Origin of the sequence: Streptomyces sp. NPDC012466, from assembly GCF_042955215.1 — a bacterium.
Taxonomy (GTDB): Bacteria; Actinomycetota; Actinomycetes; order Streptomycetales; family Streptomycetaceae; genus Streptomyces.
Genome location: NZ_JBIBEQ010000012.1, coordinates 223,951 through 267,645, shown reverse-complemented (window position 1 = coordinate 267,645; position 43,695 = coordinate 223,951). Strand labels below are relative to the sequence as shown.

The 43,695-nt window shown below is 71.7% G+C and carries 34 protein-coding genes, 2 tRNA genes and 1 pseudogene (1 of these 37 only partly in view); 25 read left to right on the top strand and 12 right to left on the bottom strand.

The genetic code is table 11. The annotated features are described in order from the left end of the window. Positions 1-108 precede the first annotated feature (108 nt). From ACFY9E_RS35570 to ACFY9E_RS35560, 3 genes are all read right to left on the bottom strand, one after another. A complete protein-coding gene (locus tag ACFY9E_RS35570) occupies positions 109-1,578 on the bottom strand; it encodes an alpha/beta fold hydrolase (protein ID WP_390991455.1) in 1,470 nt (489 codons plus the stop codon). A 135-nt stretch (positions 1,579-1,713) separates the two neighbouring features. Next, positions 1,714-3,261: an alpha/beta fold hydrolase gene (locus ACFY9E_RS35565; protein WP_390991452.1), complete on the bottom strand. Its 1,548-nt coding sequence runs from the start codon at positions 3,259-3,261 to the stop codon at positions 1,714-1,716. A gap of 389 nt (positions 3,262-3,650) precedes the next feature. Beyond that, entirely contained in the window at positions 3,651-6,380 is a 2,730-nt protein-coding gene (locus ACFY9E_RS35560) for a lysylphosphatidylglycerol synthase domain-containing protein (protein ID WP_390991449.1), read from the bottom strand. Positions 6,381-6,566: 186 nt separating this feature from the next. Here ACFY9E_RS35560 and ACFY9E_RS35555 point away from each other — a divergent pair, with 186 nt between their 5' ends. The 6 genes from ACFY9E_RS35555 to ACFY9E_RS35530 all read left to right on the top strand — a co-directional run bounded on the left by ACFY9E_RS35555 (position 6,567) and on the right by ACFY9E_RS35530 (position 17,409). Continuing rightward, positions 6,567-6,956, top strand: a complete 390-nt coding sequence (locus ACFY9E_RS35555) for an MGMT family protein (protein WP_390991446.1) — start codon at positions 6,567-6,569, stop codon at positions 6,954-6,956. 266 nt (positions 6,957-7,222) lie between these two features. Beyond that, positions 7,223-10,588: a UvrD-helicase domain-containing protein gene (locus ACFY9E_RS35550; RefSeq protein ID WP_390991443.1), complete on the top strand. Its 3,366-nt coding sequence runs from the start codon at positions 7,223-7,225 to the stop codon at positions 10,586-10,588. 90 nt (positions 10,589-10,678) lie between these two features. After that, the gene (locus ACFY9E_RS35545; protein WP_390991440.1) at positions 10,679-14,257 is read left to right on the top strand and encodes a UvrD-helicase domain-containing protein; all 3,579 of its coding nucleotides are present in this window, start codon (positions 10,679-10,681) and stop codon (positions 14,255-14,257) included. A gap of 10 nt (positions 14,258-14,267) precedes the next feature. Beyond that, positions 14,268-15,671: a dipeptidase gene (locus ACFY9E_RS35540; RefSeq protein ID WP_390991437.1), complete on the top strand. Its 1,404-nt coding sequence runs from the start codon at positions 14,268-14,270 to the stop codon at positions 15,669-15,671. Between the two features lie 161 nt (positions 15,672-15,832). Next, the gene (gene nudC, locus ACFY9E_RS35535) at positions 15,833-16,777 is read left to right on the top strand and encodes an NAD(+) diphosphatase (RefSeq protein ID WP_390991434.1); all 945 of its coding nucleotides are present in this window, start codon (positions 15,833-15,835) and stop codon (positions 16,775-16,777) included. A 14-nt stretch (positions 16,778-16,791) separates the two neighbouring features. Beyond that, the gene (locus tag ACFY9E_RS35530; RefSeq protein ID WP_390991431.1) at positions 16,792-17,409 is read left to right on the top strand and encodes a methyltransferase domain-containing protein; all 618 of its coding nucleotides are present in this window, start codon (positions 16,792-16,794) and stop codon (positions 17,407-17,409) included. Positions 17,410-17,449: 40 nt separating this feature from the next. Here ACFY9E_RS35530 and ACFY9E_RS35525 read toward each other — a convergent pair whose 3' ends face one another. Continuing rightward, the gene (locus tag ACFY9E_RS35525; RefSeq protein ID WP_003992805.1) at positions 17,450-17,692 is read right to left on the bottom strand and encodes a mycoredoxin; all 243 of its coding nucleotides are present in this window, start codon (positions 17,690-17,692) and stop codon (positions 17,450-17,452) included. A 95-nt stretch (positions 17,693-17,787) separates the two neighbouring features. Here ACFY9E_RS35525 and ACFY9E_RS35520 point away from each other — a divergent pair, with 95 nt between their 5' ends. From ACFY9E_RS35520 to ACFY9E_RS35500, 5 genes are all read left to right on the top strand, one after another. Then, a complete protein-coding gene (locus ACFY9E_RS35520) occupies positions 17,788-20,076 on the top strand; it encodes a UvrD-helicase domain-containing protein (protein ID WP_390991427.1) in 2,289 nt (762 codons plus the stop codon). Positions 20,077-20,240: 164 nt separating this feature from the next. Next, on the top strand, positions 20,241-20,567 hold the full coding sequence (locus ACFY9E_RS35515; RefSeq protein ID WP_361301695.1) for a hypothetical protein: 327 nt from the start codon (positions 20,241-20,243) through the stop codon (positions 20,565-20,567). Between the two features lie 173 nt (positions 20,568-20,740). Then, entirely contained in the window at positions 20,741-21,109 is a 369-nt protein-coding gene (locus ACFY9E_RS35510) for a WhiB family transcriptional regulator (protein WP_033313877.1), read from the top strand. Next, positions 21,106-21,429: a hypothetical protein gene (locus tag ACFY9E_RS35505; RefSeq protein WP_142159783.1), complete on the top strand. Its 324-nt coding sequence runs from the start codon at positions 21,106-21,108 to the stop codon at positions 21,427-21,429. The genes ACFY9E_RS35510 and ACFY9E_RS35505 overlap by 4 nt, the downstream gene beginning before the upstream one ends. A 295-nt stretch (positions 21,430-21,724) precedes the next feature. Further along, positions 21,725-21,943, top strand: a complete 219-nt coding sequence (locus ACFY9E_RS35500) for a hypothetical protein (RefSeq protein ID WP_390991422.1) — start codon at positions 21,725-21,727, stop codon at positions 21,941-21,943. A gap of 16 nt (positions 21,944-21,959) precedes the next feature. Here the strand turns inward: ACFY9E_RS35500 and ACFY9E_RS35495 are convergent, their stop codons facing one another. Further along, a complete protein-coding gene (locus ACFY9E_RS35495; protein ID WP_390991419.1) occupies positions 21,960-23,327 on the bottom strand; it encodes an AarF/UbiB family protein in 1,368 nt (455 codons plus the stop codon). After that, entirely contained in the window at positions 23,320-24,531 is a 1,212-nt protein-coding gene (locus ACFY9E_RS35490) for a ThiF family adenylyltransferase (protein ID WP_390991416.1), read from the bottom strand. Before ACFY9E_RS35490 ends, ACFY9E_RS35495 begins: the two co-directional genes overlap by 8 nt. Before the next feature lie 314 nt (positions 24,532-24,845). On the opposite strand from ACFY9E_RS35490, the gene ACFY9E_RS35485 reads away from it, so the two are divergent. The 4 genes from ACFY9E_RS35485 to ACFY9E_RS35470 all read left to right on the top strand — a co-directional run bounded on the left by ACFY9E_RS35485 (position 24,846) and on the right by ACFY9E_RS35470 (position 28,779). Then, positions 24,846-25,454 carry a SprT-like domain-containing protein gene (locus ACFY9E_RS35485; RefSeq protein WP_390991413.1) on the top strand — a complete coding sequence of 203 codons (609 nt, stop codon included), beginning with the start codon at positions 24,846-24,848 and terminating at the stop codon, positions 25,452-25,454. Positions 25,455-25,596: 142 nt separating this feature from the next. Continuing rightward, entirely contained in the window at positions 25,597-27,315 is a 1,719-nt protein-coding gene (locus ACFY9E_RS35480) for a TerD family protein (RefSeq protein WP_390991410.1), read from the top strand. An 11-nt stretch (positions 27,316-27,326) separates the two neighbouring features. After that, positions 27,327-28,007, top strand: coding sequence for an AIM24 family protein (locus tag ACFY9E_RS35475; RefSeq protein ID WP_234845832.1), 681 nt, complete (start codon positions 27,327-27,329; stop codon positions 28,005-28,007). Positions 28,008-28,023: 16 nt separating this feature from the next. After that, positions 28,024-28,779, top strand: coding sequence for an AIM24 family protein (locus tag ACFY9E_RS35470; protein WP_390991407.1), 756 nt, complete (start codon positions 28,024-28,026; stop codon positions 28,777-28,779). Between the two features lie 161 nt (positions 28,780-28,940). On the opposite strand, the gene ACFY9E_RS35465 is transcribed toward ACFY9E_RS35470, so the two are convergent. Further along, complete coding sequence (locus ACFY9E_RS35465) at positions 28,941-29,468, bottom strand: NUDIX domain-containing protein (RefSeq protein WP_390991404.1); 528 nt, start codon at positions 29,466-29,468, stop codon at positions 28,941-28,943. Further along, the gene (locus ACFY9E_RS35460; RefSeq protein WP_390991401.1) at positions 29,465-30,925 is read right to left on the bottom strand and encodes a zinc-dependent metalloprotease; all 1,461 of its coding nucleotides are present in this window, start codon (positions 30,923-30,925) and stop codon (positions 29,465-29,467) included. The genes ACFY9E_RS35465 and ACFY9E_RS35460 overlap by 4 nt, the downstream gene beginning before the upstream one ends. 192 nt (positions 30,926-31,117) lie before the next feature. Here ACFY9E_RS35460 and ACFY9E_RS35455 point away from each other — a divergent pair, with 192 nt between their 5' ends. The 4 genes from ACFY9E_RS35455 (at position 31,118) to ACFY9E_RS35440 (ending at position 34,267) form a co-directional block, all read left to right on the top strand. Beyond that, complete coding sequence (locus ACFY9E_RS35455) at positions 31,118-32,239, top strand: NAD-dependent epimerase/dehydratase family protein (protein WP_390991398.1); 1,122 nt, start codon at positions 31,118-31,120, stop codon at positions 32,237-32,239. A gap of 94 nt (positions 32,240-32,333) precedes the next feature. After that, on the top strand, positions 32,334-32,795 hold the full coding sequence (locus ACFY9E_RS35450) for a molybdenum cofactor biosynthesis protein MoaE (RefSeq protein ID WP_390991395.1): 462 nt from the start codon (positions 32,334-32,336) through the stop codon (positions 32,793-32,795). Positions 32,796-32,910: 115 nt separating this feature from the next. Continuing rightward, positions 32,911-33,075 carry a hypothetical protein gene (locus ACFY9E_RS35445; RefSeq protein ID WP_390991392.1) on the top strand — a complete coding sequence of 55 codons (165 nt, stop codon included), beginning with the start codon at positions 32,911-32,913 and terminating at the stop codon, positions 33,073-33,075. A 100-nt stretch (positions 33,076-33,175) separates the two neighbouring features. Continuing rightward, on the top strand, positions 33,176-34,267 hold the full coding sequence (locus ACFY9E_RS35440) for a PDZ domain-containing protein (protein ID WP_390991389.1): 1,092 nt from the start codon (positions 33,176-33,178) through the stop codon (positions 34,265-34,267). Between the two features lie 58 nt (positions 34,268-34,325). On the opposite strand, the gene ACFY9E_RS35435 is transcribed toward ACFY9E_RS35440, so the two are convergent. Further along, positions 34,326-34,868, bottom strand: a complete 543-nt coding sequence (locus ACFY9E_RS35435; protein ID WP_390991386.1) for a PPA1309 family protein — start codon at positions 34,866-34,868, stop codon at positions 34,326-34,328. A gap of 163 nt (positions 34,869-35,031) precedes the next feature. Between ACFY9E_RS35435 and ACFY9E_RS35430 the strand changes: the two genes are divergently transcribed. From ACFY9E_RS35430 to ACFY9E_RS35415, 4 genes are all read left to right on the top strand, one after another. Further along, positions 35,032-37,965: a UPF0182 family protein gene (locus tag ACFY9E_RS35430; protein WP_390991495.1), complete on the top strand. Its 2,934-nt coding sequence runs from the start codon at positions 35,032-35,034 to the stop codon at positions 37,963-37,965. Between the two features lie 57 nt (positions 37,966-38,022). Then, positions 38,023-38,096 (top strand) — tRNA-Met (locus ACFY9E_RS35425). 236 nt (positions 38,097-38,332) lie between these two features. Next, positions 38,333-40,156, top strand: coding sequence for a tetratricopeptide repeat protein (locus tag ACFY9E_RS35420; RefSeq protein ID WP_390991383.1), 1,824 nt, complete (start codon positions 38,333-38,335; stop codon positions 40,154-40,156). 356 nt (positions 40,157-40,512) lie between these two features. After that, positions 40,513-40,586: transfer RNA gene (locus tag ACFY9E_RS35415), tRNA-Met, on the top strand. 150 nt (positions 40,587-40,736) lie between these two features. Here ACFY9E_RS35415 and ACFY9E_RS35410 read toward each other — a convergent pair. From ACFY9E_RS35410 to hisN, 3 genes are all read right to left on the bottom strand, one after another. Then, positions 40,737-41,153, bottom strand: a complete 417-nt coding sequence (locus tag ACFY9E_RS35410; protein ID WP_390991380.1) for a transcriptional repressor — start codon at positions 41,151-41,153, stop codon at positions 40,737-40,739. A gap of 281 nt (positions 41,154-41,434) precedes the next feature. After that, positions 41,435-41,827 carry a CBS domain-containing protein gene (locus ACFY9E_RS35405; RefSeq protein ID WP_390991377.1) on the bottom strand — a complete coding sequence of 131 codons (393 nt, stop codon included), beginning with the start codon at positions 41,825-41,827 and terminating at the stop codon, positions 41,435-41,437. A 129-nt stretch (positions 41,828-41,956) separates the two neighbouring features. Next, a complete protein-coding gene (gene hisN / locus ACFY9E_RS35400; RefSeq protein ID WP_390991374.1) occupies positions 41,957-42,757 on the bottom strand; it encodes a histidinol-phosphatase in 801 nt (266 codons plus the stop codon). A gap of 322 nt (positions 42,758-43,079) precedes the next feature. On the opposite strand from hisN, the pseudogene ACFY9E_RS35395 reads away from it, so the two are divergent. Next, positions 43,080-43,267: pseudogene (locus ACFY9E_RS35395) on the top strand (ABC transporter permease); the annotation flags it as partial. A 235-nt stretch (positions 43,268-43,502) separates the two neighbouring features. Beyond that, a protein-coding gene (locus ACFY9E_RS35390; protein WP_390991371.1) for a TetR family transcriptional regulator crosses the window boundary here: on the top strand, positions 43,503-43,695 show its start. Its footprint extends 419 nt past the window's final position; 193 of the gene's 612 nt are visible here — the first part of the coding sequence; its start codon is at positions 43,503-43,505; the stop codon falls past the right edge of the window.

Sequence of the window (43,695 nt, the reverse complement as noted above, 5' to 3'; positions counted from 1 at the left end):
GGAAACCCAGTTGGCGCCGCCCACGGGGGTCTACGGGGGCGCGCCCCCCCCCCCTGGGGGGGGGGGGGGGGGGGGGGCCCCCCGGGGGCCCCCACCCCCCCGCCGTCGTCATGAGCAGACCTTGCCGTCCTTCGGCACCGAGCCGTCCAGCAGGTACGCGTTCACCGTGGAGTCGACGCAGTCGCTCCCACTGCCGTAGGCGCCATGCCCCTCGCCGCGCCAGGTGAGCATCACTCCGACGCCCTTGCCCAGCTCGTCGGCCATCCTGCGCGCGCCCTCGTAGGGGGTGGCGGGGTCGCCCGTGTTGCCGACGACCAGGACCGGTGCCGCGCCGGGGGCGCTCACCTCCGGGGTGTCGTGCTGTCCGGGCACCGGCCAGTCGTGACACCAGCCGGCCGTGTCCCAGCCGAGGAACGTCCCGAAGACCGGGGAGATCTTCTCGAACCGGGGCAGCAGCTTCTTCGTCCGGGCCGGCGTCGGCCGCTGCCTGTCGTCCAGGCACGATATGACCCGTTGGGAGTGGGTCGTCGTGCCGTAGCGCCCCGACGGGTCGCGTTCGTTGTAGCGGTCGGCGAGGGCCAGCAGCTCCGAGCCGTCGCCCTTCTCGGCCGCAGCGAGGGCGCCGGTCAGGGTCGGCCAGCTGTCCTTGCTGTACAGCGGCAGGATGATGCCGGTGACCGCGAGGGCCTGCGTCAGCTTCCGGCCGGGTGTGCCCGTCGCCAGAGGCCGTTCGTCGATCCGCCGCAGCAGGCCGGCGATCTCGCGGGAGCCTTCCTCCGGGTCCTGGCCCGTGGATTCGAGGTAGCCGTTCAGCGCGCGCTGGAATCCCTGGGCCTGGTTCTGGGCGTGGCCCACGGTGTCGGCGGCGGGGTCGACGACCGCGTCCAGCGTCATGCGTCCCACGTGCTTCGGGAACAGATGGGCGTACGTGCCGCCCAGCTCGGTGCCGTAGGAGATGCCGAAGTAATTCAGCCGGTTGTCGCCGAGGACCTTCCGGATGCGGTCCATGTCGCGGGCCGAGTCGGCGGTCGAGACGTGCGCCATCAGCTTCCCGGCGTCTTTCTGGCAGCCCTTGCCGAAGTCGGCGGCGTCCTCGAGGTACGCCTTCTCCTCGGTGGGGGTGTCCGGGGTGACGTCGATCGACTCGGCGGCCTGGATCTCATCGTCGCCGCGACAGCGCACCCCTTCGCTGGCGCCCACACCGCGCGGGTCCCAGCTGACCAGGTCGTACCGCTCGCGGAGTGCGGAGACGGCCGGGGCGTACGACGGCATCATGGACACGCCCGAGGCGCCCGGGCCGCCGAAATTGAACAGCAGCGATCCGACGCGGTCGTCACCGCGGGCCTTGGCGCGGATGAGCGCCAGCCCGATCGTCTCGCCGTCCGGCTTCGACCAGTCCAGCGGCACCTTCAGCGTCGCGCAGTGCCATTCGCTGCTCGGCGCGGGAGCGTCGGCGGTGGCCTTGCAACGGCCCCACGCGAGCCCGCTCTTGTCGTCGTCGGACGAACCGCCGCCGCAGCCGGCGGCCAGCAGGGCCGAGGCGGCCGCCAGAGCGGTCCACCGAACGAAGCGCGTCATTGCCCATCCCCCCTCGCAGGCCGTCCGCTCCGTGCCGCGGATGGCGGTCAGGCCATGGTAGGCAGATCCCGCGTCGGCCGTTTCAGCCTGTGGATAACCTTCTGACCTGCGAGTTCGGCGGGATCGCTGCCGGTGTCAGGAGCAGACGGTCCCCGCCGGCGGCACCTTTCCGTCCAGCAGGTAGCCGTTCACAGCGCCCTGCACGCACTTGTTCTTGCTGTCGTACGCGCCGTGTCCCTGGCCCCGGTACGTCAGCTCGACCCCGACCCCCTTGCCCAGCGCGTTCACCATCGCCCGCGCGCCCTCGTACGGCGTGGCCGGGTCGCCGGTGTTGCCGACGACCAGAATGGGCGCCGAGCCCGCAGCGCTCACGTCCGGGTGGTCGGCGGCGCCCGCCACGGCCCAGTCGGTGCAGCTGAGCATGGACCACGCCATGTAGTCGCCGAACAGATCGGACGCGGCCCGGAACTCGGGCAGCTTCCGCTCGACGTAGGCGGTGTCGTAGCGGGGTTTGTCGTCGGCGCAGTTGATGGCGACGTTGGCGGGGGTGATGTTGCTGTACTCGCCGTTCTCACTGCGTCCGTTCATCGAGTCGGACAGCGAGAGCAGGATCCTGCCGTCACCGTCGTACGCGTTCTCCAGGCCCTCGGTGAGGTACTCCCAGAAGTCCTGCGAGTACAGCGCCTGCGCGATGCCGCTGGTCGCCGCCGTCTGGGTCAGCTGGCGCGGGAAGATCGCCGGGATCGGATTGCGGTCGAGGTCGTTCAGCAGCTTGGCGATACGGTCCTTCACGTCCTGGGCGCTGTCGCCGATCGGGCACTCCTCGGCCTTCGACGCGCAGTCCTCGGCGAAGTTGTCGAGTGCCAGCTGGAAGCCCTTGGCCTGCCCCAGCGACCCCTGCTCGGAGTTCTGCGTGGGATCGACGACGGCGTCGAACACGGCCCGGCCGACCCGCTCGGGGAACAGGTGGGCGTAGACGCCACCCAGTTCGGTGCCGTAGGAGATGCCGAAGTAGTGGAGCTTGTCGTCGCCGAGGACCTGGCGCATCAGGTCCAGGTCGCGGGCCGCGTCGGTGGTGCGCAGGTGCGGCAGGATCTTCTCCGAGTTCCGCTCGCAGGCGTCGTTGAACTCCTTGGTGTTGTCCACGAGCTGGGTGCGTTCGGCGGCGTCGTCGGGCGTGGCGTCCTGTTGGAAGTAGGCGTCGAGCTGCTGGTCGTTCTCGCAGAGCACGGGGTCGCTGCGGCCGACTCCGCGCGGGTCGAAGCTGACCAGGTCGTAGCGGGTGCGCAAGGTCTCGTAGCCCTCCGCGAACGCGGGCAGCGAGGTGACGCCCGAGCCGCCGGGCCCGCCGAAGTTGAAGATGAGCGAGCCGATGCGTTCGTTCTCGGAGCCGGTCGTCCCGACCCGGATCAGCTCGAGGCCGATGGTGTCGCCTTTCGGATCGCCCCAGTCGAGTGGAGCCTTCATGGTGGCGCACTGCCACTCACCGTCGTCCGGCAGCGGGGAGGGCGAGGCGCCCCCGCCCTGGGCCTCGTCCGGGGCCGGGCAGGCTTTCCAGCTCAGTTCCTGCCGGGTGAGGTCCTCGTCCTTGGCGTCGCCGTCGCCGCAGCCCGCCAGCACGGTGGAGAGCAGCAGGGCGGAGGCGGTCAGGGCGGCGGCGCGCAGCCGGAGGAGGGTTGGCATGGTTCCATCCTGCGGCGGCACCGAGCGCGACGCGCGGGACGCGTGCCGTACGAGGTAAGAGGGTCTGATGAGGCCAGAGGGCCTGCTCGCCGGGCCGGCGGCGCTGGAGGCCCGGTGGTCCGGCCGGTGCTTCCGGAGGCCGTCGGGCGGGTGGTGCCGGAGGCCGTCGACGGGTGGCGGAGGCCGTCGGGCGGGTGGTGCCGGAGGCCGTCGACGGGTGGCGGAGGCCGTCGGGCGGGTGGTGCCGAAGACTGTCGGGCCGGTGGTGCCGAATGCTGTCCGCCGGGCCTGTGGTGCGAAGGGCCCGCTTCCGAGGCGTTCTTTCCGAGCGCACCGGACGTGGCGGGACCTGCCGACCTGGCCTGCCCACCCGGTGCGGCCCGGGCGGGTCAGAGGGCCTGTTTGCGCGTGAGGTGGTTGAACGCCAGCCAGCCCGGCAGCACGGGAAGCCACAGCGTCAGGAGGCGGAACAGCAGGACCGCCGGTGCCGCGACCTCCTTCGGGAGTCCGACGGCGATCAGACCGACCGTCAGGGTCGCCTCGACCGCGCCCACGCCGCCCGGTGTCGGCGCCGCGGACCCCAGGGCGTTGCCCGCGAGGAAGACGACCGCGACGCTGGCGATGCTGATCGAGGTGGATTCGTCCCCGAAGGCGCGGATCGACGCGTCCAGGCACATCACGAAGCAGGCGGTCAGCAGCAGCATGCCGCCGATGCCGGTGACCAGCTTCTGCGGCCGCTGGAGCACGTCCAGCATGCGCGGCACGACTCCCGCGAACAGCGACCGCACGCGCGTGACGACGAACTTCCGCAGGAACGGCACCGACGTCACCACGAGCACGAGCACCGCCACCGTCAGCAGACCGGCGATGACCGTCCGGGACGGCGACAGCGACGGTGTCTTCTCGGTGCCGGTCAGATAGCCGAAGGACAGCAGCATCAGGATGTGGCAGCCGAGCCCGAACAGCTGTGACGCGCCGACGCTCGCCACCGCGAGCCCCGGCCGCACCCCGGCCCGCTGCAGGAAGCGCGTGTTCAGCGCGACCCCGCCGACCGCCGCCGGGGCGACGATCTTCACAAACGACCCGGCGACCTGCGCCGCCACGGTCCGCACGAACGGCACCCGCTCGGGCACGAACCCCAGCAGGGCCATCGCCGCCGCGACGTAGCTGCACATCGAGAACAGCACGGCCGCGGCCACCCAGCCCCACTCGGCGTTCGCGATGAGCGGCCCGAACTCGATGTGCGTGAGCTGGGTCAGCAGGAAGTACGCGCCGATCGCGCCGGCGATGAAGCTCATCAGCGTGCGCGGCCGTACCCGCTCCAGCCGGGCCGGCTCGACGGGCGCCTGCGGCCTGATCCGCAGCACCGCGTGCCGGATCTGAGTGAGCAGGTCCTCCTCGCGCGCCTCCTCCAGGGCCTCGTCGATCGCCCGCTTCTCGGCCCGCTGCTCCGCCCGTACGGCCTTCTTGCCGGGCTTTTCCAGCACGACCGCGGACTCGTCCGCGTTCTCCTCCAGGCGGGCCTGCTTGGCCTGCCGGGACGCCTCCAGCACCGCGTCGCGCTCGCGCTGTGCCCGTTCCCGGGCCAGTCTGCGCAGCGTCGCGCGCGTGGAGCGGCTGAGCGCGATGGGCTGGAGCATCGGCAGGCAGTCCGCCACCGCGTCGGGACCGAGCACGCCCACCGCCGAGGCCACGGCCCGCTCGGCGCCCACCCGGAGGCCGAGGGTCACCAGCAGTTGGGAGGTGTCCATACGCAGCAGCAGATCGCCGGCCGCGATCTCGCCGACGCGCAGGTCGGTGAGGATCACCGTGCCGGAAGGATCCACCAGAATCGCGTCGCCCACCAGCCTGCGGTGCGCGATACGCCGCGACTGCAGGGACCTCACCTGGTGCCAGGTGTCGCGCAGCAGGTCGTCGGTGATCTCCTCGTCCGACAGCGAGTCGAGGGTGCGCCCGCCGCTGTGCTCGTAGACGAGCATCACCGCGTCGGGGCCGAGCTCGGAGGTGGCGATCAGCTTGGGGGCGTTGGCCCCGGCCGCGATGGCCGCGTACGCCAGCAGCGCCTCCTGCTCCAGTGCCTGCCGCAGCGACTGGAGGCTGCTGCGGGTGGCGAAGCCGCGCAGGGTGAGATTGCGCCAGGCGCGGTAGAAGAAGCCCTGCGCCTGCTGCTCCCGGTCGACCACCGTCACATCCAGGGGCGGGCCGTCCTCCAGGGTGACGAAGTAGCGCCGGCCCCGGTCTCCGGTGTCCGGGGTGTCCGAGGTGTCCTCGCGTGACGCGCTGACCGGGCGGAAGCCGACGGTCCGCAGGCCGGCCATCAGGGTTCGCCCGGTGGGCCGGACGTTGGGCGAGCCGACCGCGTACAGCGTGCCGTAGGCCACGGTCCAGCCGATCAGCACCGTCAGGATGATCGAGAACGGGGTCGTGTAGCCGGTGACGAGCATGGAGAAGGCGTCGAGGAGCAGCACGACCCACAGCACCGCGCGCCACCGCGGTCTGCGCGACATGCCGACGGCCGTCATGTACGCGATGACCGGGGCCAGATACCCGTGCACGGGATCGGTCAGCGCGTGGATGTCGCCGGGGGAGGGCTGTGTGAGCGCCTCCTGGATCGAGTCGGGGGCGGCCCGGGCGACCCACAGGTCGGTGGCGAGGGTCACACCGTGTGCCAGGACCGCCGCGAGGACGCCGTCGGCGATGCGGAGCCCGTCCCGTTTGATCAGCCGCTCGATGGCGAAGGCGACCGGCACCAGCAGGATGGCGATGCTGGAGGCCAGCCCCGCGAGCTTGATGAGCAGGTCGGGGGCCTGCCCGGTGCCCTTGTTGATGTCCTGTTCGAGGCCCGAGGTGGTGCCGTGCGCGAACGCGGCGACGCCGATCAGGATCGCGACGGCGAGCACACCCACCAGCAGGCGCATCAGGTCGGACGGGCGGTGCACGCGCGCGGGGAGCAGCGGTTCGTCGCCCTCCACCTCGTCGATGTGCGCGACGTCGGGCTCCTCGGCGGCCGCCCGGGGCTTCTTCGCGGCCCCCTTCGGACCGTTCTCCGGAGTGCCCGGGCGCGACGAGGCGTCAGAGGTGCCCTCCGTGTCCTCGGGGTGCGCACCCTGCTGCTTCATCGTCTCTTCTTGGTCTCGTATCACCGATCACCGCCCGCACGATGGTGGCATGCCGCACCGGCACACGGGACAATCAGGGTGCACATGCGGGGGCGGACAGTCTGCCCGACGCGCTCCTGCCGGGTGAGGGAAATGCCCGGGATCACGCCCGGCCCGTTGTCGGTGGGGTGGGGCAGGATGGGGCGGATGAGTGAGCAGAGCCCTGAGGGGGGCGGGTACGAGGACGGCCCCGCGCAAGCACTCCCCGAGTACGCCGAGCGGGTCCTCGACGTCGCCGAACTGATCCCGCCGGGTCGTGTCATGACCTACGGGGACGTCGCCGAGTGGCTGGAGCAGGGCGGTCCGCGGCAGGTCGGCCGGGTGATGGCGCTCTACGGGGGAGGCGCGCCGTGGTGGCGGGTCGTCCGCGCGGACGGCGTCCTGCTGCCCGGGCACGAGCAGCGGGCGCTCGGGCACTACCGGGCGGAGGGCACACCCCTGAAGGAGGCGGGCCGCTCCGCCGAGGGCCATCTGCCGCGCATCGACATGAGACGGGCGCGGTGGGACGGCGGCGATCGCGCGGAGGGTCACACCTGACAGCTTCCGCCATCGGACGGCCTCTCGTGGGGCCCGTGATCCGTACGGGGGAATCGGGGCACACCGCGAGCATGACGTACGTTCGTGAGGCGAGGGGCGTGAGTGCCACGGGTGCCGTGAGTGACCGGCGGGAAGAAGGGGAAGCCCTGCTTCCGCCGCACTGGTCGGCGTAGCGTCGGCTCCGCGTGCCCCCGTCACCCCGCGGTCACCGCCCGCCTCGTGCGGTGGCCCGCCACCCAGCACTTCCACCAGAACCGGCGAACCACGTGAGCTCCTCTTCCTTCACCAGCGGCCTGTCGCACCCCCGGGTGCGGCGGGGGAGTCGTGGCGCCTACCGACTGGTACGTACCCCTCCTGCTCGGGTGGACCCCCCTCGTTTGGACGCCTCGCAGCGCTCCGTGGTTGACCATCCGGGGGGCCCGCTGCTCGTCCTCGCCGGCCCCGGCACGGGCAAGACCACCACGCTCGTGGAGTCCGTGGCCGAGCGAATCGCCCGGGGAGGGGACCCCGAGCGGGTGCTGGTGCTCACGTTCAGCCGCCGGGCGGCCGTCGAACTGCGCGACCGCCTGGCCCTTCGGACCGGGGCGGCCCGCGCCCCCCGGGCGACCACCTTCCACTCGTTCTGCTACGCCCTGGTCCGCGCCCACCAGGACAGCGACCTGTTCGTGGAGCCGCTGCGGCTCCTGTCCGGCCCCGAGCAGGACGTCTCCGTGCGGGAACTGCTCGCGGGCCAGGTCGATCTGGAACGGCTCGGACTCGCACACGTGCGCTGGCCGGACGAACTGCGCGCCTGCCTGACCACCCGCGGTTTCGCCGACGAGGTTCGCGCGGTACTCGCCCGCAGCCGTGAACTGGGCCTCGGTCCGGACGCCCTGGACGCCTTCGCCCGCCGCACGGGGCGCCCCGACTGGCGCGCCGCGGCCGCCTTCCTCGCCGAGTACCTCGACGTGCTCGACCTGCAGGGCGTGATCGACTACGCCGAGCTCGTCCACCGCGCGGTGCTCCTCGCCCGCCGCCCCGAGGTCGCCGCGTGGCTCGCCGCCCGGTACGACGCCGTCTACGTCGACGAGTACCAGGACACGGACCCCGCTCAGGTGCGGCTGCTGGACGCCCTGGCCGGCGGCGGCCGCACCCTCGTGGCCTTCGGTGACCCCGACCAGTCGATCTACGCGTTCCGCGGCGCCGACGTGAACGGCATCCTGGACTTCCCGCACGCCTTCCCGCGCGCGGACGGCCGCCCCGCCCCCGTCTCGGTGCTGCGCACGTCCCGCCGCTCCGGCGCCGGCCTGCTGGCCGCCACCCGGCTGCTCACACAGCGCATGCCGCTGACCCGCCTGCCCGCCGAGAAGGTGCGCGCCCATCGCGAACTCGCTCCCGTCCGGGACGGCGGCCGTGTCGAGGCGTACACGTACCCGACGTCCGGGACCGAGCTGGACAACATCGCCGACATCCTCCGCAGGGCCCATCTGGAGGACGGCGTCCCGTGGAGCGACATGGCCGTCCTGGTGCGCGCCGGCTCCCGCACCATCCCCACGGCCCGCCGCGCCCTCACGGCGGCGGGCGTCCCCGTGGACGTCGACGGTGATGACGTGCCGCTGCGGCACGAACCGGCCGTGGCACCGTTGCTGACGGCGTTGCGGGCGGTCGCTGCGGCGGAGGCGGGATCCCCCGAGCCTCGGCAGTCCGAGGAGGCCCCTTCCTCTCGGGACTCCGAGGAGGCCCCTTCCTCCGACGACCCCTCCGCCCGGCAGGACAGCTGCTGGCTCGACACCGAAACCGCCCTCACCCTCCTGACCTCCCCCCTCGCGAGCATGGACGCCGCCGACCTGCGCCGTCTCGGCCGCGCCCTGCGCGACGAGGAACGGGCCGCGGGCAATCCGCTGCCACCCCCCTCCGACCTGCTGCTCGCGCAGGCGCTCGCCGAACCGGAGCGTCTCGCCGTGCACGACCCCACGTACGCGCGGGGCGCCCAGCGCCTCGGCGCGCTGCTGCGCAAGGCCCGCGAGCGCCTGGCCGGCGGCGGGACCGCCGAGGAGGCGCTGTGGGACCTGTGGGAAGGCACGCCATGGCCCGGCCGGCTGGAGCGGGCCGCCCGCCGGGGCGGCGCCGCCGGGCGCAACGCCGACCGCGACCTGGACGCCGTCTGCGCCCTGTTCGCCACCGCCGCCCGCGCGGAGGAGCGCACCGGCGGCCGGGGGGCCCTGAACTTCCTGGAGGAGATCGACGCCGAGGACATCGCCGCCGACACCCTCACGCGGCGTGCCGTGCGACCCGACGCCGTCCGCCTGATGACCGCGCACCGCTCCAAGGGTCTGGAGTGGCGCCTCGTGGTCGTCGCCGGCGTCCAGGAGGGCCTGTGGCCGGACCTGCGCCGCCGCGGCTCCCTCCTGGAGGCCGACCGCATCGGCCGCGACGGACTCGCCGAACCTCTCACCCCCGGCGCGCTGCTCGCCGAGGAACGCCGCCTCTTCTACGTGGCCGCCACGCGCGCGCGTGAACGCCTCGTCGTCACCGCGGTCAAGGCCCCCGCGGACGACGGCGACCAGCCCTCCCGCTTCCTGACCGAACTCGGCGTCGAACCCAAGGACGTCACGGGACGCCCCCGCCGCCCGCTGTCCGTCGCCGCACTCGTCGCCGAACTGCGCGCCACCACGGTCGACCCGCGCGTCTCCGACGCCCTCCGCGAGGCCGCCGCCCACCGCCTCGCCCGGCTCGCCGCCCTCACCGACGACGACGGCCGCCCCCTGGTGCCGTCCGCCCACCCCTACCGCTGGTGGGGCATGTTCGAGCCGACCGAGTCCAAGGTGCCGCTGCGAGACCGGGACCAGCCCGTCGTTCTCTCCGGCAGCGCCCTCGACCAACTGGCCAACACCTGCGCCCTCCAGTGGTTCCTCGGCCGCGAGGTGAAGGCCGACGCGCCCGCTACGGCCGCCCAGGGCTTCGGCAACGTGGTGCACGTCCTCGCCGACGAGGTGGCCTCCGGGCACACTCCGGCCGACCTCGGCGTCCTCATGGAACGCCTCGACTCCGTGTGGAACGCCCTGGCCTTCGACGCGCCGTGGAAGTCGGCCCAGGAGAAGGACAACGCGCGCGTGGCGCTCGAACGGTTCCTTCAATGGCACGTCATGAACCGCACCGGACGCACCCCGGTGGCCAGCGAGCACGACTTCGACGTCACCCTCGAAGCGGGCTACTACCGGGTACGCATCCGCGGCCAGATGGACCGGGTCGAGGCGGACGGCGACGGCCGCGCCTACGTGGTCGACTTCAAGACCGGCAAGCAGGCGCCCAGTTCCAAGGAGGTGGAGCGCCACCCGCAGCTCGCCGTCTACCAGCTGGCCGTACGCGAGGGCGCCGTCGACGAGGCCTTCGACGGCGTACGCCCCGAGCCGGGCGGCGCCGCACTCGTCCACCTCCGGCAGGGGGCGGCCAAGCGCGACGGCGGGGAGAGCCTGCCCAAGGTGCAGGCCCAGGAGCCCCTGGAGGGGGAGTGGGTCGGCGACCTGCTGGCCACCGCCGCCGGCAAGGTCCTCGACGAGCGGTTCACACCGACCGCAGGGCAGCACTGCACGCACTGCGCGTTCCGGGCCTCGTGCAGCGCGCGGCAGGAGGGGCGTCACGTCGTCGAGTGAGGTATCGCACCACCTGTGCCGACCTGCGCTTCTGCCCTCCCGGAGGCCGATCCGGTCAGTCCTGTCAGTGGCCGCCGCTAGCCTTTCGCTGTGCCCGCCCGAATCACCGATCCCGAACAGCTCAAGGAGCTCCTCGGCATCCCGTTCACCCCGGAGCAGACGGCCTGCATCACCGCGCCGCCCGCCCCGCAGGTGATCGTGGCCGGAGCCGGCTCGGGCAAGACGACGGTGATGGCCGCCCGCGTGGTGTGGCTGGTCGGCACCGGCCAGGTCGCCCCCGAGCAGGTACTCGGCCTCACCTTCACCAACAAGGCCGCCGCAGAACTCGCCGAGCGCGTCCGCAAGGCGCTGGTCAGGGCAGGCGTCACCGACCCGGACGCCATCGACCCCGACAACCCGCCGGGCGAGCCGGTGATCTCCACGTACCACGCCTTCGCCGGCCGCCTGCTGACCGACCACGGTCTGCGCATCGGTCTCGAGCCCACGTCCCGGCTGCTCGCCGACGCCACCCGCTTCCAGCTCGCCGCGCGCGTCCTGCGCGAGGCACCCGGGCCCTACCCGGCCCTGACCCGTTCCTTCCCGGACCTGGTCGGCGACCTCCTCGCCCTCGACGCCGAGCTCGCCGAGCACCTCGTACGCCCGGAGGCACTGCGCGCGTACGACGCCGAACTGCTGCTGACCCTGCGGGGCGCCAAGCTCAGCAACGCCGACCTGCGCAAGGTCCCCGAGGCGGCCGCCGCCCGGCGGGAACTGGCCGAACTGGTCACCCGCTACCGGACCGCCAAGCGCGAGCGGGACCTGCTCGACTTCGGCGACCAGATCGCCCTGTCGGCCCGGCTCGCCGGGATCGACGAGGTGGGCCGCGCCCTGCGCGACGAGTTCCGGGTGGTCCTGCTCGACGAGTACCAGGACACATCGGTCGCCCAGCGCGTCCTCCTGGCAGGCCTGTTCGGCGAGGGCACCGGCCACCCCGTCACCGCCGTCGGCGACCCCTGCCAGGCGATCTACGGCTGGCGCGGCGCCTCCGTCGCCAACCTCGACGACTTCCCCGAGCACTTCGCCCACGCCGACGGACGCCCCGCGACCCGTCAGGCCCTCAGCGAGAACCGCCGCAGCGGCGGCCGCCTCCTCGACCTCGCCAACGGCCTCGCGGAGCCCCTGCGCGCCCTGCACGCGGGCGTGGAGGCCCTCCGCCCGGCCCCGGGCGCCGAACACGACGGCATGGTCCGCTGCGCCCTGCTGCCCACCCACACCGAGGAGATCGACTGGGCCGCCGACTCCGTCGCCCACCTCGTCCGGACCGGGACGGCACCCGGCGAGATCGCCGTCCTGTGCCGCACGGCGACGGACTTCGCCGAGATCCAGGGCGCTCTGGTCGCCCGGGACGTCCCCGTCGAGGTCGTCGGCCTGTCCGGGCTGCTGCACCTGCCGGAGATCGCCGACCTCGTCGCCGTCTGCGAGGTCCTCCAGGACCCCGGCGCCAACGCCTCGCTCGTGCGCCTGCTGACCGGACCGCGCTGGCGCATCGGCCCGCGCGACCTCGCCCTGCTGGGGCGGCGCGCCCGGCTCCTCGTGGCCCACGCGCGCGTGACGGACGACGACGACCAGGACCGCCGCCTCGCCGAGGCCGTCGAGGGCGTCGACCCGTCCGAGGTGATCTCCCTCGCGGACGCCCTCGACACCTTTCTGGAGACCCCGCTGGACGGCCGCGGGGACGACGACGGCCTGCCGTTCTCGCCCGACGCGCGTGTGCGCTTCGCCCGGCTGGCCACGGAACTGCGCGAACTGCGCCGCTCCCTGGCCGACCCGCTGATGGACGTCCTGCACCGCGTCCTCGCCGTCACCGGCCTGGAGGTGGAGCTGTCGGCGTCCCCGCACGCCCTGGCCGCCCGCCGCCGCGAGACCCTGTCCAACTTCCTGGACGTCGCCGCCTCCTTCGCCGCCGGCGACAACGAGGCGTCCCTGCTCGCCTTCCTCGGCTTCCTGCGCACGGCCGCGCAGTACGAGAAGGGGCTCGACAACGCCCTCCCCGGCGGCGAGAACACCGTCAAGGTGCTCACCGCCCACAAGTCCAAGGGGCTGGAGTGGGACGTCGTGGTCGTCCCCGGCCTCGTCACCGGCACCTTCCCCAGCAGCCAGGGCCGCGAGAAGTGGACCTCCCAGGGCAAGGTCCTGCCGCACGAACTGCGCGGCGACGCCGACACCCTGCCCGACGTGACGTCCTGGGACGCCAGGGGGCTGAAGGCCTTCCACGAGGCCATGAAGGACCACCAGCACACCGAGGAACTCCGCCTCGGCTACGTCACCTTCACCCGCCCCCGCTCGCTCCTCCTGGGCTCCGGCCACTGGTGGGGACCCACCCAGAAGAAGCGCCGCGGACCCTCCGCGTTCCTCCAGGCCCTCTACGAGCACTGCGAAGCCGGGTACGGCGAGATCGAGGCCTGGGCGGACGAACCCGCCGAGGACGAGGAGAACCCGGCCCTGCACCGGGCGACGGCGGACCAGCTGTGGCCGCTGCCCCTGGACGAGACGGCCCTCGCCCGGCGCCGGGCGGCCGCCGAGACCGTCCTGGCCCACCTGGAGGACCTCGCGTCCCACGAGCACGGACACCCCGCGGCCGTTCACGATCCCGACGCCCTCGACCACCCGGAGTGGCCGCCGCCCCCCGAGGACGACGAGCCTCCTTACGAAGAACCGCTGTACGACGAACCGGACCCGTTCGACGAGGACCCCTTCGAGGTGGATTCCCCCGGCGAAGAGGACCCCTTCGCCGACACCTACGGCGAAGACCCGGCGGACCTGAACGCCCGCCCGACCGACCGCCCCACCGTCCCCCACCAGCTGGCCCCGACGGAGCCCCCGGCCGCCCGCCCGCACCCCGGGGCCTCCGGGCACCCGCGCCCCCGGGGCCCGGAACACCCGCGCCTCACGCCGGAGGAAGCCCGCACCATCGCCTCCTGGGACCGCGACCTCGACGCCCTCACCGGCGAGCTCCTGCGCACCCGCGACAGCATCACCGCCGTCCCCCTCCCGGCGTCGCTCTCGGCGTCCCAGTTGCTGCGCATGGCCGCCGACCCGGACGGCTTCGCCCAGGAGCTGGCCCGCCCCATGCCCCGCCCGCCCCAGCCCGCGGCCCGGCGCGGCACCCGCTTCCACGCCTGGGTCGAGGCCCGCTTCGAAGAGCTCACGCTGCCCATGCTGGAGCCGGAGGAACTGCCCGGAGGCGAGGCCGAGATCGCCGACGAACGGGACCTGGAGGCCCTCAAGGACGCCTTCGAGCGCACCGAGTACGCCCACCGCACACCCCACCGGGTGGAGGCCCCCTTCCAACTCGAGATCGCCGGCCGGATCGTCCGGGGCCGCATCGACGCCGTCTACAAACAAGGCGACGGGGAGCACGCGACGTACGAGATCGTCGACTGGAAGACCAACCGCTCCCGCACCGCCGACCCGCTCCAGCTCGCCGTCTACCGCCTCGCCTGGGCCGAGCAGCAGGGCGTCCCACCCGAGTCGGTCACGGCCGCGTTCCTGTACGTGCGCAGCGGCGAGGTCGTACGCCCGCCCGATCTGCCCGGCCGGGCCGCACTGGAGCGGCTGCTCCTGGACGAGCCGCCCGAAGGGGATCCCGGTGAGGAACCGCACTCCGAGGACGTCCGTGCGGGCCGATAGGCTCGTGACCATGAGCCAGACCCCGGACAGCGTCGTCCGTACGTACATCCAGCAGCACCGCGCCGCCTTCCTCGACGACCTCGCCGAGTGGTTGCGCATCCCGTCGGTGTCCGCCCAGCCGGACCACGCGCCCGACGTACGACGCAGCGCCGACTGGCTCGCCGCCAAGCTGACGGAGACCGGCTTCCCGACGGCCGAGGTCTGGCCGACCCCGGGCGCGCCCGCCGTCTTCGCCGAGTGGCCCTGTGACGACCCGCAGGCGCCCACGGTGCTGGTCTACGGCCACCACGACGTGCAGCCCGCCGCCCGGGAGGACGGCTGGGACAGCGAGCCCTTCGAGCCGGTCGTGCGCGGAAACCGCCTCTACGCGCGCGGGGCGGCCGATGACAAGGGTCAGGTGTTCTTCCACACCCTCGGCGTCCGTGCCCACCTCGCCGCCACCGGCCGCACCACCCCGGCCGTGCACCTCAAGCTGCTCGTCGAGGGCGAGGAGGAGTCCGGCTCGCCGCACTTCCGGACGCTCGTCGAGCAGCACGCCGAACGGCTCGCCGCCGACGCCGTGATCGTCTCCGACACCGGCATGTGGTCCGAGGACACCCCCACGGTGTGCACCGGCATGCGCGGCCTGGCCGAGTGCGAGATACGCCTGTACGGCCCCGACCAGGACATCCACTCCGGTTCCTTCGGCGGCGCGGTGCCCAACCCGGCGACGTCCGCCGCCCGCCTGGTCGCCGCCCTGCACGACGACCACGCGCGCGTGGCGATCCCGGGTTTCTACGACGGCGTGGTCGAACTCACCGACCGCGAGCGTGAACTGTTCGCCGAACTGCCCTTCGACGAGCAGCGGTGGCTGCGCACGGCCAAGTCGCACGGCACGCAGGGAGAGGCCGGGTACACCACCCTGGAGCGGATCTGGGCGCGCCCCACCGCGGAGGTCAACGGCATCGGCGGCGGCTACCAGGGCCCCGGCAGCAAGACGATCATCCCCTCCTCCGCCCTGCTGAAGCTGTCCTTCCGCCTGGTCGCAGGCCAGGACCCCGGCCATGTGGAGAAGGCCGTCCGTGCCTGGGCCGAGCAGCAGGTGCCGTCCGGGATCCGCTGCGACATCACGTTCAGCGGCGCCACCCGCCCGTGCCTGACGCCGCTGGACCACCCGGCCCTCCGCTCGGTCACCCGCGCCATGGGCCGTGCCTTCGAGAAGCCGGTCCGCTTCACGCGCGAAGGCGGCTCCGGACCGGCGGCGGACCTCCAGGACGTCCTCGGCGCCCCGGTGCTGTTCCTGGGCATCTCCGTCCCCTCGGACGGCTGGCACGCCCCGAACGAGAAAGTCGAACTCGACCTGCTCCTCAAAGGCGTCGAGACCGCCGCGTACCTGTGGGGTGACCTCGCCGAGAACTGGCGCCGTGCACCCTGAGCGTCCCGAGCCGCCCGGACCGGCCACCCGCGCGGGGCACACTGGAAGCGCCGCCCCGCACCACCCGAGCCCGCCGGACCCGGACCCGGTCGCCTCCCGCCGTACGTCCCGCTGAACCGCCTGCCGAACCCGACCGTCCCACCGGGGAGTTGGAAGCACCCGTGACCACCTGGACCGACCACAACGCCGACCGCCCCATCTCGCTCACCGCCCCGAGCGGCATCGACCGGGCCGCGCACCACCGGCTCGACGAGGCCTGGCTCGCGGCGGCGTGGAGCCACCCCACCACCCGCTGCTTCGTGGTCTCCGGCGGACAGGTCCTCATCGACGAGACGGCGGACGGGCGCACCGAACTCGTCATGACCCCCTCCTTCGAGGCCCCCCTCACCGAGGCACACCGCTACTTCCTCGGCATCGACGAGGACGGCGTCAGCTACTTCGCCCTCCAGAAGGACTCCCTGCCCGGGCGCATGGACCAGTCCGCGCGCCCGGCGGGCCTGCGCGAGGCGGGCGCGCTGCTGTCGGCCCGCGACGTGGGCCTGATGGTGCACGCCGTGGGTCTGGAGAACTGGCAGCGCACCCACCGTTTCTGCTCGCGCTGCGGGGAGCGCACCGTGATCGCGGCCGCCGGGCACATCCGCCGTTGCCAGGCCTGCGGGGCGGAGCACTACCCGCGCACGGACCCCGCCGTGATCATGGCCGTGACCGACGAGGACGACCGCGTCCTGCTCGGCCGCCAGGTCCACTGGCCCGAGGGCCGCTTCTCGACGCTCGCCGGTTTCGTCGAGCCCGGCGAGTCCATCGAGGAGTCCGTGCGCCGCGAGGTCCACGAGGAGGTCGGCGTCAGCGTCGGCCAGGTCGAGTACGTCGCCAGCCAGCCCTGGCCCTTCCCGTCCAGCCTCATGCTGGGGTTCATGGCTCGCGCCACCTCGACCGAGATCAATGTCGACGGTGACGAGATCCACGAAGCCCGCTGGTTCTCCCGCGACGAACTGCGCGCCGCCTTCGAGTCCGGTGAGGTGCTCCCGCCGTACGGCATCTCGATCGCGGCCCGCCTGATCGAGCTCTGGTACGGCAAGCCGCTCCCGACGCGGAGCGCCGCCTGACGGTGGCCGGCCCCGTGACCGACCCGTACTGGAACCACAACGTCCATCACCACCCGGCCGTCCTCGCCGCCGTACCGGGCGGCTGCGGGGCGGCCCTGGACGCCGGCTGCGGCGACGGCCTGCTCACCCGCAAGCTCGCGGCCCGGGCGGCCTCCGTCACGGGGGTGGACCGCTCCCCGGAGATGATCAAGCTCGCCCGTGAGTTCCCGCACGTGCCCGCCAACGTCATGTACCGGGAGGCGGACTACCTCACCGACGAGTCCCTGCGCGAGGGCGCGTACGACTTCGTGAGCGCGGTCGCCGTGGTCCACCACGCCCCGTTCGAGCAGGCCGTCACCCGCCTGGCGCGGCTCACCGCACCCGGCGGCCGTCTGGTGATCGTCGGCATGGCCGCCAACCGGACGGCCCTGGACTGGCTCATCAGCGCGTGCGGCGTCCCGGCGAGCCTGTTGCACGCCCGTCGGCACGGCGGCAAACGCGGCCCGGTCGGCATGCCCATGGAAGACGTGCACATGTCCTGGGCGCAGATCCGGCGGGCCCTCCGCCGCCTCCTGCCCGGCTGCAAGGTTCGCCGCACGCTGCTGTGGCGCTACGTCGTGGTGTGGGACCGCTCACGAAAAAGCGGCCCCTGAGCTGCCTCAGGAGCCGCCTTCCCCGCGCAGCGCACGGCGACTAGGCGCCGATCTTCTGCTTCACCTGAGCCAGCGAGGGGTTCGTGAGCGTCGAGCCGTCCGGGAACAGAACGGTGGGCACCGTCTGGTTTCCGCCATTCGCCTTCTCCACGAACGCGGCGGACTCCGGGTCCTGCTCGATGTTGATCTCGGTGTACGCGATGCCCTCGCGGTCCATCTGGCTCTTCAGCCGGCGGCAGTAGCCGCACCACGTGGTGCTGTACATCGTCACAGTGCCCAGCATGTCGTTCGTGCTCCTTCATCGGCTCGGGCGGGTGGTCGCAGTGAGGGAACGTATGTGAAAGGTCCACCATTCCCGTGCCCCGGCACCGGCCCGACATGACGCCTGCCGCATTGGTACGACTATCAGTGCCCGCCTGTGGACAACCGGCGCGGCCGTCTCTCGCGACCTGGCAGCATGGCTGTGTGACAGCAGCAACGCACTCCACCCTGTTCCCGCAGGTACCGGACTCCGCCGACGCGGTGCTCGAAGGGCTCGACCCCGAGCAGCGCGAGGTGGCCACCGCCCTGCACGGTCCGGTGTGCGTCCTGGCGGGCGCGGGCACGGGCAAGACCCGGGCCATCACGCACCGCATCGCCTACGGAGTGCGCGCCGGCATCCTGCACCCGTCCAGCATCCTCGCCGTCACCTTCACCAACCGCGCCGCCGGGGAGATGCGTGGCCGCCTGCGCCAGCTCGGCGCCGGCGGCGTCCAGGCGCGTACGTTCCACTCGGCCGCCCTGCGCCAGCTCCAGTACTTCTGGCCGAAAGCGATCGGTGGCTCCATGCCCCGGCTCGTCGACCGCAAGATCCAGCTCGTCGCCGACGCGGCGGCCGCGTGCCGTATCCGGCTCGACCGCGGCGAGCTGCGGGACGTCACCGCAGAGATCGAATGGTCCAAGGTCACCCAGACCGTCCCCGCCGACTACGCACCCGCCGCCGCCAAGGCCGGACGTGAGTCCCCCCGCGACCCCGCCGAGATCGCCCAGCTCTACGCCGCCTACGAGGACGTCAAGCGCGAGCGGTCCGTCATCGACTTCGAGGACGTGCTGCTGCTGACCGTGGCCGTCCTGCAGGACCGGCACGACATCGCCGAGCAGATCCGCGCCCAGTACCAGCACTTCGTGGTCGACGAGTACCAGGACGTCAGCCCCCTCCAGCAGCGCCTGCTCGAACTGTGGCTGGGTGAGCGGGACAGCCTGTGTGTGGTCGGGGACGCCAGCCAGACGATCTACTCGTTCACCGGAGCGACCCCGGACCACCTGCTCGACTTCCGCACCCGCCACCCCGGCGCCACCGTCGTCAAACTGGTCCGCGACTACCGCTCCACCCCCCAGGTCGTCCACCTCGCCAACGGCCTGCTCGCCCAGGCCCGGGGCCGGGCCGCCGACCACCGCCTGGAGCTCGTCTCCCAACGCGCTCCGGGGCCCGAGCCGGTCTACGCCGAGTACACCGACGAGCCCGCGGAGGCGGAGGGCGCGGCCCGCCGGATCCGCGAGCTGATCGACTCGGGGGTCCCGGCCTCCGAGATCGCCATCCTCTTCCGCACGAACGCCCAGTCCGAGACCTACGAGCAGGCCCTGGCCGACGCCGCGGTGCCCTACCAGCTGCGCGGCGCCGAGCGGTTCTTCGACCGCCCGGAGGTGCGCAAGGCGGGCATCGCCCTGCGCGGCGCGGCTCGCTTCGGCGGCAACGACTCCCTTCTCGACGACGTCGTCGACCTCCCCTCCCAGGTGCGCGCCGTGCTGTCGGGGGAGGGCTGGACATCGCAGCCACCGGCCGGCTCCGGTGCCGTGCGAGAGCGCTGGGAGTCCCTGGCCGCGCTGGTGAACCTCGCCCAGGACTTCACCGCCGCCAAACCGGGCGCCACCCTGGCCGACCTCGTCGCCGAGCTCGACGAACGGGCGAACGCCCAGCACGCCCCCACCGTGCAGGGCGTCACCCTCGCCTCGCTGCACTCGGCCAAGGGCCTGGAGTGGGACGTCGTCTTCCTGGTCGGCGTCGCCGAGGGCATGATGCCGATCACCTACGCGAAGACCGACGAGCAGATCGAGGAGGAGCGCCGCCTCCTCTATGTCGGGGTCACCCGCGCGCGCGAACACCTCCATGTCTCCTGGGCGCTCTCCCGCTCACCCGGCGGCCGTCCCAACCGCCGCCCCAGCCGCTTCCTCGACGGGCTGCGCCCCGGCTCGACGGCCACCACGGGCCGCACCACCACCACCACCGGCGGAGCGGGCGGAATCGAGCGCGGAATCCCCGGAACCAGGGGGTCCGCCCCGAGACGGACCCAGCGAGTCCCCGCCCGCTGCCGGGTCTGCGGACGCACGCTGACCGACCCGGGCGAGATGAAGCTGATGCGCTGCGACGACTGCCCCTCCGACATGAACGAGGGCCTGTACGAGCGGCTGCGTGAGTGGCGGGCCGAGCAAGCCCGTAGCAGTGGTCAGCCCGCGTTCTGCGTGTTCACGGACAGGACCCTGATGGCGATCGCCGAGACCGCTCCCGACGACGAGCGCGAGCTCGCCCGCATCCCGGGCGTCGGGATGCGCAAGCTCACCCGTTACGGGGCCGATGTCCTGGCCATCTGCGCAGGCCAGTCAGGCGCGGAGCACGCAGATCAGGACTGACACGAACTCGTCGAAAAAATAGTTTGCGCATGCCCCAGCAATCCCCATAGGTTCTTAGGCACGAGAGCAGCGGCCTTCTCGGAGGCGCTGATTCCGTGTTGTACTTGCATATCCGTAGGACTGGTTCACCCAGTCCCCCGAGACGCCGAGAGGAGGCGAGTCCAGTGATCAGCATCAACACCAGCTCCGTCAGCATCGTGAAAATGACCGATCGCTCGGCCGTCTCCGCGTGCATGCTCGGCGTTTCGAACCTGGGCACCGGTCTGTCCGGCATTCGTGCCGCCCGTCCGGCGTCCTCCTCCGTTGCTCCCGCGGGCCTTCCCGTTCGTGAGCGCAATGAGCGACCGACCAAGGCACTGGAAGCGGCAGTAGAGGCACAGGCACAGGCCTATGCCTTTACGGCGACCGGTGCCGGATTCCGGAAGCAGACGACGCAGCACCACCAGATGTGGGCCTTCCGTGGGCCAGAACCCTGGAGTGATCCAGCCTGATCGCCGATCAGGCCGGCGCCTTCAGGGCCGCGGAACCCCATCCGGGATCCGCGGCCCTTCTGTTTGTCCCTGAACAGGGATGACGGACCGAAGGAGCCTCGGGACAAGAAAAGAACCCGGTACCACCACCCCCCGGTCAACAGGCCGGAACGACCAGACGAGGAAGACCAACCGTGCAACTCGAAGCGCACGCCCCGTCCGTACCGCCTTCCGACACGATCCCCAAGCCCGGCTCCACGGAGGACCCCGCTTTGACCCCGCTCACCGCGCTCACCGCGCTCGATGACGCCATCGAGAACCTCGGCGTGCCCGTCCCGTGCCGCTCCTACGACCCGGAGGTCTTCTTCGCCGAGTCGCCCGCGGACGTCGAGTACGCCAAGTCCCTCTGCCGCACCTGCCCGCTGGTCGAGGCCTGCCTCGCCGGTGCCAAGGAGCGGCGTGAGCCCTGGGGCGTCTGGGGTGGCGAGCTGTTCGTCCAGGGTGTCGTCGTCGCCCGGAAGCGGCCGCGTGGCCGCCCGCGCAAGAACCCGGTCACGGCATGAACACCGCAGGAACGATCGACCGTCCCCTCACGCACGACCCCCAGAAGCAGGCCCCGATGAAGCCGTCCACTTACGAGCCCGCAGGCTCCGCGAACCAAGACTTCACCATCAGCGGCGCGAAGGACTCGCGTCAGAACAGGACCCGAGAGATGCAACTCATTCCAGAAGCCATGGCTCGTGCGCATATGCGCGAGCGACTGCAGGAGGCGGAGCGAGACCGACAGGCCGTGCGCCTTGTGGCCGCCCGCCGGATGCAGCGCAGGGCGGAGCGCGCCTCGCTGCGTGCCCGCCGGGCGCTCGCCATGGCGGTCATGCAGTAACCCGCCCCACCTGAAGCGGGGGCCTCCCGCCCAGGAGGCCGAGTACTGAACGCGGGGGCCGGTCCGTGCCGAACGGACCGGCCCCCGCAGTGCGTTGCGCGACCAGGAGGGCGCACCGCAGCACCGAGCCGGAATGGTGCGCGCACCGAGGCCGGGGCGTCGCGCCGCCGAGCCGGGGTGTTGAGCCCGCCGCCACCGGGGCGTGGCGCCGGCACAGCGGGGATGTGCCGCATCGGCCCGGGGTGTTGTACCCGCTGAGCCGCCCGGCGCGGAGATGCGGAGATATCGTCTCCGGATGACGAGTCCTACCGGAGGCAGCGACGACTCCGCCGCGCAGGAGCGGCGCTTTGTCTGCGCCCGCTGCGGCACGTCGGCCGACGCGCTCGACGGAGTGGGCCCACCACTCACCTGGACCTACTCCGTGGAGGACGGCATCCGCCGCCACTACTGCGAGACGTGCTCCCGGGACAACCTCAGGTCCATCGAAGGGCGCCTGGACTCTGACCGGTGGTGAGGCCCACGGCAGGGACTCACGCCTCCGCTGCCTCCTCGCCGTCCGCCGGATCCTCCGGGACGAACCCCGGCAGCCACCCCTCCAACTCCTCGCGCAGCCGCACCGTCGCCCCCAGCTGACACAGCACGCCGATCGTGCTCAGCGTCACCCGGTGGATCAGCAGATAGGACGGGGGCAGGTTGAGCTGCTTGCCGAGCTGATAGGCGGGGGAGCGGGGATCGGCGACCCGGGCCGCCTGGCTGCGCATCCAGCCCCGGGTGAAGGTGAACTCCTCGACCTGCGCCGGCTCGATGATCGGCAGCAGGTAGTCCATGACCGCGTCCGGGTTCAGCTCTATGGTCTCCTTGACGAACCCTTCCGCGCACAGCAGTTCGTAGACCGCCTCGGCCTCCCCGTCGAGGGTCATCCGCAGGGACTCGCCGATGGTGGCCGGCAGGCCGCCCGGAAGACGGTCGACCGTGCCGAAGTCCAGGACGCCCAGCCGCCAGTCGTCCTCACCCTCCGGGCCGCCGGGCAGAAGCCGGAAGTTGCCCGGGTGGGGATCGGCGTGCAGCAGGCCCGTGCGGGCGGGGCCGGAGAACAGGAAGCGGGCCAGGAGCTGACCGGCACGGTCGCGCTGCTCCTGGGTGCCGTCCGAGATGATCTCCGACAGCGGGATGCCGTCCATCCACTCGGTGACCAGAACCTGGTCGGACTGGTGGACCACCTGGGGCACGACCACGTCCGGGTCGTCCGTGAACTCCTCCGCGTGAGCCTGCTGGGCCTGGGCTTCCAGGCCGTAGTCCAGCTCTTCCGAGACACGGTCCTTCAGCTCCGCGATCAGCGGCTTGATGTCCATGCCGGGGATCAGCGGACCGAGCAGACGCGAGAAACGGCTCAGCTGGTTCAGGTCCGACAGCAGCGCCTCGCCGGCGCCCGGGTACTGCACCTTGACCGCCACCTCGCGGCCGTCGTGCCACACCCCTCGGTGGACCTGGCCGATCGAGGCCGCCGCGGCGGGCTTGTCCTCGAACTCCAGGAACAGCTCCTGCCAGCCCTCGCCGAGCCGCTCCTCGAGCACCGCGTGCACGGTCCGGGTCGGCATGGGCGGCGCCGCCTCCTGGAGTTTGGTCAGCGCGGCCCGGTAGGGGCCGGCCACCTCCTCGGGGAGCGCGGACTCGAAGACGGACAGGGCCTGGCCGAACTTCATCGCGCCGCCCTTGAGCTCGCCGAGCACCTTGAACAGCTGCTCCGCCGTGCGCTGCTGGAGTTCACGGCCGACGAGCTCGGCGGATTCACCGACGATCCGCTTGCCCAATCCCCAGGTCGCCCGCCCGGCGATGCCGAGCGGGAGCGCGGCGAGCTTGGCGGTCCGGGTAACCGCCTTCCGGGGAAGATCAGACATGCGCCCTCCAAGTCCCAGCCGGCCGCTCCGCCTCTGCCTCACGGCACTGCTCCGACGGCCGTTGCACCGCCATTGTCTCGTGCGACGCCCCGTCCTCCGAGGGGTGCTCCCCTTTTCCTCTCTCCGCCGCCGCGCACGGGCATGCCGGATGTGCCCAGATCGGCCGCGCATGCCAGTGGAGACCAGGGACGGAGACCTCCCAGCGTGCCCCCGCGCTGGAGGGGATCCGGCCGTCCAGGAAGGCGAGCGCGTGGGCGGCCGCCAGTCCGGCGACGGTCGTGGCCAGCGTCAGATCGCAGGGGCGCACCTGCCGCTGCCCGCCGGAACGCCACTGGGCGACCAGGCGCGGCCACGTCGGGTCCCGCTGGGCACGGCCCTCGTGCAGACATCCCGCGCAGCTCGTCTCCCCGGGCAGGACGAGGGGACCGACCACGCCGGTGCCCTCCACGACACCGGCGTACAGATGGGGTGTCCCGGAGGCCATCAACGGCTCGGCGGCGGCCGGGTCGGGCGCGTGCACGGCTACGTCGTCCCGCGGGGCGAGGATCACGAGCGAGAACCCCGGGTCGCCTGCCTCCGGGGATGCCTGCGTCGTGCGGCGCGGTGGCCGGTCCGGGGCCGCCCGGCGCACGGCACGGCGGGCCGACTCGTCCCTGCGGTCGCCGACGGCTTCCGCGGGGTGTCCGCCCGGCGCGACGTCCCACGGCTCCACACGGCCACCGTCGAGCACGTCCACCCCGCCCACACCGGCCCCCGCCAGGAGCGAGGCCAGCACGGCACCCACACGGCCCGCGCCGCGCACCTGCACGCGCTGCGAGCGCCGGGCGGCCAGTTGCCCCATCGCGTCGCCGGGTGCCGAGGTCGTCAAAGAGAGGGAAGCCAGGTCGGGCCGCAGCCGGTCGAAGACCTCCTTCTTCTTCCGCAGGGCGTCAGCGGCCGGCCCGCCTCCCCTGGCGTCGTCCAGGAGCCCGGCTCGCGCGAGCCCCCGCACCAGCCCGTCGACATGACCGTCGGGCAGATCCATGCGGCGTCCCTCCTCGCGCAGCAGCTCCAGCCCTCGTGTGCCGTTGAGGAGGTCGAGAAAGCTGCCCGTCGCCAGGTCCATCGGACCGAGCGTCATCGCATGCGCCGGAGTCATACCGAACTGCACGGTGTTGAGGTCGCGCCAGCCGCGCCTCAGCGCCGGTTTCACCATCGGATGCATGACAGGCCCCCGTATGTCATAGATCGTCCCCGTATGCGATGGAGCGGGTCGCAGCCCGGGCTGGTCGCGCCAAGGCCGGTCGCAGGCCCAGCCCGTGAGCGGGCGGCCATCAGCGCAAGGCGGCCCCTGGTCCGGGGCCGGCCCCGCCATCGCTTCGCCGACGAGATCCAGCATGCCCAAACCCGCCGCCGGCTGCCGAAAGTTGTCCACAGGCCCGGACATTCGTCGTACAAATCCGGCGGCCGGTGGTGGCCGACGGGACCGAACCGTCCCGGAGCCGGGACTTCCCCGAGTGCAGCGGGTAACGTCGGGGCGTGCCCGCCGACCCACTGCACCGCGCCGGAAAGCCACCGCGCAGCACGACGAGCCAGCCGCCGAGCGGCTCGGGGGCGAGCGCGATCGAGGTCCGCAGGAGCGCCCGCCGACGCAGAACGGTCTCCGCGTACCGCGAGGGCGATCGCACCGTAGTGCTCATCCCCGCCAGGATGTCCGAGGCGGAGGAGCAGCGCTGGGTGCACGTCATGCTCGACAAGCTCGCCGCCCAGGAGAGCAAGCGGGCCCTGGGCGACGCAGAGCTGGCCGAGCGGGCCCGGCGCCTGTCGGACCAGTACTTCGACGGACGGGCCCGGCCGGCTTCGGTCCGCTGGGTGACCAACCAGAACACGCGCTGGGGCTCCTGCACCCCCGCCGAGGGCAGCATCCGCCTGTCGCACCGCCTGCAGGGCATGCCCGAGTACGTCGTCGACTACGTCCTCGTCCACGAACTCGCCCATTTGCTCGTACCTGGACACGGACCCCGCTTCTGGGCACTGCTGGAGGCCTATCCGCGCACGGAGCGGGCCCGCGGCTACCTCGAAGGAGTCGTCGCGGCCGAGAGGTTGCCCCACGTGCCCGGCGCGCGGGGTGAGAGCCCCGCGGGGTGACCGACCGCTTTCCGCGAATGAACAGCCGATACGGCCGCGTGGGCGTTGTGTACCGGCTCTGTACCGACCTCGTCCGGTGTCCGAGTTTGCCGTTAGCCTGGCGCGACGCACTCACGCTCTGGATGGGGGACGGTCGTTACGCATGGCCAGGGAATTCCAACGCGGCCACAAGGCCAGGATCAGTGACCTCACCGCGGGCACGGATCTGTACGTAGGTGTACAGATCGCCGGCCCCGGGCTGAGCTTCGACATCAGCTGCTTCGGCCTCGATGCCGACGAACGGCTTTCGGACGACCGGTACTTCATCTTCTTCAACCAGCCGAAGTCCCCAGAGGAGTCCATTCAGCTCCTGGGCGCCCAGGCGGGCGACACGGAGTCCTTCCGGGTGACGCTCGACCGGATCCCGCCGCAGATCCAGAAGCTGTCCTTCACGGCGACGATCGACGGTGCCGGGCAGATGTCGCAGATCGCCTCCGGCTACATCCGCATCGTCGCGGGCGGCGAGGAGGTGGCGCGCTACTCCTTCAACGGCTCGGAATTCTCCACCGAACGGGCCGTGATGCTGGGCGACTTCTACCTCAAGGACGTCTGGCGGTTCGCCGCCGTCGGGCAGGGCTTCGACGGAGGCCTGGACGCGCTGCTGAAGAACTTCGGCGGTGAGGTCGCCGAGGAGGAGACGCCCGCGCCCGCGCCGCAGCAGCCGCAGGCCGGCGCCGCCCCCGGCTTCGCCCCGCCCGCGTTCGGCGTCCCCGGAACCCCGGAATCCGCCCCCGCACCGGCAGCGCCTCCGGCTCCCGCCCCCCAGCCCGCCCAGGGCTTCGCACCCCCGCCCGGGCCCACTCCGCCGCCGGCTCCGGCGCCCGCACCCCCGGTGCACGCCGCCCCGACCATCGTCGCGCCCTTGCACACCCCGCCCGGCGGCTCCCCGGTGCCGCCCCCAGCCCCGGCCCCGGGGCCGGCGCCGTACGGTCAGCCGGGTCAGCAGCCGCCGCCGTACGGCCAGGTCCCCGGCCAGACGGCCCCGCCGCCCCCCGGCTACGGTCAGCCCCAGGCCCCCCACGTGCCGCAGGCACCCCAGGCCCCCGCCCCGCCTCCCGGTTACGGCCAGCACACCCCGCCCCCCGGCTACGGTCAGCAGCCGCCCTTCGGGCAGGCGCCCTACGGAGCTCCGCAGGGCGTCCCTCAAGGCGCCCCCCAGGGCGCCGGTGTGTCCGCCGCGCTCCAGCAGTTCAAGGAGACCCCCACGGGGCAGCGCTGGACGCAGCAGAACAAGAAGCTCGTCCGCGTGGACCTCGGCATCGGCGGACAGCCCGTGCTGGCCCGCCAGGGCAGCATGGTGCTCTACCAGGGCAAGGTCGACTTCAGCTACAAGGGCGCCGGGTTCGCCGGCCGGATCGTGGGCAACGCGACCGGCCAGGAGATGCAGCTGATGCGCTGCACGGGCCAGGGGCAGGTGTTCCTCGCCGAGAACTCGACCATGCTGCACCCCCTGGAGCTCCAGGGTGACGCCGTCTGCGTCTCGGCTGAGAACGTCCTCGCGTTCGACGAGAGCCTCACCTACGAGGTCCGCCGCATCGAGGGCCACGGCATCCCCGGCGGCGCGCTGTTCACCATGCAGTTCCAGGGCACGGGCACCATCGTCGTGAAGACGCACGGCACACCCGTGGTGCTGCCGGTCACGCCCACCACCTTCGCCGACTGCAACGCCGTGGTCGCCTGGTCGGCCGCCGCCCAGGTCGTCGTCTCCAGCCAGGTGCGGATGCGCCGCAACGCCTACCCCGGTGACACGGGGGAGAGCGTCAACCTCCAGTTCCGGGGAGCGCCCGGGAACTTCATCGTCGTCCAGCCGTACGAGGTCTGAGGGAGCCCGTCATGACACAGCAGCTCGCGGGCCACGCCCCCGCACCCGTCACCGCCCGCATGGAGAACCACGGCAATCACATGCTGAAGGTCGCCATGCAGACCGGGAACGACCTCCTCGCGCGCGTGGGGTCGATGGTCGCCTACGAAGGGTTCGTGCAGTACGAGCCCAACCCGCCGGCCGTGCGCCAGATCGCCAAGGACTGGCTCACCGGTGAGGGCGCGCCCCTGATGAAGTGCTCCGGCGACGGCCTGCTCTACCTCGCCGACTACGGGGCGAACGTCGTCGTCATCAACCTCAACGGCGACGGCATCTCCGTCAACGCCACCAACCTGCTCGCCTTCGACGCCCACCTGACGTGGGGCGTGGAGCGGGTCAAGGGCCTGGCGAAGTTCGCCGGCCAGGGCCTGTGGAACACCAAGATCTCCGGGCAGGGCTGGGTCGCGCTGACCTCCCGGGGCAAGCCCATCGTCGTCGACTGCGGAGGCGGCGAGGACGAGACCTACGTCGACCCCGACGCGCTCGTCGCCTGGTCACCGAACCTCAAGGTGAAGGGCAAGCGGAGTTTCCGGGCCCAGTCGCTGATCGGCCGCGGCAGCGGCGAGGCCTACCAGATGGCCTTCTCCGGTCAGGGCATCGTCGTCGTCCAGCCCAGCGAGGACAGCACCGACCGCCTCCGGTTCCGGGGCTGAGGGGGAGCCACACGCCATGCAGAGCCCGATTTTCGCCTACAACGAGCAGCAGACCCAGGAACGCTGGAGCCTGCAGAACAAGCAGATGCTGCGCGTCGCCCTGGAGGGTCACGACGACATCCTGGCCCGCAAGGGCACCATGGTCGCCTACCAGGGCCTCGTCGAGTTCGACGCCGAGTACCAGAGCAACCAGCAATCACGCGCGCGTGCGCAGACCGGGGAGGGCCTCGACCTGATGCGCTGCCACGGGCAGGGCACGGTCTACCTCGCCAACCTCAAGCAGCACGTCCACGTCATGGACGTGGACCAGGACGGCCTCACCGTCGACAGCAGCTATGTGCTGGCGATGGACTCCTCGCTGCACCACGAGGTCATCGCCGTGGACAGCCTGTACGGCATCTCCGGCTCCGGGAAGTACCAGCTCAACATCTCCGGCCGGGGCAAGGTCGCCCTGATGACCTCCGGGATGCCGCTGCTGTTGCAGGTCACGCCCGACAAGTACGTCAACTGCGACGCCGACGCGATCGTCGCCTGGTCCACGGGCCTGCGGGTGCAGATGCAGGCCCAGACGCACTCCTCCGGGGTGTGGCGGCGGCGCGGCAGCACCGGTGAGGGCTGGGAGCTGAGCTTCATGGGCACCGGCTTCGCACTCGTCCAGCCGAGTGAACTGCTGCCGCCGCAGAACGCCCAGATCGGTTCGGGCCTCGCCGCGCAGTACGGCATGGGCCAGCAGGGAGCGCGCGGGCAGAACCAGGGCAACGCCTGGAGCTGATCGCTCCGCGCATCCGGCCGATGGGGGGCGGTTCGTCCCGCTTCGGGCTGCGGGCCGTCCGTGGCTCGTCGCGCAGTTCCCCGCGCCCGTGACGGGGCGCACCCCAAGGTCAGGATCACATGTGAGGGGCGGCCGCTTCTGCGGCCGCCCCTCACATCTGCTCAGCGCGCGAGCCTCGCCCGCGTCGCCTCCAGCAGCCGGACGACCGAGGCGTCCGCCACCTTCGGAACCTCGTCGTAGCCGAACCAGCGCACGTCGAGCGACTCGTCGCTGATCGCGTGCACGGCGCCCGGCGGTGCCAGGACGGCGTACTGGACGTCGAAGTGGCAGTGGCACGGCGGCGGGATCGGATGCCGGTCCAGGCGCACCGGGCCGCCGGGCAGCAGGGAGAGCCCCGGAACACCGGACTCCTCCGTCGCCTCGCGCAGGGCCGCGTCCGCCAGGGACGCATCGCCCGGCTCGCAGTGGCCGCCCGTCTGCAGCCACATCCGGAGCTTCCTGTGCAGGGTGAGCAGCACCCGGCCGCCCTCGGGGTCGATCACCAGGGCGCTTGCCGTGAGGTGACCCGCGTGGCAGGCCTTCCACACACCGTCAGGGTGCTCGGTCAGGTGGTCCAGATAGGCCTGGCGCAGCTCCGTCTGGTCCTCGTACCCCTTCAGCACGAGGACCGCGTCGTCGTACAGGCTCACCCGGCGTCGTCGCCCTTGTTCTCGTCCTCGCCCTCGTCCTTCTTCTTGAGGTCGGGCTTGGCCGCGGCCTCACCGAGCATCTTGTCCAGCTCGGAGAAGTCGATCTGCTCGCGGTGCACGAAGCCGTCCGGGTCGTCCAGATCGGTCGCCGTCGGCAGCATGTCCGGGTGGTGCCACAGGGCGTCCCGGCCGTCGACACCGCGCGCGTCCGTGAGCGAGGCCCACAGACGGGAGGCGTCCCGCAGACGGCGCGGGCGCAGCTCCAGGCCGATCAGCGTGGCGAACGTCTGCTCGGCCGGACCGCCCGAGGCGCGGCGGCGGCGCAGCGTCTCGCGCAGGGCGTCGGCGGACGCCAGGCGCGGCTTCGCGGCGGCGTGGACCACCGCGTCCACCCAGCCCTCCACGAGCGCCAGAGCCGTCTCCAGACGGGCCAGGGCCGCCTTCTGCTCGGGCGTGTCCTCCGGCTGGAACATGCCCTGCTGGAGGGCCTCCTGCAACTGCTCCGGGTTCTGCGGGTCGAACTGCCCGACCACGTCCTCCAGCTTGGCCGTGTCGACCTTGATCCCGCGTGCGTAGCCGTCGACCGCGCCGAACAGATGCGAGCGCAGCCACGGCACGTGCGCGAAGAGGCGCTGGTGGGCGGCCTCGCGCAGGGCGAGATACAGCCGCACCTCCTCCTGGGGCACGCTCAGGTCCTTGCCGAACGTCTCGATGTTCACCGGCAGCAGGGCGGCCTTCCCGGCCGGGGCGAGCGGGAGGCCGATGTCGGACGAGCCGACGACCTCGCCGGCGAGCACGCCGACGGCCTGCCCGATCTGCGTACCGAACATGGCGCCGCCCATCGAGCGCATCATGCCGATCAGCGGGCCGGCCATGGCCTGCATCTCCTCCGGCAGGACGTCGCCCATGGCGGTGCCCACGCGCTCGGCGACCGGGTCGACGAGCTCCTTCCAGGCGGGCAGGGTCGCCTCGACCCACTCCGCGCGGCTCCAGGCCACCGCAGAGGCGGCGCCGGACGGCAGGGAGGTGGCATCGTCGAGCCACAGGTCGGCCAGGCGGACGGCTTCCTCGACGGCCTTGCGGTCGGCGGGGCCGACGCTGGCGTCCTTGGTGCCGTCAGGGCTGCCCTGGGAGACCGTCTGGCGGGCGATCTGCTTGGCCATGTCCCAGTTCACGGGTCCGCCCTCGTAGGAGAGCATCTGGCCGAGCTGCTGGAACGCGGCGCCCAGGTCGGTGGGGTTCAGCGACCCGAACATGGCTGCGAACGGATTGTCCGCACCGGGGCCGCCGGGGCCGCCAGGGCCTCCGCCGAAGCCTCCGGCTCCGGGCAGGCCGCCGAAACCGAACGGGTTGGCCGGTCCCTGACCACCACCGCTCTGCTGGTCCTTCTTCTTGCCCTCGTCGCCGTCGTCCGGCTCCTCCGGCGGAAGGCCGAATCCGAATGGGGTGTCACTCACGGGATTCCTCGGCTGGTAGGGCCGCCGGTTCTTTCCGGCGGCACGGCTGCCCGACAACACCACCCAGCGTAGACACCTGGGGCGGATCGGGCCTCGGTGCTTCGCCGGCTGACGGCCTGCGGCAGGATGGATGCCACCTGGTACGCACGCGTCGGACGCGCTCGTACTGAAGACAACCGCTGGAGACGCCCGGTGAGTTCCCCAGATCCGCAGGTTCGCGCAGCGCGAAACCAGTCAACCAGTTCCGCGAGCTCCGCGGCGCGTGGACCCGTCGTCGCGGTCACCGGCGCCGCGTACGGCGTAGGAGCCCTGCTCACGGAGCAGCTCGCGGCATCCGACGAGGTCAAGCAGGTCGTGGCCATCGACGAGCGGCGCGGCGAGTGCGCGGCGGCGCAGTGGCACATCCTGGACGTACGGGATCCGGCCATCGCGGACAAACTGCGTGGCGCCGACGTGGTGGTGCACCTGGCACTGGATCTCGATCTGGAAACCGACGCAGCCGCTCGAACGGCCTACAACGTACGGGGAACGCAGACCGTCCTGACGGCTGCCGCGGCCGCCGGAGTGCACCGGGTCGTGCTGTGCACCTCGGCGATGGTCTACGGGGCGCTCCCGGACAACGAGCTGCCGCTGTCCGAGGACGCCGAGCTGCGGGCCACGGCGGAGGCGACGGGCGTCGGCGACCTGCTGGAGATCGAACGGCTGGCGCGGCGCGCGCCCCGGGCGCATCCCGGGCTCAATGTCACCGTGGTACGGCCGGCCGTGCTGGTGGGCGGCACCGACACCGCGCTGACCAGGTACTTCGAGTCTCCCCGGCTGCTCGTCGTCGCCGGTTCGCGGCCCGCGTGGCAGTTCTGCCACGTCGAGGACCTGTGCAGCGCGCTGGAGTACGCCGTCCTGGAGAAGGTCGACGGGGAACTGACCGTCGGGTGCGACGGCTGGCTGGAGCAGGAGGAGGTCGAGGAGCTCAGCGGCATCCGGCGGATGGAGCTGCCGTCGGCGGTCGCGCTCGGCGCGGCGGCGCGACTGCACCGGATCGGTCTGACCCCGTCCCCGGCCGGAGATCTGGCGTACACGATGTACCCCTGGGTGGTGAGCGGCAGCCGGCTGCACGACGCCGGGTGGCGGCCGCGTTACACCAACGAGGAGGTGCTGGCGGAACTCCTGGAGGAGGTCTCCGGGCGGCACACGGTCGCCGGGCGGCGGCTGGGCCGAAAGGATGCCACGGCCGCGGGCGCCGCGGGTGCGACGGTGGCGCTGCTGGGCGCGGCGGCGGTGGTACGCAGGGCGCGGAAGGCCCGGCGGCGGATCTGAGAGGGGCCCCTGTAGGAGACTCCAAACGCGTACGCGCGCGTGCCGGTCGATGGGTCTATTCCGCGCTGTCGGTCGCGTGCGGCACGATGGAGGCATGGCAACCACGAACGATCACCCCGGTGAGCAGGCCGCGCAGGACCCGATCAAGCTGATCGGGATCCGGGACACGGCCCTCTCGCTGGACGAGGTGTTCCGGGCGGTCGGGGACGACGCGGCCGGGGGCACCGCGCTCTTCGTGGGCACCGTGCGGAACCACGACGGTGGCGCCGACGTCGAGGAGCTGGGGTATTCCTGCCACCCCAGTGCCGAGGCGGAGATGCGGCGGATCGCCGAGAAGGTCGCCGCCGAGTTCCCGGTGCGGGCCCTGGCGGCCGTGCACCGCGTGGGGGACCTCCGGGTCGGGGACCTCGCCGTGGTCGTCGCCGTCTCCTGCCCGCATCGCGGAGAGGCCTTCGAGGCCTGCCGGAAGCTGATCGACGACCTCAAGCACGAGGTGCCCATCTGGAAGCACCAGAAGTTCTCCGACGGCACCGAGGAATGGGTCGGCGCCTGCTGATCCGCCAAGCCGCCTTCCGGTTGCGTAACCGCACCCCTGGCGTGAGCGTTGTCACTGCGGATGGTTAATCTGCTGATCAGTCAGTTGCGGACGCTCAAAGGGGTTGGAGGTCGGCATGGCGGCGCTCGCCTGGTTGCTGATTCCGCTTGTGGCTGCCATCGGCGCGGGGCTCTGGGGCAGTTGGGCCAACCGGACCCGCAACGTACGCAACGACGGTCCGGAGCTCACCGGCTACGCCCGCTTCCGGGAGGCCATGGAGAAGCCCCGGCCGGGCGCCTGACGGCCGAAGAACAGCAGGTCACAGACGGTTGAGAGCACAGGGCCGCCCGGACGGGCGGCCCTGACGGTGCGCTGACAGGGCCGTCCCGTAATGTCGAGTCATGCCACGCCGCACCGCGACGATGCTCGCCTCCACCCTGATGCTGATCGCGCTCCTGTGCGCGGGAGTGTTCATCCCCGTGCCCTACGCGGAGATGTCCCCGGGGCCGACGGTGAACACGCTGGGCGATCACGACGGTGAGCCGGTGCTGCAGATCGCGGGGAAGAAGACGTACGCGACCAGTGGCCACCTGAACATGACCACGGTCCGGGTCACGAGCGCCGACTACCGGATGAACCTGGTGGAAGCCGTCTACGGCTGGCTCGCGCACGACAACAAGGTCGTGCCGCACGAGACGCTCTACCCGGACGGCAAGACCGAGGAGCAGTCCACCCAGGAGAACGCCGAGGAGTTCAGCCAGTCCCAGGAGAGCGCCAAGGTCGCCGCCCTGAAGGAGCTGGACGTTCCGGTGAAGTCCTGGGTGATCGTCTCCACGGTCGTCAAGGGGTCCCCGGCCGAGGGCAAGCTGCACGCAGGGGACGTGATCAAGGCCGTCGACGGTACGACGGTGAAGGCGCCGGCCGACGTCGCGAAGCTCGTCACCAAGCACAAGCCGGGCCAGGAGGTCCGCTTCACGATCGTGCCGGCCAAGGAGCAGGCCGCCGCGGAGAAGGAGAAGCGGACGCCCACCAGGACGCAGGTCATCGCCATGACGACCACGACGTCGGACGACGACGGCGAGAAGCGCGCCATCGTGGGGATCTCGGCGGGGACCGACCACACGTTCCCGTTCACCATCGACATCAAGCTGGCCGATGTCGGCGGGCCGAGCGCCGGGCTGATGTTCGCACTGGGCATCTACGACAAGCTCACCCCGGGCAGCCTGACGGGCGGCAGGTTCGTGGCCGGCACCGGCACGATCGACGACGCCGGCAAGGTCGGGCCGATCGGCGGCATCGAGATGAAGACCGTGGGCGCGCGGGCCAAGGGCGCGCAGTACTTCCTGACGCCCGCCGACAACTGCGCGGCAGCCGCCAAGGACACCCCGGACGGCCTCACCCTCGTCAAGGTGGGCACCATCCAGGACGCCCTCGGCGCGCTCAAGGACATCCGCAGCGGCGACACCGCGGATCTGCCGAAGTGCGGTAAGTAGCCCGGGAGCCGAGGGTCCGGCCGGCCGGACCCTCCCGGACCCTCCCGGGTCCCTCGGGCTATTCCTCGAACGTCGCCGCCAGCGCCTCCGCCAGCCCCGGGACCAGGTCGGAACCGGTCAGGACCTCGGTGGGGGAGTCCTTCTCGCGCAGCCGCAGGGCCGACTCACGTGTGCCGTCGCGCAGGACCCCGACCGTCATGCGGACCTCCTGGCGGTCCGGGTGGTCCGCCACCCACTTCGTGAGCGCGGCCTCGCTCAGACCCTGCGGAACCTGCGCCTCCGCGGACGGCGGCAGCATCAGGCGCTCCACGGCGAGGGCGCAGCCGGCCACCGCGTCGGGCCAGGCGATGGTGGCGAGGAACTCGTCGAGCGGCTTCCCCGTTGGAACTTCGTCCTGCTCGATCGGGGTGAGGCCGGAGTTCTCCGACTCCTCCCCCAGACCGAGCCGGTCCGCGAGCGAGGGCTGTTCGGCCCGCAGCCGTGCGGTGTCGACGAGGGCGAAAAGGCGGGCTGACTGGTCCCAGCCGAGGCCGGAGACGTACTCGTCGATCTCGAGAACGGCCCGGGTGAGCGGGTTCGCAGCCATGGGAGTGTTGGACATGGTCACAATCCTGCCTCGTTCCCGGCCGGAATCGGGAACCGAGTAAACGGTGAGTAAGTTGCATAGGTGGGGGCCCACGATCACGGGGGCCACGCACGGCCCGTGAAGACGCGGGCCTGACGAATCAACAGCGAACTTCGAGGTGCGCACCTTGGCTTTCCAGATGCCGGACCGCGGCGGAGGCCCGACAGGGCCGCGGATGAGAGTGGGCCGCCCGTCCCGGCGTGTCCGGACCCTGCTCATGACGCTGGGCGTCCTGGCCGTTCTCGGCATGGCGTTCACCATGTTCGCGGGCTTTTGGACGGACTGGCTCTGGTACCGGTCGGTGAACTACTCCTCGGTCTTCACCACCACCCTGTGGACCAAGATCGGGCTCTTCTTCGTCTTCGGCCTGCTGATGGCCCTCGCCGTCGGCTTCAACATCTGGCTGGCGCACCGGCTGCGCCCGCCGCTGAGCGCCATGTCGATGGAGCAGCAGAACCTCGACCGCTACCGGATGGGCATCGCGCCCTACAAGAAGTGGCTGCTGTTCGGGATCACCGCCCTGGTGGGCCTCATCGCCGGCGCCTCCGCGTCCGGCCAGTGGCGCACCTGGCTGATGTGGGTCAACGGCGTGCCCTTCGGCCAGAAGGACCCCCAGTTCAAGCTGGACGTCTCCTTCTACGCCTTCGACCTGCCGTGGTACCGGTTCCTGCTCGGCTTCGGCTTCGCCGCCGCGATCCTGTCCGTGATCGCCGCCGCGCTGACGCACTACCTGTACGGCGGTCTGCGCGTCACCAGCCCCGGCGCCCGGGCCACGGCCGCGGCCACCGGGCACCTGTCGGTGCTCATCGGCGTCTTCGTGGCGCTGAAAGCGGTCGCGTACTGGCTCGACCGGTACGGACTCGCGGTGAAGTCCAGCGACTTCAGGGCGACCGACAACTGGACGGGCCTGAGGTACGTCGACGCCAACGCCTACCTGCCGGCCAAGACGATCCTGTTCTGCATCGCCGTCATCTGCGCGCTGCTGTTCTTCGCCACCCTGTGGCGCCGCACCTGGCAGCTGCCCGTGATCGGCTTCGGCCTGATGGTGCTCTCCGCGATCCTGATCGGCGGCCTCTACCCGGCGATCGTGCAGAAGTTCCAGGTCCAGCCGAACGAGCAGGCCAAGGAAGCGCCGTACGTCGAGAAGAACCTCGAGGCCACGCGCCAGGCGTACGGCATCGACGGAACCAAGGTCACGGACTACTCGGGCACGAGCACGACCGAGGACAAGGCCACGCTGCGCGACGACGTCCCGTCCACGGCCAGCATCCGGATCATGGACCCGAACATCGTCTCGCCGACGTTCCAGCAGCTCCAGCAGATCAGGAACTACTACGCGTTCCCGAACAACCTGGACGTCGACCGCTACACCAAGGACGGCAAGGACCAGGACACGGTCATCGGCCTGCGTGAGCTGAACCTCGCGGGCATCCCGAAGAAGAACTGGATCAACAACCACTTCCGGTACACCCACGGGTTCGGAGTGGTCGCCGCCGAGGGCACCAGCGCCGACGCCCAGGGCCGGCCGAACTTCACGGAGTCCGACCTGCCCTCCGAGGGCGACCTCGGCACGTACGAGCAGCGGATCTACTACGGCGAGAAGACCGACACGTACTCGATCGTCGGCGGTCCCCAGAAGGAGATCGACTACTCCGACGACAACGGCGAGAAGACCACCAGCTACAAGGGCGACAGCGGGGTCAACCTCTCCAACCCGGTGAACCGGGCGGCGTACGCGGTGGCGTTCGGCGAGCCGCAGATCCTGTACTCCGGCGCCATCGGCGACGGTTCGCGGATCCTGTACAACCGCACGCCCAAGGAGCGCGTCGAGGCGGTCGCCCCCTGGCTGACCATCGACGGCGACGCATACCCGGCGGTCGTGGACGGCCGGATCCAGTGGATCGTCGACGCGTACACGACGACGAACGGCTACCCGTACTCGTCGCGCACGACGCTCGGTGACACCACGGCCGACTCGCTGACCGCCACCAACGACAACCGCGCGGTGGTGGCCCAGCAGAACCAGGTCAACTACATCCGCAACTCGGTGAAGGCGACCGTCGACGCGTACACCGGTGAGGTCAAGCTCTTCCAGTGGGACACCAAGGACCCCGTCCTGAAGACCTGGATGAAGGCCTTCCCGGACACGGTGGAACCCAAGAGCGAGATCTCCAAGTCGCTGATGGACCATCTGCGCTACCCCCAGGACCTGTTCAAGGTCCAGCGGGAGCTGCTCACCCGCTACCACGTGAAGGACGCGACGACGTTCCTCAGCGGCAGCGAGGTGTGGCAGGTGCCGGACGACCCGACGAACCGGTCGGGCAGCGCGGTGCCGCCGTACTACCTGAGCATGAAGATGCCCGACCAGAAGGCGCAGGCGTTCTCGCTGACGACGACCTTCACGCCCAACGGCCGGGACAACCTCAGCGCGTTCATGGCGGTCGACGCCGAGGCGGGCACCAGTGACTACGGCAAGATCAGAATCCTGAAACTGCCGACCAACACCACGGTCAACGGACCCAAGCAGGTCCAGAGCCAGTTCAACTCCCAAGAGGACATCGCCGAGTCCATCAGGCTCCTGAGAGGCGGCGACTCCGAGGTCGAGTACGGCAATCTGCTGACGGTGCCGCTCGACGGAGGGCTGCTGTACGTGGAGCCGGTCTACGTACGCGGTGGGGGACTGAAGTACCCGCTGCTGCGCAAGGTCCTGGTCACCTACGGAGGCCAGACCGCCTTCGAGAACACCCTCGACGAGGCCCTCAACAAGATCTTCGGAGCGGACGGCCCGGCCACCGAGCCGCCGGACAAGGGTGATACGCCACCGCCGACGTCCAAGAACCCGTCGGTCCAACAGGCCCTGGAGGACGCCCAGAAGGCGTTCGACGCGGGCCAGGAGGCCCTGAAGAAGAACGACTGGGAGGCCTACGGCCGGGCGCAGAAGGACCTCGAGGACGCCTTGCGGCGGGCCGAGGACGCGCAGGCCGAGGCGAGCCGGACGGGCGGCGCCGGAGGCGGCGAGAGCAAGCCCGGCGACAAGCCGAGCAGCAGCCCGAGCCCCAAGCCGAGCAGTTAGGGCCCTGGCCTGGTCAGATGCCCACCCCGCGCCGTGATACGGTTGTGAACACAACGGCGCGGGGTGGAGCAGCTCGGTAGCTCGCTGGGCTCATAACCCAGAGGTCGCAGGTTCAAATCCTGTCCCCGCTACTGAAGTCGCGATGTCCGAGCGGCAGAGTGACACCGAAGGCCCGGATTCCACACAGGAATCCGGGCCTTCGTGATGTGTGTGAACGTATGTGCTGGCGCAGGCTGTGGCCGTGCCGCCGGGGGGAGTTGGCCAATCTGTGTTTGACTTGTCTCTCTGTGGGCATGTCGACAAAACGCTGAAGTGACCTCACTGGCTGCGGTATACCAGGTGTACCCAGGTTGCAGGTGGTGCGACGATGGACGTTATGGGGGACAAGGCAACTCTGTTCGAGACAGGGCGTTTTGTGCAGCCTTCCAGCCGGGAGGACACCGAGACCCCGGACGAGACCGGGGAGATCGCCGACGAGGCGGCCGAGGAGCTGCGTCAGCGGCTCGCTGCGGAGGCCGGCGACGTCGAGGCGATGAGTGTCCTCGGGGCCATGTTGCTGCGCCGTGGTGATCTCGACGGTGCCGAGCCTCATCTGCGTGCCGCCACAGCCGCGGGCGACCGGGCGGCCGCCAACAATCTGGGAGTCCTCCTGCATCAGCGGGGGTACGCCGACGAGGCCGCCGGATGGTGGCGGATCGCCGCCGTCGCCGGATCCACGGCGGCCGCGCACGCCCTCGGGCGGCACCACCGCGAGCGGGGCGACGAGCCCGCCGCCGAGTACTGGCTGCGCCAGTCCGCCGAGCAGGGCCACACCCTGGGCGCGTACGCGCTCGCCGATCTGCTGGAGCACCGCGGGGACACCGCGGCCGAGCAGTGGATGCGGGTCGCGGCCGAGCGTGGGCACCGGGAGGCGGCCTACCGGCTGGCGCGGGCCCTGGACCGGAAGGCGACACGGGAGGCCGACGGCGACAACGGTGTCCAGGGGGCCGACGAGGCCGAGCAGTGGTACCGGCAGGCCGCCGCGCGCGGCCACCGGCGGGCCGCGCTGCACCTCGGGACGATCCTGGAGAGGCGCGGCGAGCTCAAGGAGGCCGGGCGCTGGTACCTGACGTCCGCCAAGGACGGCGAGGCGCGGGCCGCCTGTGCGCTGGGCTTCCTGCTGCGGGACGCGGGCGACACCGAGAACGCCGCCGTCTGGTGGCTGCGGGCCGCCCAGGACGGCGACGGCAACGCGGCGAACGCGCTGGGCGCACTGCACGCCGAGCGGGGCGAGACCCAGACCGCCGAGCGCTGGTACCGGGCCGCGATGGACGCGGGCGACGTCAACGGCGCGTACAACCTCGGCCTGCTCTGCGCCGAGCAGGGGCGCACTCCGCAGGCCGAGCAGTGGTACCGGCGCGCGGCCTACGCCGGGCACCGGGAGGCCGCGAACGCGCTGGCGATCCTGCTGCTGCAGGCCGGCGACGAGACGGGCGCGGAGCCGTGGTTCTCCAAGGCCGCGGAGGCCGGGAGCGTGGACGCCGCCTTCAACCTCGGCATCCTGCATGCCGGGCGGGGCGAGGAGCAGGCCGCGCTGCGCTGGTACGAGCGTGCCGCCGCGGCCGGGCACACCGAGGCGGCGCTCCAGGTCGGTATGGCGAGGCTGCGGGACGGCGACGAGCAGGAGGCCGAGCGTCACCTGCGGTGTGCGGCCGGGGGCGGGAGCGCCGAGGCCGCGTACCGGCTGGCGACGGTGCTCGACGCGCGCCGGCCACCGGAGCCCGCGCACGAGCTCGGGGAGCCCGTGCACCGGCGGAGCGAGTGTGAGGAGTGGTACGAGCGGGCGGCCTCCCAGGGGCATCGGCGGGCGCAGGTCCGGGTCGGCATGCTCGCGGCGGCCCGGGGCGACGTCGTCGAGGCGGCTCGGTGGTACCGGGAGGCGGCCGAGGCCGGGTCCCGCAACGGGGCGTTCAACCTCGGGCTGCTGCTGGCCCGGGAGGGGAGCGAGCCGGAGGCGGCGGTCTGGTGGACACGGGCAGCCGACGCGGGGCACGGGCGGGCCGCGTTGCGGCTTGCCCTGGTCTACGCGCGTCGGGGTGAGCTGGCCGAAGGACAGCGCTGGGCGGACCGGGCCGTGTCACTGGGCCCGGCGTCGGTCACCGAGAGGGCGGAGCGGTTGAGGGACGCGTTGAGGCAGGAGCTGTCGGCTTGAGGCCTGGTCCGCCGGGCCGGGCCGCGTGGTGCCAGTGCCGGTGCGAGGGCTGGGCTGCGTGGTGCCCGACGTCGGCCACGGGGGTCGCTGCGTGGTGCCCGACGTCTGCTACGGGGCTCGGGCTGCGTGGTGCCCGACGTCGGTACGGGGCTCGGGCTGCGTGGTGCCCCGTGCCGGTGCGGGCGCCGCTGCACGGTGCCCGGCAGCATCCGTACTGGGACCGGTGGCGGGTTGCGCGGCCCGGTTCGCCGCGGAGCCGCGGCCGGGCCGGCCGCCGTCCTCGCGGTGCGGCGAAGCGCTCCCCATGAAGCGATTTGCATCCGTCCTCGTCATTGACGTAACATTGCATTCATCGACGCGGGGTGGAGCAGCTCGGTAGCTCGCTGGGCTCATAACCCAGAGGTCGCAGGTTCAAATCCTGTCCCCGCTACTGAAGGCCTGGGGCCGGAACCCGAAAGGGTTCCGGCCCCAGGTGTTTTCCATGGTCACGCCCCTGTTGCCGCCGACCTGAAGAGTGCCGAACCGGCGGGCAGCGCAAAACCCCGGCACCCATCGGTGCCGGGGCTCGTCGGGCGGAGTGCTAGGCGGCCGCGCAGTTCGGGCAGAGGCCGCGGTACGTCACCTCGACGTCCGAGACCGTGAAGCCGAAGCGCTCGGTGTCGGGGAGGTCCGCCAGCGGGTTGCCGATCGGGTGGACGTCCCGAATCGCGCCGCACTGGGCGCAGACCAGGTGGTGGTGCGGCTGGTGGGCGTTCGGGTCGTACCGCTTGGCGCGCTGGTCGGTGGAGACCTCCAGCACCTCGCCGAGGGTCACTAGCTCACCGAGCGTGTTGTAGACGGTCGCCCGGGAGATCTCGGGGAGCTTGGCGACGGCCCGGGCGTGGACCTCGTCGGCCGTCAGATGGACGTGTTCGCCGTCGAGGACCTCGGCCACGACGCGCCGCTGCGCGGTCATCCGCCATCCGCGTCCGCGCAGGCGTTCCAGAAGGTCACTCATGGCCACCAGCCTAACAGCTAAGGGGACCAGGTCCCGAACAGGTGTGAGTTTAGAGCCCCACTTCCTTTAGACAGTGTCTATTTCAGGATCGGGAACGGTTTTGACAAGGGGCAGGACTGGTCAGGAACAGAACAGCGAGAGCGCGGGCGTCGGCGGCCGTGTCCTCGTCCAGGACCAGCTCCTGCTGGTCCAGGCCCTGCGCGGGCTGAACTCCAGCGCTGGACCGCCTGCTGTGGCGGACGGGCCGGGCCCCCTTCGGGGGGTCCGGCCCGTCCGCGCGGTCATGCCGGAACGCCCTGGCGTGCCGGTGCCCAGCAGCGGATGATGTCGCGGACCGAGACGATGCCGGTCGGTTCACCGCCGTCCAGCACGATGAGGTGCCGGAAGCCGCCGTGTGCCATGGCGCCCGCCGCCTCCTCCAGGGTCCAGGCCGGAGCGGCGAAGACGACGTCGGTGGTGGTGTGGGCGTGGGCGCGTTCGGTGTCCGGGTCCTGGCCCAGACCGACGGAGTTGAGGATGTCGCGTTCGGTGAGGATGCCGATGCCGCCGGCGTCGGGGTCGTGGACCACGGCCGCCCCGACCTTGCGCGCGGACATCAGCGCTGCCGCCTGGCGCAGCGTGTGGGTCGGGCCGATGGTGAGGACGACAGTGCTCATGGCGTCACGGACGAGCATGGATGGAGCCACCTCCTGGGAGTCTCCCCGCCGTTCGTTCAGGGTTTCACAAATTCACAAGTGGGGGGACTCTCAGCGTGGCAGGCAAAGGGAGGGTCAACAAGGGGGCGCTCGGTAACAACGGGGGGCTCAGTAGCGCTGGTTGAGATATCCGAGCAACTCGTCGTGCAACAGGCCGTTCGACGCGGCAGCGTTGCCGCTGTGCGGGCCCGGTCGGGCGTCGAGTCCGGTGAAGGTGCCGCCGGCCTCGGTGACGACGATCGCGGTGGCGGCCATGTCCCACAGGGACAACTCCGGCTCGGCGCACATGTCGACGGCGCCTTCCGCGACCATCATGTACGGCCAGAAGTCGCCGTACGCGCGCGTGCGCCACACCTCGCGAGTGAGGTCCAGGAAGCCGTCCAGGCGGCCCTGCTCCTCCCAGCCGCTGAGCGAGGAGTACGCGAAGGAGGCGTCGGAAAGCCTGGAGACACGGGAGACCTGCAGCCGGGAGGCCTTGGTGAGGCTGCGGCCGGAGAACGCGCCGTGGCCCTTGGCGGCCCACCAGCGGCGGCCCAGGGCGGGGGCGGAGACGACGCCGACCACGGGCTGGAAGCCGCCCTCGCCGGCCTCCATGAGTGAGATGAGCGTGGCCCACACGGGAACGCCCCGCACGTAGTTCTTGGTGCCGTCGATCGGGTCGATCACCCAGCGGCGGGGGCCGGTGCCCTCCACTCCGTACTCCTCGCCGAGGATCGCGTCCCTGGGGCGGGCGCGCTGGAGCTGGCCGCGGATGAGTTCCTCCGCGGCCTTGTCCGCCTCGCTCACCGGGGTCATGTCCGGTTTGGTCTCGACCTTGAGGTCGAGGGCCTTGAACCGGTCCGTCGTCGCGGCGTCGGCGGCGTCGGCGAGGACGTGGGCGAGACGCAGATCGTCGAGGTAGTCGGGCATGCAACGAACCTATCTGCCGAGGTGGGGGTGGGGCTACAGGGGGTTCGTGAGGGTGAGGGAGTGGTCGGGTGGGGCCCCGGCGCAGGGACGCGAGGGTCAGTGATCCGGGCTCCGCTCGGCAGTGCCGCCTGACACCGTCTCGTGCCTGGTCATGACGGACCTGGCCTGCCGTCGGCGGCGCCGGGCACGGGCCCGGCCGATCTCGCCGGGGCGAACGGGCCGCGGAAGCCCTATGGCGACAAGACCGTCCTGGACGACGTCGACCCGGCCGTCCCGGACGGAGCGATCTCCTCCCTGGTCGGCCCGAACGGCGCCGGGAAGACCACCGCCGTCGATGCCGGGCCGGTTCCAGCCGATCGCCGAGTACCAGCGTTCACCCCGGCCATCGAGACCCTGCGCGCCCTGCTGCTCGGCACCGGCATCGGACACCACGGATGGCTCGCCCTCGCCCGGTGCCTGGGGCTCGTGTTCGGCTACTTCTGGTCGACCTCGAAGTTCGACGACGACCCCGGGTGGCCGCCGGGACCACGTGGGCCACCCCCGCCTACGTCCCGCCCAGGGCGGTGTACACCGGCATCCTGTCGGAGCACGCCGCCCGTGCGCGGGCGCGGGCGAGGCGCGGCACATGGAGCAACAGGCCGCGCGACAAGGCCGAAACACGCCCCCGCGCACACTCGCGAACCCTTGACAGTGGTGCCACGCGCGTCAAATCTGGGCGCAGAGCCGCTCGCCCCAAGGGGAGGCGATGATGCCTGCAGCGCGGGAATCTCTACTGGACGCCGCGTACACGGCGCTGGCGCGCCGGCCGTGGTCCGCCGTACGGATGGTCGACGTGGCCGCGGCGGCCGGGGTGTCCCGGCAGACGCTCTACAACGAGTTCGGCAGCAAGGACGGCCTCGCCCGGGCGCTCGTGCGCCGAGAGGCCGACGGATATCTCG

Bases quoted from the DNA above. Each gene is read 5' to 3' on its own strand.
- ACFY9E_RS35480 (WP_390991410.1), top strand. From the start codon at position 25,597: ATGGCCAGGGAATTCCAACGCGGCCACAAGGCCAGGATCAGTGACCTC.
- ACFY9E_RS35490 (WP_390991416.1), bottom strand. From the start codon at position 24,531: ATGCATCCGATGGTGAAACCGGCGCTGAGGCGCGGCTGGCGCGACCTC.
- ACFY9E_RS35495 (WP_390991419.1), bottom strand. From the start codon at position 23,327: ATGTCTGATCTTCCCCGGAAGGCGGTTACCCGGACCGCCAAGCTCGCC.
- ACFY9E_RS35565 (WP_390991452.1), bottom strand. From the start codon at position 3,261: ATGCCAACCCTCCTCCGGCTGCGCGCCGCCGCCCTGACCGCCTCCGCC.
- ACFY9E_RS35470 (WP_390991407.1), top strand. From the start codon at position 28,024: ATGCAGAGCCCGATTTTCGCCTACAACGAGCAGCAGACCCAGGAACGC.
- ACFY9E_RS35435 (WP_390991386.1), bottom strand. From the start codon at position 34,868: ATGTCCAACACTCCCATGGCTGCGAACCCGCTCACCCGGGCCGTTCTC.
- ACFY9E_RS35420 (WP_390991383.1), top strand. From the start codon at position 38,333: ATGGACGTTATGGGGGACAAGGCAACTCTGTTCGAGACAGGGCGTTTT.
- ACFY9E_RS35450 (WP_390991395.1), top strand. From the start codon at position 32,334: ATGGCAACCACGAACGATCACCCCGGTGAGCAGGCCGCGCAGGACCCG.
- ACFY9E_RS35540 (WP_390991437.1), top strand. From the start codon at position 14,268: ATGAGCCAGACCCCGGACAGCGTCGTCCGTACGTACATCCAGCAGCAC.
- ACFY9E_RS35440 (WP_390991389.1), top strand. From the start codon at position 33,176: ATGCCACGCCGCACCGCGACGATGCTCGCCTCCACCCTGATGCTGATC.
- ACFY9E_RS35560 (WP_390991449.1), bottom strand. From the start codon at position 6,380: ATGAAGCAGCAGGGTGCGCACCCCGAGGACACGGAGGGCACCTCTGAC.
- ACFY9E_RS35475 (WP_234845832.1), top strand. From the start codon at position 27,327: ATGACACAGCAGCTCGCGGGCCACGCCCCCGCACCCGTCACCGCCCGC.
- ACFY9E_RS35525 (WP_003992805.1), bottom strand. From the start codon at position 17,692: ATGCTGGGCACTGTGACGATGTACAGCACCACGTGGTGCGGCTACTGC.
- ACFY9E_RS35430 (WP_390991495.1), top strand. From the start codon at position 35,032: ATGCCGGACCGCGGCGGAGGCCCGACAGGGCCGCGGATGAGAGTGGGC.
- ACFY9E_RS35405 (WP_390991377.1), bottom strand. From the start codon at position 41,827: ATGCTCGTCCGTGACGCCATGAGCACTGTCGTCCTCACCATCGGCCCG.
- ACFY9E_RS35555 (WP_390991446.1), top strand. From the start codon at position 6,567: ATGAGTGAGCAGAGCCCTGAGGGGGGCGGGTACGAGGACGGCCCCGCG.
- hisN (WP_390991374.1), bottom strand. From the start codon at position 42,757: ATGCCCGACTACCTCGACGATCTGCGTCTCGCCCACGTCCTCGCCGAC.
- ACFY9E_RS35445 (WP_390991392.1), top strand. From the start codon at position 32,911: ATGGCGGCGCTCGCCTGGTTGCTGATTCCGCTTGTGGCTGCCATCGGC.
- ACFY9E_RS35520 (WP_390991427.1), top strand. From the start codon at position 17,788: ATGACGCCTGCCGCATTGGTACGACTATCAGTGCCCGCCTGTGGACAA.
- ACFY9E_RS35500 (WP_390991422.1), top strand. From the start codon at position 21,725: ATGACGAGTCCTACCGGAGGCAGCGACGACTCCGCCGCGCAGGAGCGG.
- ACFY9E_RS35505 (WP_142159783.1), top strand. From the start codon at position 21,106: ATGAACACCGCAGGAACGATCGACCGTCCCCTCACGCACGACCCCCAG.
- ACFY9E_RS35410 (WP_390991380.1), bottom strand. From the start codon at position 41,153: ATGAGTGACCTTCTGGAACGCCTGCGCGGACGCGGATGGCGGATGACC.
- ACFY9E_RS35570 (WP_390991455.1), bottom strand. From the start codon at position 1,578: ATGACGCGCTTCGTTCGGTGGACCGCTCTGGCGGCCGCCTCGGCCCTG.